The following is a 57,671-nucleotide window of genomic DNA, read 5'->3' as shown; positions in this document are numbered from 1 at the left end:
GCAAAAATAACGATGCGGCCCTTTTCCAAGTGGCGCAAGGCCTTGCGGCGTACAAAAGGTTCGGCCAACTGGTAAATGTTAATAGACGTAAGCACTCGGGTGGGAACCCCGGCTTCTTCCAACGCGGACTGCAACGCCAATGCGTTAATTACCGTGGCGAGCATACCCATATTATCGGAGTTTACACGGTCAATTACGCCGCCTCCGTCGCGCACGCCACGCCAAATATTGCCGCCGCCCAGCACAATGGTCAGTTCGCAATTACCGCAGCGGTAGGCATCGGCAATCTCTTCGGCGATTTCCTTTAAGGCTTGCGGGTTAATCCCGCGGTGGCCTTCGTTAATCAAGGCTTCGCCGGATAGTTTTAACAACACTCTTTTTTTGTGTTGGGGTTTGCAACAGCACGTTTCCATACAAATTCTCCTCGCTTATGAGCGGACATTTTTATTATTCTACCACAAAACGGCGCCTAAATACTGCGGGCGGGTGGGCTTTTCTTTGTGCCGCGGGAGAAAGCGCGCCACGGCATAAAAAAAAGCCCCTCGCAAGAGGGGCTTAAAAACTAGAAGCGTACAAAGCGTACAACTTTCAGTTCGCAACCAAGAGCCTTGGATTCTTCGTCCAAATAAGCGGCAACGGTTTTCTTGTTGTCTTTAATGGTCGGCTGTTCCAAGAGGCAGTTTTCTTTGGCAAACTTTTTCACTTTACCGGGCAACATTTTTTCAATGGTGGCGGCAGGTTTTCCTTCGTTAATGGCTTGCGTTTTGTAGATGTCCAATTCGCGGTCAATTACTTCCTGCGGAATATCTTTGGCATCTACCCAGCCGGTCTGCATACCTACGGTGTGCATCGCGAGGCCGCGGGCAATTTCTTGCACTTTGGCCAAGTCGCTGCAAGCGCCGGTAACGGACATTTCCAGCAAGGAGGCTTTTTTGTTGTCGGAGTGGACATAGTAAGCCATCACATTGCCTTCGGCCGGGGTCCAGTTGTAACCGCCCTTAAAGGTGGTGTTTTCACCAAATTTGGGGGCTTGTTCCAAAATCATATTTTTGATGTTTTCGTCTTTGGAATAGTCCTCACCGGGGTGCTCCAATACATATTGGGCGAGGTCATCGGCCAATTTGATGAACGCATCGGTTTTGGCTACGAAGTCGGTTTCGCAACCCAAGTAAATCATCGCAAAGTTTTTGCCGTTGGTCTTAACGGACACTCTGCCTTCTTTGGTTTCGCGGTCAGAGCGTTTGGCCATATCCGCCAAACCTTTTTTGCGCAAGAAGACGATGGCTTGTTCCATATCGTCTTTGCATTCAATTAACGCTTTTTTGCAGTCCATCAAACCGGCGCCGGTTTTTTCTCTTAAAATCTTAATATCTGCGGCTAAAGACATTTTGTTCTCCTGTATATAAGATAAATCGGATAGAAAGTTCCCGGACGGGCCGGGAACTTTCAAGATTATTTGGCTTCTTCCGCGGGAGCCGCTTCCGTTTCGGCTTTGGCCTTTACGGTTTTTTTGGCTTTCGGGGCGGATTTTTTAGCAGCCGTTTTCTTTTTGGCAGCGGGTTTCTTTTCCGCTTTTTCTTCGGCGGCTTCTTCGGCCACTACTTCTTCGGCTTTTTTGTCAAGCGCTTCGTCGGCTTTGACAACTTCCTTTACCGCTTCTTTTTCCACGGCGGCGGGTTCGGCGTTTTCGGCGGCTAACATAGCAGATTCAAACGCTTGGGCCATTACCGGGTTTTCGGCGGGTTTGTTTTCAGCGGCTTTGACGGCTTCCAGTTCGGCTTTGCCTTCCAAGATAGCGTCGGCAATCGCGCCGCAGAACAATTTGATAGAGCGGGCCGCGTCGTCGTTGCCGGGCACGGGTACGCTGATCATATCGGGGTCGGCGTTGGTGTCGCAAACGGCTACCACCGGGATACCCAAAGCGTGGGATTCGCGCACGGCACCGGCGGTGTCCACCGGGTCAATGACGAAGACCACATCCGGCAATACTTTCATATCGCGGATGCCGCCCAAAAGTTTCTGCAAGCGTTGCATTTCTTTGGTCAAGCGGCTGGCTTCTTTTTTGGAAATGGCTTTAAACACGCCGGAAGCTTCCCATTTTTCCAATTCGTTCAAGCGTTCAACGGATTTCTTGACGGTTTGGAAGTTGGTGAGCGTACCGCCGAGCCATTTTTCGTGGATGCAGTAAGCACCGCAGCGGGCGGCTTCGGCTTGGATGGCTTCTTGGGCTTGTTTTTTGGTACCGACGAACAAAAATTTAGCGCCTTTTTTGCTTTCTTCTTTGATGAAAGCGCAGGCTTTTTTAAGTTCTTTGGCGGTTTTTTGCAAGTCTAAAATGTGTACGCCGTTTCTTTCTCCGAAGATAAAGCGTCCCATTTTGGGGTTCCAGCGGGAAGTTTGGTGGCCGAAGTGGACGCCGGCTTCCAGCATAGCCTTCATAGATACATTGCTCATTATTATTCTCCTGTGGCCGCTGCCTAAATTAGGGAAGGGCTTCCCCGGTGGCATTGGCCTGGGTGTCGTCGGGACAGGCTTTGATTTACAAACTTTTTTCGCTCTCCCGCTCAAATTACACCTATGGCTATTATAGCATATAATGGGAAGCCGCGCCTAGCGGGCCTTGGCTTTGGCGGCCACAAAACTGACAGACAGCCCCGCACACGCCATAATAAAAAACGCTACGCGCATATTGGTAGCCTGCGAGATAAAGCCAATTAAAGGCGGGGTAAACAAAAAGCCAAAGAAGCCGATGGTGGAAACCGTCGCTACGGCCATACTGGGCGGCATACGGGTTGTTTTCCCGGCCAAACTGTAACACAGCGGCACAATGGACGAAAACCCAAGCCCTACCAAAAAGAACCCGATACACGCCGTATAAAAGGAGGGGAAAAGCACCGCCAGTACAAAACCTGTAAACAGGATAACACCGCTGCCCTTAATAACCTGCGTGGAACCAAAGCGGGTGGCAAAGAAATCGGCCGAAAAGCGGCCTATTGTCATAGCCGTCATACAGGAAATGTATCCGGCGCGGATTAAATTATCCGCCGGGTGCACCACCTGCATAAAATATACGCTGCTCCAATCGTACATCGTACCCTCGCAAGACATAGAGCAGAAGGCCATCGCGCCCAACAGCGCAATATATAAGGACGGCATTACAAAGGTCTTTTGGCGCACGTCGCCCACCTTTATTTTGCGGTCGCGCGGAAGCATAGAAGAATACATTGAAAGTAAAATTGCCATACACACAAAGAACGTCATCAAAAAGTGTTCTTGGGTAGAAATATTATGCGCGGCCATCCACGCCCCCAAAAGGCCGCCCACGACTCCGGCCAGACTCCACATCCCGTGGAACGAGGCCATAATACTGCGGTTGTAGAGTTTTTCCACGCCTACGCCCTGCGTATTAACGGAAATATTGGACAGGTTGGACGTTATCCCAAAGACAAAAAGCGCGGCCATTAACTGGAACTTGGTGGTTACAAAACCTAATAACACCAAGGCCAAAGGGTAAATGACGGAAGCGATTGTCAGCATTTTGCGGCTGCCGAAACGGTTGACGAGCCAACCGGATAACATCATTGCGGATAGTTGCCCGGCGGGGATTAAAAACAGCACACCGCCCAACTGCGCATCGGACAAAGATAAGGCGGATTTAACATCAGGGATGCGGCTTGCCCAACTGGAAAAGACAATCCCGTGAATAAAGAAAAAAGACGAGGCCGCCAAGCGGTAAAAACGCTGGGTACGGCGCGGAAGAGATACGGATGACATATATAAAATTATATTTCTTTTAAAGCGTTTTAAAAAGAAAAACCGCGGACAGTATTTGCCCGCGGTTTGCTAAAAACAACAATTAGAAGCGGCCGTTTACGATAACCATTACCGGCAAATAACCGTTGCCCGCAATGTTTACCAAACCAACCTGCAACCCTTTAATGGTGTTGACCTTGTTGACGAAACCCAACTGTACGCCGTGCAATTCTTCTGCACTGTTGAAGAAACCGAACTGTGCACCGGTTACATAGCCGTCGGAAAGGTTGATGGCGTTGAATTGCACGCCGGTTACGTGGTTGGCTTTACCCAACAACGCACTCTGTACACCTTTGAGTTCATTGGTTTTGGAGAAGACCAAATCCAACTGAACGCCCTTGACGGAGCGGGCGGCGGAACCGATACCGAAATCAATACCCGTAATTACCTGCGTATTGTGCGGTACGGCGATAGCCTTGGTGCCCCAAAGGGACAGTTTCAAAACGCCGGATTCACCCGCAAATACCGGGGCGGCGCACAACAAGGCTGCCAACAATACTGCTAACTTTTTCATTTATTTTTCTCCTTTAACAGGCTTTCCCTGCTGGGAAAAGCCAAATTAAAATCTGCCGTTTACTAACACCATAGCCGGGAACCAGCCGTTTTCGGCAATATTTAAAATGCCTACCTGCAAGCCCTCAATCGTGCGCGCGTAGTTTACAAAGCCCACTTGCGCCCCGTGGACGTATTCGGCTTGGTTAAAAAGGCCAAACTGCACGCCGGAAATCGCCCGGTTGGAAATATTTACAAAGCCCAACTGCGCACCTGTGGAATTTTCGGCCTTGGCCAAAAGCCCAAATTGCGCGCCATATACCTCGTTGGCCAGGTTGATAATCCAAGCGAAACTGGCGCCTTTTAATTCGTATTCCGTCTGCGCAAAAATCAGGTCCATTTGCACCCCGGTTACGGTGTCCGTTTTGGAACCGATACCAAAATCAATCCCCGTGATGTCGTGCGTGTTGCGCGGGGTGGCAATAGCCGTTTTGTCCCAAAGGGATAATTTAAAAATGCCCGTTTCCGCGGATGCAGGGAAGGAGGCCAATAACGCCACCGTTAAAATCAAAAGTTTCTTCATTTATTACTCCTTATTAAAAGTGTCCGTCAATTTAATTATTGTAGCAATTTATAGCCTTGTTTTTAAGTTTAAATTTTAGGCAAAAATTGTACAATATTTTAAGAGGTGCTTTTATTATGCAGATAAACTTGGCTTCCTTTAACCCGTTAGCGGCGGACCTTGCCGCCAATGCCCAGGCAATTATAGATTTGCTCCGTGCACCCGCCCCCAAGGCGGATTTGCTCGTTCTGCCGGAAGCCGCCTTGTGCGGTTGTCCGCTCTTTGATTTGTTTGACGATAAGCGTCTGCTGGCGCAAACGGCCCCGGCGCTTAAAAACATCGCCAAAGAAACCAAAGATACCGCTGTGGTGCTGGGCATAGCGGACCGCGTGAATAAAGAAGCCGCCACCGCGCTGGCGTTTATATATAAAGGTAAAATTACCAAAATTTACGATTGCGAAACGGTGGCATTTAAAGGCCTTAACCTGCAATTTGTATTAGGCGCGCCTACGGACGATACCTTTTCGCCAGACCCGGATGCGGACGCTGTGCTATTTTTAATGGCACGCCCTTATTTAAAGGGGAACCTTGCCCCGCGCTTGGACGCACTTAAAAAATATGCCAAAAAGCACGCCCAGCCGTGCCTGATGTGCAATTTATTAGGAGGCGGGGACGGGATGATTTTTGACGGCATAACCGCCGCTGCCGATAAAAAAGGCAACCTTATACTTCTGGGCGAACCCTTTAAAGAGCAGGTGCTTACCTATGATACCGGGGCCGCCTATAAACCCGTATCTTATGAAACCGCTTGGCAGGCCGAACTCATTAACGCGTTGGTATTCGGGTTGCGCGATTATGTGCATAAAAGCGGTATGGATAAAGTAGTTTTTGGCCTTAGCGGCGGGATTGATTCCGCCTTTACGGCCGCGTTGGCGGCCAAGGCCTTGGGGGGAGAAAGCGTGTATTGCGTTTCCCTGCCGTCTTATTGTACGAGCGATTTAAGCAAAAGTTTGGCGGGGCAGTTGGCACGGTCTCTTGGCGTAAATTTGGAAGAAATTGGCGTAATGCCCGGCTTAAATGCGCTGAAAGAATCCTTTGCGCATATCGTTTCGCACCCCAAGGATGCGACCGAACAGGAACTCCAATCCCGTTTGCGCACGACTATTTTGTGTGCCTTGGCGACTGAGTATAACGCAATGCTCCTATCCACGGACGATAAAAGCGAATCCGCGGTAGGCTCGTTTGTGCTGTACGGCGACGCGGGTGGCGCATTGCGCCCGATTGGGGATTTGTACAAGAGCGAAATTTACGAACTAGCCGCCTATTTGAACCAAACGCAAGAAGTAATCCCGCAGGGGATTATTGAGCGTGCGCCAACCTCCGAATTGCGCCCCAACCAAAAGGACGAGGACCAACTGCCGCCTTATGCGGCGTTGGATAAAATTTTACGGCTGTATTTTGAAGACCAACTGACGGCGGCGGAAATTGCTAAAAAGTGCCACATTAAATTGGAAACCGCTGAGGACGTTTTAACGCGTATTAACGCCGCGGATTTAAAACGCAGCCAAACTGCGCCCGCCTTGGAAGTGAGCGCGCACCCCATTAGCGGCGTGCGCTGGCCGGTGATTAAAAAAATTAACTTATAATATGAAACGCTTGTTATTTCTGTTTGTTTTGTGTTGCCTTTCTCTGCCCCTGACGGCGGACCCGATGCTGTTGGGCCCGACCAATTTACGCATTAGCGACGACGGCGATTTTTCTGCCGCGCCCAAGGAGCAAAAGCCCGAGGACCCCTTTGATAATTTTTGGGCATACCGTTTATATCCGCCCCATAAAATTTTGACGGGTAAAGGCGTAAAAGTAGCGGTGGCGGACAGCGGGATTGTTTCGCACCCGGAATTTAACGGCAAGCATATTATGGGCCAAGATTTTACAATGTCCGGCTCGTTTACCGATATTAAAAACCACGGTACGGGCGTGGCTGGCATTATCGGCGCGCGCGGCGTGCAGTTTACGGGCATTGCCCCGCAGGCTTCGCTTGTGGTGTATAAAATTGACGACGGCAGCCGACTAATCGGCCCGCAGGCGGTAACCTCGGCCGTAAATACCTTGCTTACTTACAACGAGGAACACCCGGAGGATAAAATTGCCGTTTTAAATTTAAGTTACGGCGTTTCCTCGGGCGGTTCTATTCCGCTGACGAACGCCATTAACCAAGCGCACGATTCCGGCGTAACCGTTGTATGCCCGGCGGGCAATTATCCCTATCCCGGCGTATTTTATCCGGGGAAATTATCTACGGTCATTGCGGTAAGCGCCTTGTCTGCGGACGGGAAAACCATTTATCATCAATCTTCTTACGGCCCCGAAGTGGATTTTATAGCGCCCGGCGACCGGGTGTTTACCGCCGCGGCTGACGGCGATTATACGCTGATGAGCGGAACCTCTGCCGCGGCCGGATTTGTCAGCGGTGCGGCGGTGTTGGCGGTGGAAGGCCTTAAAAAGAAATTGGGCCGCTATCCGACCGCCGAGGAAGTAAAGGACTCCTTAAAAAAGGCCGCCGTCAAAATCCCCGGCCTGCCCGATATTGCCCAAGGCAACGGGATGATTGATATCAGCAAGTTGGAAAAACAATTTAGTGTAACCAAATGACGCAAACAAAAACCAAAAGACCCCGCAAAATAGTCCGCAAGCAACTGTTTAATTTGGCCAGCCCTATTTTTATAGAAACGCTCCTGATTATGTTCACGGGAGCGACGGATGTTTTTATGCTCAGCCGCTACTCGGACGAAACCGTAGCCGCCGGGGGCGTGGTCAACCAACTGTTAAACCTCGTGTTTATTTTGTACGGCATTACCACCTTGGGTACGTCCGTTCTGTGCTCGCAATATTTGGGAGCCAAACAAAAAAAGAACGTCGCGCAGGTGATTGGCGTTTCTCTGCTGGTGAACCTGATTATGGGGGGACTGGTTAGCGCGGGGCTGTGGCTGTTTGCCGTGCCGTCCTTAAAGTTAATGGGGCTGGATGATAACTTGGTGGGGTATGGCGTATCTTATATGACGCTCGTCGGCGGGTTTTCGTTCTTGCAGTCGTTGGCGATGACGCTTTCCGCCATTTTGCGCAGCCACAACAAAGCCTATTACCCAATGTTTGTTACGTTCCTTATCAATATTATTAACGTGGTGGGCAACTACTTTTTGATTTTCGGTAACTGCGGTGCGCCGCGCTTGGGGATTACCGGGGCGGGTATTTCCACCGTTATCAGCCGCACGGTGGCGGTTATTTTGCTGACGTATTTGCTCTTCCGCAAGGTTGCCCCGGTGCCGCCCTTAAAATATTTTAAGCCGTTCCCGTGGGATAAAATTAAAAATCTGCTCCTTGTCGGCTTGCCGGCGGCGGGGGAGCAGGTGTCCTACAATTTATCCCAAGTGGTGATTACTTATTTATCCGTAATGATGGGCAACGCCGCCCTGACAGCCAGAACATATGCAATGAGTATTGTGATGTTTTCGTATGTGTTTTCTATTGCTATTGGCAACGGCGCGGCGATTGCCATCGGGCACTTGGTGGGGGCGGACAAAGGCAATGCGGCCTTCTCGCTTGAAAAATATTCTATACGCCTTGCGCTGTGGGTTACGGTGTGCGTGTCCATTTTAACGGCCCTGGTGGGAACGGATATTTTTAAATTACTTTCCAGCAACCCGGAGGTTATCCGTTTGGGCGCAATGGTTTTGTATATTGATGTGGTGCTGGAAATCGGCCGCGCGGTCAATATTACCTCGGTAGATTCTTTGATAGCCGCGGGCGACGTGATGTATCCGTTTGTTACAGGTATTATCGTAATGTGGCTGGTGGCTACGTTACTTTCCTATGTGCTTGGCATTTGGTGGGGTTGGGGGCTCAACGGTATTTGGCTTGCGATGGCGCTTGACGAAAATATACGCGCCGTGGTGTTTGAACGCCGCTGGAAGAGCCGCAAATGGATGAACAAAGGCTTTACGCGCTAGGCGCGCTTTTTGCTAAAATATATATATGAGCGAAAATTCCTTTTATCAAGAATATGATGTTCCGCAGGACTTGCAGTTTAAAACTGCCGATATTTTGCGTATGGGCGGGTTAGACTGCACCGCACAGTTAAGCACAAAATATTTTGAAGATGTATTTTCCGCTCCCAATAAAATTACCAAAGTGGCGGTGGCGCTTTCGTTCTCGGTGGCCTCCAAGGAAATCTTGGTACGGGGCACCGTGAAGGGGGAAAGACTTATCCAATGCGCCCGCTGTTTGAAAATGAGTACGCAGCTGTTTGCCGAAGAATTTATAGAAACATATAGCACCAAGCAAGAAATAATTGATATAATATCAGTTGTACGGCAAACGCTGGCGTTGACGGAAGATATCCGTTTCCTGTGTAAGCCCGATTGTAAGGGGCTGTGCCCGGCGTGCGGACACGATTTGAACGACGGTCCGTGCGATTGTAAACCAGCAAATTTGTCTCCTTTCGCAGCATTGAAAGGAAAATTTAAGTAACAATTCTTTTTGAATTTTACTATTAAGTAACAGGAGTATTACCAATGCCCAATCCAAAGAAAAAACACACTCGTTCCCGCCGGGATATGAGAAGATCCCACAATTCCGGAGTAGAATTGCCTCAGTTAGTGGCCTGCCCGAATTGCAAATCTCCCCGGCTGCCGCACAATGTCTGCCCGACTTGCGGGTTCTATAAGGACAGAGTGGTAGTGGCCCAAAAAACCAAAGCCGAAGAGCCCGAAGCCAAATAACGGTCCGTTATGAAAATAGCCCTGGACGCATTAGGCGGAGATTACGGCGCAAAGCCCAACGTATTGGGCGCTTTGAAAGCCGCCAAGAAACTGGATGTTGAGGTTATCTTGGTGGGGGACGAAGCCGTCTTGCGCCGTGAACTCAAAGCGTTAGGTTATACGGACGTACCGAAGAATATCTCTATCGTCCACGCGCCTAACACTATTGATATGGGCGCGGAACCGGCCAAAGAGTGCCGCCAGAAGAAAGACGCCAGCATTGTCGTTTGCGCCAACTTGGTTCACAAGGGGGCTGTTGACGCTTTTGTTTCTGCCGGGCACTCGGGCGCGGCGATGGTGGCGGCCCTGTTCGGTATGGGGCGCATTAAGGGTGTGCAGCGCCCGGCGATTGCTACCCCGATGCCCACCTACAAGGGCGTAAGCCTGCTCTTGGACGGCGGCGCAAACGCCGACTGCAAGCCGATTCATTTACTGCAATTTGCGGTAATGGGTTCGGCTTATATGCAAAAGGTGTTTGATATCCCGGCTCCGTCCGTGGGCGTGTTGTCCATCGGCGAAGAGGAAACCAAAGGCAACTTTTTGGTTAAGCACACGATTCCGCATATGCGTGAAATCGGCGTGAACTTTAAAGGAACCGTGGAAGGCCGCGACGTAAACACCGGCGATACGGACGTTATCGTCTGCGACGGCTTTGTGGGAAACATTGTTTTGAAAATGGCCGAAGGCTTGGCTAAAACAATGATTAATATGATTAAACGCGAAGTCAAAAAGCGTCCGCTTGCGTTGCTGGGCGCGCTTTTGTCAAAGGGTGCGTTTAAAGCCGTAAAGGACCACACCAACCCCGATTGCTACGGCGGTGCGCCGTTGGTGGGGGTAAACGGCGTGGCGATTATTTCCCACGGAAAATCCAACGATTTTGCTATTTTTAACGCCATTAAAACGGCAAAACGCTTGGTGGAAAAAGATTTTATCGGCGACATCGCCGCCAAAATGAGCGCGTTGAAACCGACTTTTGATGAAATTGAAAAAGAAATTCATCAGGAGGAAAAATAATGGCGGATTTTAAAGGTAAAAACGTAATGATTACCGGCGCCACGCGCGGTATTGGCCTAGCCTTGGCGGAGGAATTTGCCAAAGCGGGAGCCAATTTAGCCGTGTGCGGCACGCGCGAAGAAGCCTTGTCCGCGGCCGCCCAAAAATTGGGGGCTTACGGCGTAAAAGTCTATACGCAAAAGGTAAATGTGGCGGACGCAAAGGATTGTGATTCCTTTGTGGAAAACGCCGTAAAAAACTTGGGCGGTTTAGACGTGCTGGTAAACAATGCGGGCATTACCAAAGATAACCTGACCGTGCGTATGAGCGAGCAGGATTGGGACGACGTAATCGCCGTCAATTTGAAGGGGACGTTTTTAATGTCCAAGGCCGCTTTAAAGGTAATGTTCAAAAAAAGAAGCGGCAACATTGTAAACATTTCTTCCGTAGTGGGGGAAATGGGCAACCCCGGCCAGGCCAACTATGTGGCCAGCAAGGCGGGCATTATCGGTTTGACGAAGACGCTGGCGAAGGAATTTGGTTCCCGCCACGTCCGCGTAAATGCGGTGGCCCCCGGGTTTGTTCAAACGGCTATGACGGACGCTTTACCCGAAGAGGTAAAAAATAAAGCGTTGGAAGCCGTACCGCTCAAAAGATTTGCTACGACGCAAGATATCGCCAAAGCAGTAATGTTTTTGGCCAGCGAAGACGCCTCGTATATTACGGGGCACGTTCTCGCCGTCAATGGCGGGCTTTATATTTAATTAATTAGTACAAGGGGAAGCCCCTTTAAAAAAACCGGAGGACTAAAATGTCTGTAGAAAATGTGCAAGAAAGAGTAAAAAATATCATCGTGGAACAGTTGGGCGTAGAAGCCGACCAGGTGAAACCGGAAGCGCAGTTTGTAAACGACTTGGGCGCCGATTCCTTGGACACTGTTGAACTTATTATGGCTTTGGAAGAAGAATTTGATATTGAAATTCCCGATGAAAAAGCCGAAAAAATCAAAACCGTTGGCGAAGCGATTGACTATATTCAGCAGAACGCCAATAAATAATCGTGTACACGGACATAGAGCATATCATTGGATATTGCTTTAAAGATAAGGCCGTTTTAAAGGAAGCACTCACTCATAAGTCTTACGCCGGGGAACACCGCAGCGTTAAACATAACGAACGCTTGGAGTTCCTGGGGGACAGTATCTTGGGCGCCATTGTTGCAGATTATATCTACAACCAATGTCCGCACGTAGAAGAGGGGGTGCTTTCTAAAATTAAGTCTAACTTAGTTTCCAGACGCAACCTTTATCTTTGGGGCAAACAACTGGACTTGGGCCGCTATATGAGCCTGGGCCGCGGTGAATTGGCTACCGGCGGCAGAGAGCGCGACAGCATTATCTCCAACGCGGTGGAAGCCGTTTTAGGCGCCGTTTATATTGACGGCGGCTATCCGGCCGCGGAATCGGTTATCTTGCCGTGGGTAAAAACGCAGGAACTCACGCAAGACGAAAAAGATTTCAAAAGTTTGTTGCAGGAATACTTGCAAAAATCCGGGCCCCATACGCCCGAGTACGAAGTTATCCAAACAGTCGGCCCCGAGCACAATAAGGTGTTTACCGTGCGCGTGAGCCTGGACGGAAAAGCCCTGGGGGTGGGCAAAGGCCATAATAAAAAACTGGCCGAACAAGCCGCCGCGCAGGATGCTTTTTCCCACCTGAAAAAATAAACGGAGAAGCGGATGTTTCCGGGTAAAAAGAAGAACACGACCATCATTTCCGCACCGACGGAGCGGAAGGTGCCGCAGGCCCTGTCCCGCGCGGCCGGTAAGCCTTGGCTTATCATTGCGGTAATAGCGGCGTTGCCGCTCGTGCTTCTTTTGGCCTTTACCTTTAAAAGTGGTTACACTCCCTCTTCCAAGGGTGGAAAGTTTGATAAAATCGTATCCGTCAAAACCTCCGCCGAACTGGCGGACGAGGCCACTTCGGCTTTGCAAAAAAACGACTACCAAACCTTCTCCGATATCCTGCAAAATAAAATCAAAAACGATGTAAATATCGTCAACAGCAAGGGCGACCCTCTTATCGTAATGGCGGCCACCTTTGGTAATTTGCAGGCGGTGCAGGATTTGGTGCTGGCGGGCGCGGATGTGAATAAGGCCAATTCCTTTTCCAAGGATACGGCGCTTCTGCGCAGTTTGTACGGCAACTTCCCGGAAATTACGCGCTTTTTGGTCTATTCCGGCGCGGATATCAACGCGAAAAATAACTATAACCACTCTCCTATGTATTTGGCGTTGGAAAAACGCCAAGGCGAGTTTATTGACTTATTTCTTTCCAGCGGTGTGAGCGAGGGGCTAAACAGCGATTATTTGTTCCGCGCCTCCGCCACCAAAAACGCAATGGGCGTACTGGCAATGCTCAAAGGCGGGGTGGACCCGAACGTAAAGAACGAAAAGGGCAATACGCCGCTGATTATTTCGGCTTCGCTGGGCGATGTGCCGAGCGTTCGCTCGTTAATGGCCTACCGTGCTGATGTAAACGCCGCCAATAACGACGGTAACACCGCGCTTATTTATGCGGCGCGCTACAACCACCCGGACACTATCCGCGAACTCTTAAAACCGCAGACAATGCAAACGCCTATTGACGTAAATATGCAAAATAAATTGGGGCAAACCGCGCTTTATTGGGGGGCTTCTAAGGGTTTTGAAGATGTTGTCCGCCGTCTGTTGGCCGCCGATGCGGACCCGACCTTGGCCGATAACAACGGAGTAGTTCCCTACATTGCCGCACAGCGGAACGGCCGCGGGCAGATTTTGCAATGGTTTAATAAAGATTTGCGCGAAGTAAAAAATAGTGTGATTGAAGAAGACAACAAGGCCTTAATTGCGCAGGCAAAGGCCGAGGGGCGCGAACTGCCGGACCCAAACGTAGCCACGGCGGAAAAACCGCTGACGGATGACGATATTTTCACGGCAGCCGCACAGGGCGATATGGATTTAGCCAAACGCGTGCTGGATATGAATAAAGCCGTGGTGTTTAACAAGAATAAGGCCGGCTTTACGCCCTTGCATTTGGCGGTGGAAAACGGTCAAATTGAAATGGTGGATTTTTTGATTACCAAGGGTGGACTCTTGTTTGAAGCCTCGCCCAAGGGGAATATTTTGCACTTGGCTGTTTTGTCGCAAAATGTGGATATGTTAAAGCACCTTGTCGTGCTGGCCCGCCGAGAGGGGCGCCTAGCGATGATGCTTGAATATAAGGCTGTGCCCGCTGGTTATAAACAGGCGATGACGCCGCTGGCCTTTGCCGCGATTGCCTGCAACCAAGAGATTTACAATTATTTGGTGTCCGTAGGTGCAAAACCGGGCAATTTGACGACGACGCCCAATATGCTTGGCTATGTAACCCCGGCGGACTTAATGGCGCAATGTAAGGCCAAAGTTACGCAGGCCAAGCAACTTACGCCCACGCCGCAGACGAAGCAACCCGCCAAAAAAACGGCACAAACGCAACCCCGCCGCCGCAGATAATTTTTTAGTGGCTAGATTTTTACAACTCCCAGGGAACTCACCCCGGGAGTTTTTTTATGGTATAAAAATACCCCGCAGAAAATAAATTCCGCGGGGTGCTTTTATATCTAGTAACGGTTACGGATGAATTTTATCCATCATACGCGGGAACGGAATCGTTTCGCGCACGTGCTGTAATCCGCATACCCAGCGGACCATACGTTCAATCCCCATACCAAAGCCGGAGTGCGGCACGCTGCCATATTTGCGCAGGTCCAAATACCACTCGTAGCCTTTGGGGTCCAAACCTTGTTCTTTAATGCGCTGCAACAAGGCGTCGTAGTCGGCTTCTCTTTCGCTGCCGCCGATGATTTCGCCCGCGCCTTCGGGGCCGATGACGTCCACTGCCAAAACCGTTTTGGGGTTTTTGGGGTCGCGCTTCATATAGAAGGCCTTAATTTCGGTGGGGTAGTGGTGAATCATAATCGGGGTGTCGTAATCCTCGCCGAGCAAGGTTTCCTCATCGCCGCCGATGTCTCCGCCCCAAGGGGTGTTGTTACCCTTTTTGTGCAGAACTTCAATTGCGTCCGTATAGTCAATGCGCGGAAATTTCTTTTCCACGGTGGCTTGCAGTTTGGACGTATCACGCCCGAGCGTTTTCAAATCGTCGGCGCGGTTCTTTAACACTTGGGCCACAATGTATTTGATAAAGTCTTCGGCCAAGTCCATATTGTCGTCCAAATCGTTGTAGGCCACTTCGGGTTCCACCATCCAAAATTCGGTCAAATGGCGGCGGGTTTTGCTTTTTTCGGCGCGGAAGGTCGGGCCGAAGCAGTAGGTGCGGCCCAAGGCCATCGCCGAGGCTTCGCCGTATAACTGACCGCTCTGGGATAAAAACGCCTTTTCGCCAAAGTAGTCGGTTTCAAAAAGCGTGCTTGTGCCCTCGCAGGCGGCGGGAGTCAAAATCGGGGAGTCGGACAAGATAAAACCGTTTTTGTGGAAATATTCACGGATAGAAAAAATGATTTCGTCGCGGATGCGCAAAATAGCCGTTTGGCGCGCGGAACGCAGCCACAAATGGCGGTAGTGCATCAAAAATTCCGGGCCGTGCTCTTTGGGGGAAATGGGGTAATCCTTTGCCATTTGCACAACTTCCAAATTTTTTACGCCCAGTTCATAGCCGAGCGGAGAGCGTTTGTCCTCACGCACGGTGCCGGTAACGATAATGGAAGATTCCTGGGTAACTTTATCGCCCAGTTCAAACTGCTCGGGGGAAACTTCGCCCTTGAACATTACGCATTGGATAATGCCGCTGCCGTCACGCAGTTGCAAAAAGTGCAATTTGCCGCTGGAACGCTTGTTATACAGCCAGCCTTTTAAAGTGATTTCTTGGCCGAGATATTGGCCAACATCTTTAACACGAATTTTACTAGACATATATTCCTCTGTAATAAAGAAATAGGCTACATATTTATTTTATCTTTTTTAGCGGGGAAAAGCGACGGAAAAAGACAAAGGGGAAAACGGGTTCATTTTTAACTGGCAACCCGCAGGGTGCAGTCATCCCGTACGTTGTTTTCCTCAGTTTGAGAGTAACAACAGATCCCCGACTAAAACACTCGGGGATGACGACTTTATGAAAAAAACAGGGACACGCTCCGTGTTGGGCGACTTTCAAAAATGATGGCATAAACAAGGCCTTTCCTCTTTTAGTTGTTCTGCGGGTCTTGCCCGCATATAAAAGACGTATAAGGCGGAGGAGTAAGGGCTGTTGTTGGCTGTTAAGGCCGCCCGTGCGTTGCCCATAAAAGCCGGTTTGGACGGTGAAACATTTTTATTTGTTTGAGCGTAGCGAGTTATAAAAATGTCCGGCCAAGCCTGGCTTTTATAACGCTTTGGGCGGCGAGTTTTTTGTCATACTTTTTGTCGGTACAAAAAGTATGAATACGGTTCGCGCCTCTTTGTGTAAAACTTAGGGCACATCCCCCAATAACAATCCCCCGGCGTAGCCGGGGGTTTTTCACATAGGGGTCCTGCCCCTCCTTACTAGCCACGCGTGTAACGCGTCTCAACTGCCTGTCGCTCGCGTTCACTTTCGCTTGTTCCCTTCCCATGGGCTCTTATCAAATGGCAATTGCGCTCCTAATTTATCCTCTCGTAATGGGTTTTTAATATATTCCGCTATCTTGACTTTATTCTTCCCTACCGTATCTACATAATACCCTCGGCACCAAAACTCCCGATTCTTGTACTTATGCTGCATATTCTTCCAACGCTCGTATATTAACAAACTACTCTTCCCCTTTATGTATCCCATTACACTCCCTACGCTGTATTTCGGCGGTATTGATAACAACATATGGATATGATCCGGGCATACTTCCGCCTCTATTATCTCTACCCCTTTCCATTCGCATAATTTACGCAGGATTTTCCCTATCTCCACCCTCTTTTCACGGTAAAACACTTGGCGACGATATTTTGGGGCAAATACGATATGATACTTGCAGTTCCACGTTGTATGTGATAACTTATTTAAGTCATTGGGCATAACAAAGACCTCCTTTTGTTAAATTGCCTGCTAGCACAGGCAATTTATTATACAAAAGGAGTTTTTTTGTCCGGGGGAACGGTAGAACCTTACTGAACCACCGGCCTAGCCGGTGGTTTTTTTGTACCAATAAAAAACCACGCTTTCGCGTGGTTTTTAAATGGTGGACGTGATCGGGATCGAACCGACGACCTCCTCGTTGCGAACGAGGCGCTCTCCCAGCTGAGCTACACGCCCGAAAATCGGCAACTACTTTACTTTCAACATATTTATTATAGCATATACGGAAACAAAAATAAAAATATTTTTATTTTTTCCCGTCGGGGCGATGTTGAAAGAATATCTCTACTTGAAAATATAATTTTTTACTACTATACTATATTTATAGCAAATTTGAGCGAAAACGCTCCCCGTGTTTGGCTCAAATCTATTTGCTTTGGATACTATATGAAAAAACTTTTAATTTTGCTTTTTGGATGTTTCTTCTCCGCCACCACCGCCGGGGCGTGGGGGTTGTTGGATAATTTAGTTGTCCATAACGGAAATCCCTATATCTACAAAAACAGTTTTTTATATTATGTGCTGACTACCAAAAACCCTAAGGTGCGGGTGTGCGTTAGCACCGAGGGTACCAGCACGGACCCCGCCCGTGAAAAAATTACGCGGGATTATTTTGTTCAGTCCACGCAAGAAGCGCTTGATACTTGGGTAACCTTTATCCGCACGCAACTGGGGGAACGCCAATCCGTTCAGGCCGCCCCTACTAAGAGCAAAAAGAAAGCCAAAAAACAGCAGGCTGTTGCTCCCGCGCCCGAATTTGCGCGCAAAGCGGAATTTGCCGATATCTTGGCCGCTCTGCCCCGCCGCATTGAGTTGCAAGTGATTAACCCCAATGGGGAAGATTGTGACAAGAAAATGAGGGGCAAGTACGATTTGCGTATTAAATCGTTAGGAAATTTTCAGTATGGTTCCACAAAACAACAATTTTTTCATCACCGTGGAAATGCAGGTGCTATAAAAGGTGTGTATGATAAAGACAAAACTATTTGGACTCTTTCTCTGCCTGGAAATGACGATTATACCGCGATGGAGTTAGCTTCGCAGGAAGCCGACAAAAACAACCAGGTTTTTGTGGGGGGGTATATGCAGGATTATTCTATGTCCGGCATTGTCTTGCACGAAGTAGGACATTTCTTTGGATTAGCAGACCTGTATGCGGATAAGCAGAATATGGATAAGGTTCACTCCTTGCTCCGCGTTGAACCGCACGAGATGGTTTTTAAGGGCGTGTCTTCTATTATGAATAACGATAATGACGACCTTACTTGCGATGATTTGGAAGGTTTTATCAACGCCGTAGATTTCATTTGGGGTATGGAGGGGAAAACTTCTCCGCGCGTGCAAAACGGCTGGAAGAGCCTGTGCGGAAAGCCTTATATCTATTTGCAAGGGATTCCTGCCAAAGATGCTGCCGATTTGGCAAAAGTACAAGCCTATTTAAGAGATTGGAAACAAAAGGCCGGTTCCGCGGGAGAACTGATGCAACTGGCCCAAGACTGGAAAGCCTATTTGGGTAAAGTGGAACAAGCGCGAGATGCCCGTTGCGAAACTTTACAGGGCAAACGTACGGTTGGCTCGGCCTTGGATAGGCAAGGGCTTGCGCTGTCTGCCGAGTGCAACTATTTAACGCAAAAGGCGGATAAAATCAGAGACATTATAAAACAGCAAATTGCGCCCGTTCAAGAAGCCAACACCAAGGGAAACGCCTCTTCCCAGCAGGTAGCGAAACTTGTGCAAGATTTAAACCAGTACAAAGGGCAATATACTCCGGGCTCCGATGTGCTGGATGCCAAAGGAGTTTTGACGGCCAAACCTATGGATAGTGATTTTTCGTCCATTACTTATCCGTGCTTAGTATGCGGTAAGCCTGTTGGAAATGAAAATGGGTATTTAAGTACAGATGTAAAGGTAAACGGGCGTACTCGCCCGTATCATATCCACGTGGCTTGCGAAGGGAAAGCGCGGGCAAACTGGGCCAAATTGGGTGGGAGTTACCAACATAAAGCCACCCGGCGCACCGTGCCGACTTGGTCGCAACTTACGCAAACGCAGGGGAATAACAATCCTTTGTTTGCGCAAATCGGTGGAGCCACAGCAGTCTCTGCCCAAAAGCCTACGCCTGTTGTGTCTGTTTCTGGCAAAGGTACTAATACGGGCAAAGCGCAAACTTCGTCCAAATCTACGCCCGTGATTAGTGGCAATTATGTGGGCCCGAAAGGAGCGCAGGTGGTGGCGGCTACCTCTAAACCGAAAGTATCCGCCCCAGTGGCTACTCCTAAACCGAGCAAACCTGCCACGGTGGCGAGCAAGCCCCAACAGCCTGTTAATAAGCCTGTAAAGGTGGACAACAGCCCCAAGGCGGCGTTGGACCGCTATATTGCGGCGCACCCTAATTTGCGGGATTCTTTATTGGCCGTCCGCACAGGTTCGGCTCTGCCTACGCAGGCGCGTGAGGTGCAGGAATATCAGGCCTTGTTTGAGGCGTATAAGAACGGGAACGCAACACCTGCCCTGGCAAAAGCGGAAACAAAAGCCGCTCCAACGGCCGATAACAAGGCCAATAATGCGGCTAAACGCAAGGAATTGGAAGCCAAATATAAAGAGCAATGCACCTTGGCTAGTTTTGAGCAGAAGTACGAAAAGGAACTTACTCCTATCCGCAAACGCCTTGCCAAAGGGCAGAAATTGAACCAGCGCCAAACCTCGCTGTGGAACGCATACAGCCAGCGTTTAAAACAAGTGCAAAGCACGCCTTGGTGCCAAAACTTGTCCGCTCAAATAAAAGCGCTTTAATAAAAAACCCCGGGAAACCGGGGTTTTTTAGCATATGGCTATTCTTATTTCCCTCTAAAATGCTAAAATTACTTATATGGCTAAACTAGTACGCGGGTTTAGAGATATCTTTGAACCCCAATCTAAAAATTTTACTGAACTGGAAAACTGCGCCCGCGGCGTATTTTCCCTTTATGGGTTTGGCGAATTGCGCCTGCCCACCGTGGAATTAAAGGAACTTTTTATTAAATCCACCGGCGAAACGACCGACATTGTCCAAAAGGAAATGTACGCGTTTGAAGATGCCGGGCACCGCCAGTTGGCTATCCGCCCCGAAGGAACCCCCGGCGTGGTGCGTGCGTATTTGGAAAATAATTTTACGCAAAACGCGCCTGTGCAAAAATTTTATTACATTGGCAATATGTTCCGTGCGGAACGCCCGCAGGCGGGCCGCTACCGCGAGTTTGAACAAATCGGCGCGGAATACATCGGCAACGCCGCTCCGGCCGCTGATGCGGAAGTGATTTTGATGTTAAAGGACATCGTGGCTAAATTCGGCGCCAAAAACTATAAAGTAAAAATTAATAGTTTAGGGTGCGACAAATGCCGCCCGCTCTACCGCCAGGAACTCATTGATTTCTTGTCTAAGGAAAAAGACACGCTGTGCGAAAACTGCCAAACGCGTTTGGAAAAGAACCCCTTGCGCGTATTGGACTGCAAAATTGACGGCGCCCGTTTTGCGGGCCGCGTGCCGACTATGCACCTGTGCCCCGAGTGCCAAGCCCACTTTGACGAAGTTCAACGCTTGTTAAAGGGCAAAATTGATTTTGAAGTGGACCCGATGCTCGTGCGCGGGCTGGATTACTATTCCCGCACCGTGTTTGAATTTCAGGCGGGCGATGCTTCCCAAAATGCCATTGCCGCTGGCGGACGCTACGATACGCTCATCAAAAATATGGGCGGCCCGGCGACTCCTGCTATCGGCTGGGCAATGGGCGCCGAACGCGTGATTTTATCGCGCGGAGAGGTGGAAAGAGCCAAGGAAAAGAGCATTTGCGTGGTGTCGCTTGAAAAAGATTGCAACGAAACGGCTTTTAACTTAATGCAGGCCTTGCGCGAAGCGGGCGTGCGCACCGAAGGCGGCCTTTTTGAAAAAAACGTAAAGGGCCAAATGAAGCAGGCCGACCGCTGCGGGGCGTCCTACGCGCTTATTTTAGGCGGGGATGAACTGGCTAAAAAAGTAGCCACTTTAAAAGATTTGCAAACGGGTGAACAAACCCAAATTGCTTTTGACGTTTTAACTGACGAGGTAAAAAAACGGATATGAAAAGAACCAATTACTGCGGGGATGTAACCGCGTCCCTGTTAGGCACCAAACAAACCCTGTGCGGTTGGGTGAACAGTTACCGCAACCACGGGGGGGTGCTGTTTATTGACTTGCGCGACCGCACCGGCGTTTGCCAAGTGGTGGTGGAACCCTCTAAACCCTTTTTCAGCGAGGCTTCCGCCGTGCGCAACGAATATGTTTTGCAGGTAACCGGCACCGTACAGCGCCGCATTGAAGGGGCTGTAAACAAAAATATGAAGACCGGGGAAATTGAAGTGTTGGCGGAAGATTTTAAGGTGTTGAACACCTCTATCCCGCTTCCGTTTGATGTGGACAAATCCCGCTCGGTAGCCGAAGAAATCCGCTTGAAATACCGCTATTTGGACTTGCGCAACCCCAAAATGTTTGCCAATTTGCTCCTGCGACACCGCATTGCGCAGTCCGCCCGCCGCTACTTGGACGCTAACGGATTTTTGGAAGTGGAAACCCCTATTTTAACGCGTTCCACGCCCGAAGGCGCGCGCGATTATTTGGTTCCGTCCCGCGTACACCACGGTGAATTTTACGCCTTGCCGCAGAGCCCCCAGATGTTCAAACAAACATTAATGGCCAGCGGCATTGACCGCTATTTCCAGTTGGCCCGCTGCTTCCGCGACGAAGACCTCCGCGCCGACCGCCAGCCCGAACATACGCAGATTGATATGGAAATGTCCTTCGTAACGATTGACGATATCCACGAAATTGTAGAAGGGCTGATGAAGGAAATCTTTAAAACGGCGGGCAAAGAATTAAAGACCCCGTTCCCCAAACTTTCCTACCACGACGCTATGGAAAAATATGGCTCCGATAAGCCGGATTTGCGCTATACGCTGGAAATGAAGAACGTAAATGAAATCTTCAAAAATACAGGCTTTAAGGTATTTAAAGATATCTTGGCCGCTAACGGCGCCATCCGCGCTATCCGTGGCGAAAAAGGCGCGGCCTACTCCCGCGGGCACTTGGATAAACTGACCGAACTTGTTAAAAAGAACGGCGCCAAAGGCCTCGTGTGGATTAAAGTAAAAGACGGCAAGTTTGAAGGCCCGTCCGCCAAGTTCTTTACCGAAGAAGAATTAAAAGCCGTGCAGGCCGCCGTGGCCGCGCAAGAAGGCGATATTATCTTTATCGGCAGCGACGTAAAACTCCACACCTGCCAAATCTTTATGGGTGCTTTACGCAAGGAACTTGTCAAAGAGTTGCCGCAGTTAAGCGACTGGGCTTTTGTGTGGATTACCAACTTCCCGCTCTTGGAATACATCCCCGAGGAAGACCGCTGGGATGCGGCGCATAACCCCTTTACCGCCCCGGTGGAAGAGGACTTGCCCAATTTGGAAAAGGACCCCGGTTCTATCCGCTCCTACCAGTTTGACCTGGTATTAAACGGCAACGAATTGGCTTCCGGCTCCGTGCGCAACTGCCGCCGCGAGGTGCAGGAACGCATTTTGGCCTTGATGAAGCACTCCAAGGAAGAAGCCGCCCGCCGCTTCGGTATGCTGTTAAACGCGTTGGAAGCGGGTGCGCCTCCCCACGGAGGTATCGGCTTGGGGTTGGACCGCATTACCGCGCTGCTCGCCGGGGAAGAGTCCATCCGTGAGGTAATCGCTTTCCCGAAAACGGCGCAGGCTGTCTGCCCGCTGACGGATTCGCCCAATACGGTGGATGATATCCAACTCAAAGAATTGGGCATCAGCATTACCAAAGAGTAATTTAAAGAGCCCCGCCGCAAAGCGGGGCTTCTTTTTTTGCCGTTTTTGCATTATAATAAGAGTATCACATATCGGCGGGTAATTATGGAAAAAAATAAAAAACTACTCCAACTGGGATTTATTATCATTGTACTCTTGGCGTTAGGCTTGGCGTTTATGAAGACGACGGGGGCGGGTTCCGCTTCCCGCCGGACAGCGGGTACGCGCCAAGCGGCGGTTCCCCGTCAGCCTACCTTGGAGGAACTGAAAAATGAAGAATTTTTGGGCGTGGCCCCGTCCGGGCAAGTCGCCGGGCGGTATCAAAACGCTCCGCAACAAACAACGCACCGCCAAGGAAATGCGTATTATCCCGCCTCAAATGCCCCACAAACGGGTTTAAACCAAGGGGACTATACTTTGCGCGCCCCTACCGTAAATAAGCCTTATTCGGCCTCTTACAGCGGTTCCGGGGCTTCTTATATGGGGCAGACAATGCCCGCCAATTACGGCTCATACCGTGCGGGCGTGCCCGGCAATACCGTTTCCGGGGGGGCTAATAATTCCGCCGCGCCCGGTGTTTACCAGCCCACTCGGGAGGAAGCCATCCGCCGCGAACGCGCCAACGCCTTTGCACCCTATTTGGCCGGAGCCAATAAGGACAAGCAAAAACAGTTAAGCAAACAGTTGGAAACGCTTTCCTCCGGCTTGGATAGAGCGATTGCTAAGGCCCTTTTGCCTAAGAGCAAAAAAGACGCCAATATTGAAAAATACCTCCAACGCAATTCCTCGCGTGGCGTTTCCGCCGGGCCTTTTGCCCCGGTGCTGGACCAAGTAGCAGCGCAAAAGGACAGCGTGGTGCAGAGTATGACGCAGGCTTATGGCAAGCAGGCCGGAGCCCAAGCGGGCCGGATGATGGATTCCTTCCAAAAGGAAATGACTTCCGCCGTCAACGCACCCGGACAAACACAACAGCAAATTGCGAACAAAGTGCGCGAAGTGGCTAATAAATACCAACAAAAGTTGGAAAAAATGAGCCAAGACAACGGTTTTAGGCAATTTGAACAAGAACGTTTAACCAAGGATAACCAGTTAAAGGAAGCCCTTGCCAAGCAATACGGTTCCCAAATTGCGGGCGAAGCCGCGCAAGCCATTGATGCGGCCCGTGCCAAAGATATGCAACTGGCGCGCCAAGGGTTGCCCGCCGAGGAATATTATAAACAGCAACTGGAAAACCAGCGCGTGCGCCGCGGTGAAATTGAAAAGGTCATCCACCAACACCAAATGCCCTTGGACGGTTTGCGCAAGATTGAAGACGGTATGCAAATGGAAGAAGTTCAAAGGCAACTGGCTGACGAAGAGGGGGGAAAAGTCCTTCCGCGCAAGCACAAAATGACAGATGCTCAATTAAACGCCGTCCGCGGAGATTTACAGCAACAGCGCAACAGTTTGGTGGGTAACGCCCAACAGATTTACGGCGAAGCCGGGGCTAGGGAAATTGACGCCCTTTTGCAAAAATACCAGCAGGATTATATGGAACTGGCGAACAATCAGGAAATTTCCGCCGCGGAATTTGATAAAAAAGCAATGGAACTGCGCTTGAAGGTAAACCAAGACATCCAAGCGCGCCAAGATTCCCCGCAAATGAAGGAAGCCCGCGTAAATAAGCAGGTGGACGCCATTATGCGCGACCCGTCAGTAGCGCAGTTGCCCGCTGAACAAAAACAGGCGTTGCGCTCCCACGCGCACGATGTGCTGGCCGCAACGTTTGAAAAGATTGATAAGATTAACGCTTCCAATCTTTCCAACGCCGAAAAGCAAAAGCAAATCCAGCAGGCGCAGGCCGAAGCACAGCGCCAACTTTCCGGCCAATAAGTTTTTAGAAGTGATGAAAAACAGCCCCCGGGAAATTTTCCTGGGGGTTTTTCATATATATTAGATTATTTATCCGGGGTGTCCGCGTGTGCGGAAATGAAATCCGCCAGCGGAAAATAGTGGTTTAAAATCGTTTTGTAATCCTGCCCCGCATCGGCGCGCCCGGCGGCGCCCGTTTGGCAAAATCCCACGCCGTGCCCCCAACCGCCGCCGTAAAATACAAAGAATTTCAGTTCGCGGTTTTCGTAATTGGGTTCCACAATAAAGTAACTGCTCCTAAGCATCCCCAAACTTAAATTATTACGGATGACATTTTCTTTATTTAGCGTAACAGTGCCCTTGGTGCCCTTTACAAGCAAGCGGCTTACGTAGCCCGAGCGTCCGCGCCGCAAGGGAATTAAAGCCGTAATGCGGCCGATATCCTTCTTTTGGCGTTTAATCACTTGGCGCAGGTCTTTTTCGTCCACCACGCGCGTCCAACGGTAGGCCGCCAAACTGACGTTTTTGTCGTAGCGGCTGTACGCATCGTGCGGGTATTGCAACAGTTCTTTAAACTGGTAGGGTTGTAACGTATCAAAATTAAAATCTTTGTAGTCGGATACCGGGTTTAAATAGGGCGTTTCGCTCCACCCCGCTTCCTTGGCGCTTTGTGTAATGCCGCCGCAGTTGGCCGAAAATACACTCTCAATCGGCTTGTTTTTGTATTCCAATACTTCGCCTACGGTAGATTCCACGGCGGCGTTTCCGCGCTCGCTTTCCGCGCTTACCCCACCATAAACTTGGCAGTTTTGCGTGTCGCATAAATCATACCCGTAGGACTTGTGCTTTCCCAGGTGTTTTAAGGCGTAAGTGCGGGCCAAAACGGCCTGCGCACGCAAGGCGTTCATCGGAAATTTAGTCGGCATTTCGGACGAAATAACGCCCTGTAAATATTCCTCTATGGTTACAATGTTTATCGGCACCAGCGTATTGTTTTTGGTATTGTGCGTAATTTGCAACTTGCCGCGGTATTCTTTATCGTCCACGCTGGACCAAGTCATCCCAGCACCGCTCATTACGTTTTTTACGATAATGGTGGCCCCTTCACCCTGTGTTTTGGAGGTGGGGGTAATCATTACAGAGCCGGAAAACGATATTTTTTTGCCCGCGGGGGAAGATAAATGCGCTTTGCCGTTTTGCAAAAGGGCCACCCAACTTTCCCGCGCGTTGCCTTTGCCCAACAGTTTGCCTGTTTTGGCATCGGTAACCGTAAAGGCGTGGGACGGAATAAAATGCAAGGCGTGGCGTTCGGGCGGGCGGCCGTTTTGGCGCATCCCGATACCTACTTTTATTTCGCGCGTTTTTACGCCGTCCGGCAAAGCAAAGGGTTTTACAAAGGTGTGCTTTAAAATTTCCTTTCCGCCCGTAAGTTGTTTTTCCGTGCGGGTAATGCGCGGGCGGAGCCTTTCTAGTGCCTGGTTGACCTCGCTATTGCTTTTGTCGGACGAGTAAATCATACGGTACTGGCGGTAGGCTTCGTTGTAATTGCCCAGTTTTTCAAGCACGGCGGCGTAGTGCTTTTTGGCTTCAATAAATTGGTGGTCATAGGTAGAAGCCTTTTCAAACACTTCGGCGGCTTTTTTATATTCTTTATCTTGTTCGTACAAAGTGCCCAGCAGGTAGTTGGCAAGGGCCGGATGAGTGCCGGCGCGGGCGGCCAGTTGCAGGTTATACTTGGCCAGTTTTTTATCCCCAAGGCCGATTTGCGCGCGGGCTAAATTGATGTATAAGAAGCCGGAGCGGTCCTTATCCTCGGGCAGTTGGGCGAGCAGTTTTTCGGCAGAGGCGTATTGCCCGTCCGCCAAAAAGGCTTCGGCGCCCATTTCTATTACTTCGCGGTCTTTGGGATAAATTTTGTAGGCGGCTTGGGCAATGTCCACGGCTTTTTTGGGCTCGTTCTTTTCCATAGCAATAAAAGCCGCATTTAAAAAGGCTTGGCGGTTTTGGGTATCTTTTGAAAGTTGTATGTATTCGTCAAAGGCGTCATCGGGCTTGTAGGCAAAGTACAACTCGCCCGCCTCTTTTAAGCGTTCGGCCTCGGTTTTGGGGGCTTCGTCCGCCCACGCGGCCGTAAAAAGAAAGAGAAAACTAATCAGAAAGATAAAATATTTCACAAAATACCCCAAGGTTACTATTTCTTATATTATATCGTTTTCGGCGGGAAACGCGCCTGTTTTTGTATAATAATTTTTATGACGATTCCGATACCCCAATGGCTTAAAGATTTGGCCGGGCGCAACAAAGCCGCCCTGCGTACTTCGGCCGCGCTCTCGGCGCAGGCTTCTATTGATAAACACATTTTGCACACCGTGTGCCACGCGGCGCATTGCCCCAATAGGGGGGAGTGCTTTAACTGTGGAGACGCTACCTTTATGGTGCTGGGCGATTTATGTACGCGCGGTTGCCGCTTTTGCGCGGTAACCAAGGCGCGTCCCTTGCCACCAGACGAAAACGAGCCCCGGCGGGTGGCCGAAGCCGTAAAGGAGTGGGGCATCCGTTATGCCGTACTGACAATGCCCACGCGCGACGATTTACCAGACGGCGGAGCCGCGCATTTTGCGCGCGTGATTAACGCTATCCACCAACTGACGCCCGAGGTGCTGGTGGAACCCTTAATTTCCGATTTAAAGGGGGATAAACAGGCGCTTAAAACCGTTTTGGACGCGCGCCCGGCGGTACTGGCACACAATGTGGAAACCGTGCAAGAATTGTATAGCGCGGTGCGTATCGGTGCTGATTATAAAAGGACGCTTACTCTCTTGGAAAATTCCAAAAAACTGGCGCCTGAAATTTTTACCAAAACGGGCTTTATGGTGGGTCTTGGAGAAACGGAGGAGCAATTAAAAACCTTAATGAAGGATTTGCGCACCGTGGGAGTTGATTTGCTGACGATTGGGCAGTATTTGGCCCCTTCCGCCACGCATTACCCGGTGGCGCGCTACCCCGAACCGCAGGAATATAAGGCGTGGGAAGAATACGCACTTTCCTTGGGGTTTAAGGGTGTAGCCAGTGGGCCCTTGGTGCGCAGCAGTTACCGGGCCGGGGCGTTATACCGCCGCGCCTTGGCGGGGCAAAGCGTAAAATAGTATAATAAGATTATGAAGAAGATTGTATTCTCTTTTTTTATTTCTTTCTTTATGGCCGCCTGCGCGGGTAATCCGCCCGCTTGGTGGAACCCGTCCAACGCGTATAACGGGGAGCCCCAAGTGCATAAAACTGCGCCCAAGACGGTTAAAGTTGCGCCCCAAAGCGGGGAGCAAACGCTTCCGCCTGCTGAGGAAAATTTAACACCTTTGCCGGATGAAAGTTACGAAGAAATGATTTTAACGCCCTTGCAGGACGAGGAAACCGAGGACCCGGCCAACAAAACGCCCGCGGAACCCCAAAATACAATGGATATTACCCCGTCCGGGAGTGCGGGCAGCGCGCTTCCGCCACCCAGCGTGTTAGAATAATTTAACCACAAAAAAGAGCCCCCCGGTTTACCTAAAACCGAGGGGTTTAATTACTGCTGTTCATTTCAACTCCTTTACTACACTGCTTTCCGCGTTTTACACGCCAACTGCCGGGCCTTACGCCGCTCCGCTTTTCCCGCGGGCCGAAGCAAGTACATCAACCTACGGAAACACTACTCTACTACTGCGCCACTTCATCCACCGCAACAGCCCCGTCCCATAACACCCCAATCAAACCGCCCTTAACGGACTGCCCAACTGGTCGCCGGATACGTCCTGCTCTGTGCCTACCAGACACCCGGACAGTTATGTAACCCAACCGTCCTAGCCTTTCCAAGCGCACAGGCCCAACTCCTTCCGGCCTACGGCACCATTGCTTCTATACCTTTACTACACCGGCGCATCATCCGCTTTTTGCGGCTCCCGGCTTGGTGGGAATTGCTTCCCGTATGGATAGTATAAGCGGATTGGGCGTTTTGTCAAGGGGTGATTTTTTTCTTATTTTTCCCGTCGGAAATCCACGCAAAAAGACAAAAAAAATCCGCACCAGATTTTGCTCCGGCGCGGACTTTTTAGAAAACTAATTTACAGGCTCGTAATGTCGGCTACCGTCTGCGTGAGGTAGCGGCGCACACGCGCCAAGAGCGCCAAGCGGTTTTGCCGCACGGCGGGGTTTTCGGCGTTTACCATTACATCCTTAAAGAAATTTTCCAAAGGCTCTTTAAACGCACCGTAGGTTTTCAGCACATTTAAATATTCGTCCTTGGTTTTGGCGGTATTTACCGCACAGCCCAAGGTAGAATCCACCTCGTGGATTTTGTCGTATAACGCTTTTTCGGCGGGGAGTTCAAACAACTTTTCGTCCACTGCTTCGGTTACGTTTCCGGCTTTTTTAAGGATGTTGCACACACGCTTGGCCGATTCCAGCACGGAGGCAAATTCCGCGCCCGTTTTAACGGTTTCCAACGCACTGACGAGGGCTTCCACCTGCGTGAGGGGGAGTTCGTACCAGTGGGAAACAGCGTTTAACGTGGCGGCATTATGCCCGCGCTGTTCAAGCACTAAGGCCAAACGCTGGAACAAGAAATTCGGCAATTCCTTTAAGCCCTTGTCCGGGGTTCCGGCGGGGTATAAGGAAGCGGATTTTTCCACCAATTCTTTGAGCGAAATTTGCATATCCTTTTCCAACAGCATACGCACCGCGCCAAAGGCTTGGCGGCGCAAGGCGAAGGGGTCTTCGCTGCCCGTGGGGATTTGGCCGATTAAAAAGTTGCCGACCAAGGTGTCCATTTTCCCGGCGAGGGAAACAATGTTGCCTTCTTCTGTGGACGGTAAGGCAGAAGAGGACGTAAGCGGGAAGTAAAACTCTTCCATCGCTTTGGCAGCGTCCTTGCGGCCTTCCAAGGCGGCATATTGCCCGCCCATATAGCCCTGCAATTCCGGAAATTCATACACCACGTGGCTGGCTAAATCCGCATACGCGTGGGAAGCCGCATAATCCACGGTGTTTTTTAACTGGGTTTGGCCTAATTTGTCGCACAGCCAATCCGCCAGTTGCTGGGTTCTTGCAGACTTTTCATACATAGAGCCCAAGCCTTCCAAGAACAGGACGTTTTTGAGTTTGGCTTTAAAGGCGTTTAATCCGGCCTTTTTGTCGTTTTCAAAGAAGAAAACGGCGTCGGACAAGCGCGCGGACATTACTTTTTTAAACCCATCGCGTACTTCGTTTTGGTTTACGGAAATACCGTCGCGCACGGCGATAAAATACGGCTGTAATTCGCCCTTGTCGTTGGTTACGGGGAACATTTTAATCTGCTTTTTAAGAACGGTGGTAATAAGTTCTTTGGGCAAGGTTAAAAATTTAAGTTCAAAGTCGCCGCCCACGGCCACCGGGTGTTCGGTGCACCAGACGGTTTCTTCAATGAGTTCCGGGTCCAAATCCGCGTGATAACCGCGCACGGCGGCTTCGTTGGTAACGGTTTTGATAAGGGCTTCCTTGCGCTCTTCCGGCAATACCAACACAGGTTGCGGCTGGGCGCGCAGGAGGTCGGCATAGTAGGCTTTATCCGCCTGCTCCACCTTAATCGGTTTGCGGCCGAAAGAGGACAGCGGATAGGTGTTGCGGTCCGACGTAACGCCTGCCACGGTAAATTTGATTACCTTATGCCCGTACAGACCGATAAGGGAGCGAATCGGACGGCCGTAGCGCAGGCCGGATTCTTCCCAAATCATATTTTTGGCAAATTCAAGCCCGGTTACAATGCGGGTGAAAATTTCGGGCAGCAGTTTGACCGTCTTTTCGCCTTTGATTTTAACGATGGCGTAAATAAACGGTCCTTTTTCGGTTTCTTTTACGGTTAATTTTTCAGGCAGCAGGCCGTTTTTCTGCGCAAAGCCCGCGCTTTGGGGGGTAAAGTTGCCGTTTGCGTCCTTTAACAGTTTGGCGGGCGGCCCCTTTACTTCCTTTTGCACGTCTAACGATTTTTCGGCCAAATCTTCAATGACTACCACCAAACGGCGGTAGGTGCCGAAGGAGTCAACGGATTTATAGGTCAGTCTTTTTTCGTCCAAAACCTGGGCGGTTAAGGTTTTTAATTGCTTTAAAGCCGGGGCCATAAAGCGGGCGGGCAAATGCTCTACGCCGATTTCCAAAAGCGCGTTCATTTAGCGGCCTCCTCGTCTTGTTTTTCTACACTTTCCACATAGGCTTTGGCGCAGGCCTTGGCTAAATTGCGGATTTTGGTAATGTTGTTGGTGCGGTCGGACACAGAAATCGCCCCACGCGCTTCCAACATATTAAAGTAATGCGAAAGTTTCATCGCGTCGTCATACGCCGGCAGATAGAGCCCTTTTTTGCACAAGGCAAAGCACTCTTCCTCGCACTCTTGGATATAGCGGCGCAGGTGTTCCACATTGGATTCTTCAAAATAATAATGGGAGAATTGGCGTTCGCCCTCGTGGTGTACGTCGCGGTAGGTGATTTCGTCGTTCCAGCGGATATCAAATACGTTATCCACCTTTTGGCAATACATCGCAATACGTTCAAGCCCGTAGGTAATTTCTACCGTAATGGGGTTTAACGCATAGCCTGCCATATTTTGAAAGTAGGTAAACTGCGTAATTTCCATACCGTCCAGCCAAATTTCCCAGCCGACGCCGGAAGCGCCCAAGGTGGGGGATTGCCAGTCATCCTCAATCCAGCGCACGTCATGCTGTTTAGGGTCCAAGCCGATGGCTTTTAAGGAGTTTAAATACATTTCCTGCACATTGGCCGGGGCGGGCTTCATAATTACCTGATATTGGTAATATTTGCCCAAGCGGTTGGGGTTTTCGCCATAGCGGCCGTCGGCGGGGCGGCGGCAGGGTTCCACATAGGCGCGTTTGACGGGCTTTTTGGTTAGCGAGCCGAAAAAGGTTTCCGGGTTGTACGTTCCGGCGCCCTTTTCCACGTCGTAGGGCTGAACAAGAACGCAGCCTTGTTTAGTCCAGTAATGGTTCAAAGCGGATATCATATCCTGAAAATTCATACCGTATTTCATATGTAAGTACATTATATAAAATATAGCCGTGCGGGGGGAAAGGCAAAAACTGGTATAATAAAAATATGATTACCACCGTTATTTTTGATATGGACGGGTTGTTGTTTGATACCGAACTTATCTATTTTGAATGCTATAAAAAGGCCGCCCAAGAGGACGGAAAGACCTTTCCGTTTGAACTGTTTGAATCTTGCGTAGGCATCAGCCGGGAGGAAGCCTCCCGCTTTATGCGCCAGCATTTCGGTCCGCAGGCGGATATTGCGCGGATTAATTCCCGCACAATGGAAATTGTAGAGGAATATTTGGCGGCGGACGGGGAAATTAACTTCCGCCCCGGCGCCAAGGAAGCGGTGGAATATTTTTACAACCGGGGACTAAAAGTAGGGCTGGCCTCCTCCAATATTAGCAAATGGGCGCGCCACTTTTTAACCAAAAAGGGTATTATTAAATACTTTTCCGCCATTACCACTACCGACGACGTAACCAAGCCCAAGCCGGACCCGGAAGTCTATTTAAAAACAGCCCACAAGTTGCACGCGGATGTATCGCAATGTTTAGTGTTTGAGGATTCCGTGGCCGGGGCGACGGCGGCTATTTCGGCGGGGATGCGTACCTGCGTGGTGCCGCAAATCAAACAGCCCAATACATTTGTGCGCGAGAACGCCTTTAAGATTTACAAATCCTTAGCGGATATTTACCCGGATATGGAAGAATTGCTGGGGTAGCGGAAATTTCTTTTCCTTGCTCTTGGGTAGAAAGTATCACAAAGTTCCGTTATTACACATAAAAAACTCCCGGACCGTTTAGCCCGGGAGTTTTTTTATGTTACCAAATGTTTGAGTTATTTGGTTTCGGCGGGGTTGTCGGCCGGGGTTTCAAATAGCGGGCCACAATTGCAGGAACCACAGCATCCGCCGCAAGAGTCTTTTTTCTCTTCGGTGGCAGGTTTTTCCGCTTGAACAGTCGGAGCCGCTTCGGGCTTATTTTCAGCCGCCGGGGCTGGCGCTTGGGAGAGTTCTTCGGCCTTGGCGGAAGATTCGCACGCGCAAGAATCGTGTTCGCCTTCACAGCAGGAGCAGGCTTCGTGCGCTTCTTCCTCGTGGTGGCAGCAGGGGCATTCTTCCACTACTTCTACCGCGCAGGTTTCCTTTTCGGCGCCGTTTTCCACGGTTACAACGACTTCTTCCTGCACCGTTTCAGTTTTGGCCTCTTCGGGGATGTCCTCACCGATTACACCGGGCACAAAGTCCGCCGGCGCGGTGTTGGCACGGGCGGCTTCCAACGCTTTCTCGGTCGGGCGCAGGGTTACTTTGCGCCATTTGCCTTCGCCCTCGCTGGCGGTGGTTACAAATTCATTTTCTTCTACTGCGCGGTGGATGTAGCGGCGCAGTTGCGCGCTCATCGGGCGGAAGCGGAAAACGCTGTTGCCGCGTTTAATCATATCAATACCTTTTTCAATTTCGGCGTTGATTTTGTCTTCGGCCTTTCTCCAATAGTTTTGCGTATCGGTAATGACGGAAATCGGCTTGTCAAAGTGGCGGCTCAATGCCAAGGTGCACAGGTATTGGATGGCTTCCAAGGTTTTGCCCTCTTTGCCAATTACAATAGCCGGGTGGTCGCAGTCAAACGTCAGCAAAATGCGCTGTTGTTTGTCGTCCCACCAAACGTTCAAATTTTCCACCTTAATACCCATATGGGTAAGCACTTTCTCCAAGTATTCCTTGGCTTCGGCCATTGGGGCTTTCAAATTTTCCGGGATGACGGCGTTGCGGATAGCCTCGCAGGGAAGCATTTGGGGTTCGTTGGCCTTAGGAGCCTTTTCGCGCGGTTCGCGCACGTCTAACACGCGTTCGCTTCTGCGGTTATTGCGGCGGTTGCCGTGGGCTTCTTTGCGGTTGTTTCGTCCGTTGCGGGATTTAGAGGGGCGTTTTTTCGGTACGTCCATATAAATTTGCGCATCCAAATTGGCGGTGGACCAGCGTTTCTGGCGCAATTCCACTACCGCCGGGCGGGAACCGATACCCAAGAAACCTTTTTTAGGCGTTTCCAGTACGGTTACTTCCACTTGGTCGCGTCTTAATCCTAATTCTTTTAAACCCTTGGCGATAGCCTCGGATACGTCTTTTGCTTGTACTTTAATTTTATTCGGCATAAAAATGACTCCTTAATTTGCTTTCGCAATTTTGCGGTTAATAAGCGTTTGAATCCCGTAAGTGAGCAGGCTGTTGGTCAGCCAGTAAAGCACCAATCCGGACGGGAAATTCATAAACAACAAGGTAAAAATAAGCGGCATATACTTAAACATAGCCGCCTGGGACGGATCCGTCCCAGCGGGGATATTGCCCTTTTGCTGGAAGAACATCACGGCCCCCATCAAAATAGGCAACAGGTAGTACGGGTCTTTGGACGACAAGTCCGTAATCCAAAACACGAATTTCGCCCCGTGCAAAGACCACGAGGTGCGAAGCGCGTTAAACAGCGCCAGGAAGATTGGCAACTGGATAAGAAGCGGCAAGCAGCCGGCGAGCGGATTGACATTGTACTTTTTGTACAAGTTCAAGGTTTCGCGGTTCAAGGCTTCGGGGTTGCCCTTGTATTTTTCCTGGATGCGTTTCATTTCGGGCTGGACTTTTTTCATTTGGGCGGCCGATTTTAACTGCATAATCGTAAACTTGAACAAAATGGCCTGCAACAATACGGTAAGCATAATAATAGCCACGCCGTAGTTGCCCGTCCACCCGTAGAAGGTTTCCAATACGTTGCGCGCGATTTTGCCCAAGGCGCCAAAGAAACCAAACGCAATGGAGCGGTCCAAATGGTAGGGCAAGGTTAAAAACGCCTTGTAATCCTTGGGGCCAAAATAGAAATCGGAATTATATTCTACTTTGGATTTGGCTTCTACCGTGGTTCCCGCTACGGCAATGGAAAATTGCGGGCCCTTTAAATCGCCTTCACCGGCTAAGCCCCACATCCGTTTTTGGGTACCGATTTTCTCGGAAGAGGCGGTAAAATCGCCCCCTTTCCAGTTCTGCGGAATCAGAACGGAAAGGAAATAGCGGTTTTGAATACCGGCCCACGTCCAAGCCAAGGTGGGCTGTTTGTCTCCTTTAGCGAAGGTTTCCAAGGTCGGTTTTTTCTTGCCTTCTTCCTGCACCAAATAAACGGCTTTGGATTCGCGTTCGTTATCGTTCATTTCGCTTTTTACCGTAGCCAAACCGGGACCAAAATTCCAACTCCACGGGGCGACGGCCAAATTTTGCGAGGTTTTGTTTTCAAACGTAACACTAACGTTATTAATTCCGTTTTCGTTAAAACGGAATGTTTTATAGACGCTAAACCCGGGGACGATGTCGCCCACGAAGGTAATGGAATCCTGCGTGCGGGCAAATTCGGCAAAGTCCACCTGCGGCATAGTGGAGAAATACCCTTCCCCTTTATAAGGAGTCAGGTCCACATCGCCGATAACGTCTTTAAACAAATAGGTTTTAATGCCCGCCCCTTTGGACGAAAACGTAACGTCCGCCTGCGGCAAATTAAGCGTGATTAATTCCTCGGGCTTGGGAGCGGATTTTTTTTCTTTGGATACAGAGATAGGAGCCGCCAGCACGGTTTGGGCACCGTTTGCTTGCTGGGCTTCCTGTACGGATTTTTTCAGTTGTGCCTCGGCGGCTTCCTTGGCCGCGCGGGCTTTGGGGAGGGCGACAAACTGGTTGTAGCCGGTAATTACCAGTAAAAACAGCATTACGGTAATTAAGAACTGTCTGTTATTCATAAAACTCCTCTTGTGGCAAAACCGCCCGGCGCGCCGGACGGCCGGATAAGAGGAAGCGTGAAGGGTAGAAAACCGCGTTTATTAAGGTACCGGGTCGTATCCGCCCGGATGCAAGGGATGGCATTTCAGCACCCGTTTGAGCGCCAAATAGCCGCCTTTAAACGCGCCATATTTCACAATCGCCTGCTTTGCGTATTGGCTGCAAGTGGGTGTGAAACGGCACACCCCGCGCGGACCCAAAAAGGGCCGCACCAGCAACATAAACAAATTGAGCAGTAAAAGTAAAAATTTTTTACACACGAGCGAAAACTGATTCATATGTCCCTCAATAGGATTACGGCAAATTATCTGAAGAGGACAAAAGTAAAGCGGCCTTGCCGCATAGTAACGTGAGCGCGCCTTGCGCTGCTTGTACAGTTGGTAATTTTTCGCTGTTGCGGGGGCTGACGACAATATCCGTCCCCGGCTTGATGTCTTTTCTACTCAGTCTGAACGCTTCTCTTAACAGTCTTTTGGTACGGTTGCGCACAACCGCAGGCCCCAATTTACGGGATACCACTACCGCAAAACGGGCCGGCCGGGTATTCTCCGGACCGGACCGCCACCACAGTACCAATCCAGGGTACTGCAATTTTGCGCCGCCTTGGATAACAGCCTTAAAATCTCTTTTAAGGTGCAGGCGGCTACTTCGCGGCAGACCGTAAGGCGTCATAGCGCTTAGGCGGCTCTGATTAATTCGTGGCGGCCTTTGGCTCTGCGGGCGCTCAATACTTTTCTACCACCGGCGGTAGCCATTCTGGCGCGGAATCCGATGTGTTTGGCACGTCTTCTTTTATTAGGTCTGTATGTCGGTAACATTTTTATCTTATACGTTAATTCTGGCCCGGAAACCGAACTGGAAAAAACGTATCTCCTGTTATTAATTTAAAATCGTTTCTGTATGAAACTTACAGATATTATATCTTTTATTGCAAAATTTTGCCAACCGTTTATAAAATTTTCCGGCTGAACCTTTTATATTATCCCATATCCTAAGGCTGTATGCAACCCCTAAAAAAATGCTATGCTGTACATAATGATATTTACCGACTCGGGCATTATTCTCTTCCGCCAGGAATTTAGGGAAGCGGACCGCATTGTATCGCTCTACACCCGCGAACACGGGCGCTTAAACGCGCGTCTGCCCGGGGTTTTGCGTGCAACGGGCAAATTAAAGGCCATCAGCGAGCCCTTTGCCTGTGCCGATTACCGCTTTTATGTGCGCCGCGGCGGAACGATTGGCACGGTTACGGGCGGCAAAATCAACTCTATTTTTCCGCACATCCGCCAAGATTTAAAGCGTACCACGCTTGCGATGCACTTTTGCGAACTGATACAGCGTTTAACCCCGCTGCACCAGCCGAGCGAAGATAAATACGAACTACTGCTTTCCGCCTTGACCGAATTGGAATATGGCGAAGTCAATTCCGCCTTTGCGGCGGCCTTTACCTTGCGGTTAATGACCTTGGCGGGCTTTGGATTGGAAAAACCTGTACTTAAAATTCCGGCTGAATTTTGGCATCGTATGCACGAGGACGAACTTTCCTCGCTCGTGTTTTCGGAGCCGGCGGATTTGCTTTCCCTGTCCAAGTGCAATAGCGTCTGCCGCCGCTTTTTGAACCAATATCTAACTTACCCGCTAAATACGCTAAAAAACTTCGGGCTAAACGAGCCCACACCATTAGCGGAAGAGGACCAGACCGAACTGGAAGAACTTGTTTTGCACCCCGCGCATTAAAACACCTTGCCGGAATTTACCGCAATTAGTACAATGAAATTTAAGGAGAAGAAAATGAATTATAAGAAAGTATCTGCTGTATGCCTGTTGCTTTTATCGCTTTGTATGGCCGGAGCGGCCAATGCCCAAACCAAAAAAGATAACCGTTTTGTAGGCGGTGTTTTTGGCGTTAGAGTGGGTGAAGCGGTCAAAAAAATTTATGCGAGCGTAAAAACCCCGGTCAAACCCGCGGCTAAAAAACGCCCCTATTATACCTCTTGGCAAACGGCCATTTTAAAGGCCCACCAAGATATGAATAGAGCCAACGGTCCTTTGGGGGCTTCTGTTTCCAAAGCCGTAGTCAAGGCCCGCGCTACTTCTTACGAGGAAAACCGCTTGTCGGATTTCTTTTCCAAATTGGCCGCTACGCGCCCATCTGTCTTTACGCAGTCTTGCCGCACCTCTTATACAATGCTTACCCGCGCGGCCAGAGAAAATAAAATCTTTCATCACTATAAATTAACCGCGATTGACGTGCGCGATTTTTGCTATATGCCCAAAGATGTGGTGGCGTATTTTATTGAATTTTTTAAAGGCAAGGCCTATCCGTATCAGGCGGCCCAATACAAAAAAGCCATTTTGCTTACCTTAAAAAATCCCAAGGACGAACGCAACCGCACCTTGTCTATTGTGGTGGATACGGAAAGCCAAGTCTTGTTCCTCAATTACAATAAACCCGCTAATTTGCAATACAGCCCGCTGTTGCAAGGGTCTTATGTTCCCTTGGCAGTACGGTAAATTAATTGCTAACTTATAAAAACCTCCCGGGCCAAACGGTCCGGGAGGTTTTTGCCAATAAGACATTGTTAAGCCTCTCTTTTCTCAGTTTTTCCCTCTTTAAACAACAATTTGCCACAGTTATCCCTCTACACAAAAGACCTATACAAATCCTAGGTCTTGACAATTTACAGTTTTATTACTACATTATTAAATAATGGAGCACAAAAATAAAATTTACCTTTCTAAACTGGCTGATATTTATAGCGGCTATTCCTTGCGGGATGTTTCAAAAGTGGGCTCCGCAGGGAATATTTATTGGGTTCAACCGCAAAATGTTTGGACGCAAGACTTCACTGCCTTACCACGCCTTAACATAAAATTATCTAAAAACATTACGCTTTTGCGGGAACAAGATATTTTGCTGACAAACCGCGTTCATTTTAGGACCGCCACTTGCGCGAGTTTGCCCACCAAGCCCTGTTTAGCGTCCTCGGCTATATGGATAATCCGTGTAAAATCCGGCCCATTATATGCCCCGTTTTTGACCTTTTGGCTAAACTCATCAGCCGGGCAGCGAGCCTTGCAAGAGCGAACAAACGCTTTTTCCACGCTTAAATCCCTTAAAAAAGAGGATTTAGCCACCCTTGCTATTCCCTTGCCGCCGATTGGGCAACAAAAACAGTTAGCAAATTTGTACACTTGTTGTATAACGCAGCACAACTTGCAGACAAAAAAATTTAATTTACAGTTAAGATTATTGGATGCCTTATCTACCCATTTATAGGAGTTTTTAATGAAATACACGCAGAAAGAAATAAACGATAAACTTTGGGCGGCGGCTAATTCGTCTCGCGGCACAGTGGACAGCAGTGTTTTTAAAGATTACATTTTAGCCTTCTTGTTCTATAAATACATCAGCGATTTGCATAAAAAAGAGCGCGAAAAACTGATTGCCCGCTACGGCAACGACAAAGAGCGCATTGCCCTTAAAATGAAGAACTCCCGCTTTTGTATCCCGGATGGAGCCAGTTTTTACGATATTTACGAGCAACAAAATAAAGATAACATTGGCGAGATTATTAACCAAGCCTTGCACTCCATTGAAACCGCCAACCAAGGCCGCTTGGATAACCTCTTCTTGGCGGATTTCAATTCCCAATCGCTGGGCGATTTGACCCAAAAGAATAAAATGCTCCGCCTGCTAATCCAAGATTTTTACACCTTGGATTTAACCGACGTGCAGGATGATATTTTGGGCAATTCTTATATGTATTTGATTGAACGCTTTGGCAGTGATGCAGGGAAAAAAGCGGGGGAATTTTTCACCGTGCGCCAAGTGGCTAAATTACTGGCCAAACTGGCACAGCCCAAGCCCGGCGACCGTATTTGCGACCCGGCAATGGGTTCCGGCTCACTCTTGCTGTTGGCAGGGGAAGAGGTGGAAGTACAAGGCTCCAAGGATTACGCCCTCTACGGGCAGGAAAAAACGGGTTCTACCTATAACTTGGCCCGTATCAATATGTTTTTGCACGGCAAGGACTCTGCACGCTTGGAGTGGGGCGATACGCTAAATAACCCGCTACTCTTGGAAAACGACCAATTAATGAAATTTGATGTAGTGGTAGCCAATCCGCCTTTCAGCTTGGATAAATGGGGGGAAAAACACCTGGAAAACGATAAATATAACCGCTTCTTCCGCGGGATGCCGCCCGCCAGCAAAGGTGATTATGCCTTTATCAGTCATATGGTGGAAACTGCTAAACCCAAATCCGGCCGCGTGGCGGTGATTGTACCCCACGGGGTTTTGTTCCGCGGCGGGAAAGAGGGCATTATCCGTACGGCACTTATTAAAGAAAACCTGTTAGACGCCGTAATCGGCCTGCCAGGCAATTTGTTTACTACTACCAGTATTCCCGTAGCCATTTTGATTTTTGACCGTAGCCGCGAGCAAGGGGGGGCTAACGAGGCCCGTCGGGATGTGTTGTTTATTGATGCGAGCCGGGAGTTTAAGCCTGCCAAGGCGCAGAACGAACTGACGGATGAAAACATCAGCAAAATTTTTAACACCTATGTAAACCGCCAAGAGATAGAAAAATATTCCCACTTGGCAACGTTAAAAGAGATAGAAGAGAACGACTTTAACCTGAATATCCCGCGCTATGTGGATACCTTTGAAGAAGAACCGCCCGTGGATATTGCTGCTGTGCAAAAGGAAATTGCCCACATAGACGGCGAACTAAAAACGGTGGAAGCCCAAATGCAAAAGTATTTGAAGGAAATTTTGAAATAGATTTCATACTTATACGGCACCTTAGGTAAATTAATAAACGGGTTTAATACCCTAATGAGAAAAGGAAATGAAAAAATTACAAATTACTTTTTTTAATGTGGGACATGGCTCTTGCACTCATATTATTACCCCTAATAAGCAACATTGGCTTGTTGATGTAGGAACTGATGAATATAATAGCGTGGCACAATTTATTAACAATTATTATCAGTTACAATTATATGGACAACAGATTGAGTGTTTGTGTATTACCCATCCTCACAAAGATCATATTTTAGACCTTCCAAAACTGTTATCCTCGCCAATAAAACCGCGGTTTCTTTGGCGAGAAAAAGATGCTTTTCCAATAGAGAATGCTCTAACTCCCTCCGATAAAATAGTATTTGATAGTGCCAATGAGATGCATACAGAATATAGTCATCCAGTTGACAGTTTTACGGATCCAACAAACGCTGCTAATAATGGAGGCGTAAGTATAAGTATTATGCCAACACCCATAGCATATCACAAACATGAGGATTTAAATTCTTATTCTCCAATTATCATAATAAATTATGGAAATAAAAAAATCATATTAACAGGAGACAATAATAAAGAAATTTTAAAGCAATGGATAGAAGAAGGGCCAACTCTGCGTACTGCGATCAAAGATTGTGATATTTTGCTGGCACCCCACCACGGAAGGGATACGGATTTTTGTTTGGATTTTTTTCAACAAGCCAACCCGCGCTTAACGATAGTCTCAGATAAACCCAAAGAACATGAAAGCCAAGAAAAAACAACGGAGCATTATCGAGGACGCGGATTATGGGTAGACGGGGAAGAACGATATGTTTTAACAACTCGTACAGATGGTAATATTTTATTAACAGTAGATGAAAATGGGACTTTAAATATTCAAAGGAGTGCTTTGCCATATGGATACTAAAATTCCGTTTTATAATTTAATAAATATTTTTTTACTAGGGGTTGTTTTGGTTTCGGGGGTAATATACCTTTTTTACCCCCTAATATGTTCTTATTCTATGAATAATATAAAAGAATTAATAAATGATTCTTTCTTATTGTCTTTATGTATCGCTTGTAATATATATACTGTAGGAATTGTGGTAAATAGATTTTCATCCATTGTGATAGAATTTTTATTTGAGAAATTTAACTTGATTCCTAAAACAGAGACAAGTTATGCTTGTTTTAATGAAGCAAGAAAAACAAATCCATTTTTATATACATTATCCAGAGAATATGCATTCTCACGAGGGCACACCGCCTTGTGGCTAATATTGACTATCATATCTTTCTGCCGCCAATACTGGGGCATAGGTCTGGCATTTTTATTATTAACGATTTTGTTTTCCTTTTCTATGCGAAAATTTTCTTATAAAATTTATAATGTAGTTGAGAATTATAAAAATGAAAAGTTTAAAAAATAAATTATTAAGTTGGAAAAGGAAAAAACTCGGAAATTGTGGTACAATTCAATCTGGTGGTACACCTGATACTAATAAAACAGATTATTGGCAAGGCACTATTCCTTGGATAACCCCATCAGAAGTAACGGGGCTATCTAAAAAGTTTGTTCAAAAAACAGAACGTTATTTGACAGAAAAAGGGCTAAAAGACAGTTCAGCAGTGTTATTGCCGTCAAATTCTTTAATCATTTGTACACGTGCAACTGTTGGTAACAGTTGTATTAATGTTGTCCCTATGTGTACCAATCAGGGGTTTAAAAATTTAATTCCTAATTCAGAAAATGATGTTCTTTTTCTTTACTATTTAATTGAAAATAATAAAAAAGACCTTATTCGTAAGGCTTGTGGTAGTACTTTTTTAGAAATCTCTAAAAAAGATATTGTCAATTTATCGTTTCTAATGCCTCCTACTCGCAACGAACAAGAAAAAATTGTAGAGGTGTTGGAGTGCTGGTATAAAGGTATAGATTTGGTAAAAAAATTGATTGAACAAAAAGAACTGCAAAAGAAATATCTTATGCAGCAACTTTTGTCCGGCACCCGTCGCCTTAAAGGTTTTACACAAAAATGGGAAAAGAAACCATTAGGCAAACTCATAAAACTTTATCAGGGATATCCTTTCAAAAGTGAAACATATTCCGCCCAAGGCCAATACAAGATTATAACCATTGCTAACGTAAAACAAGGATATTTAGACTTGGCTAAGTTTAGCACTATACAAATTCTACCGCCTGATATTTTAAAATATCAACAATTAGATATTGGTGATATTCTTATTTCTATGACTGGAAATGTCGGACGTATTTGTCAGGTAAATAGTAAAAACTGTTTATTAAACCAACGAGTTGGAAAAATTGAAGCAAACTTGTTAGATAAAGAATTCTTATATTATATTTTGCAATTACCCAATTTCTTAAATGTTATGTTTGCTTGTGCGCAGGGTGGAGCGCAGGCGAACTTGTCCACAAAAGATATTTATCATTATGTACTATTCTATCCAAGTGATACCTGTGAACAACAAGCCATAGCAGAGGTTTTGTCATCGGCGGATAAAGAAATTGATTTACTCAAACAAAAACTAGCCAAGTTGGAAGCGCAGAAAAAAGGCCTTATGCAGGTGCTTTTAACCGGCAAGGTACGATTAAAATAAGGGGGGGAAAAATAACTATGAACTTTTATCACTTGCCAGACTTGGACGAGGCTAATTCCAGCCAAATACCTGCTCTTATTCAACTGGTGAATATGGGCTATACTTATCTCTCCCGCAACGACGTGCGGGCCTTGCGCCAGCATAATTTGAACCAGTACATCCTTACGGATATTGCCTTTAAGGCTTTGCGCCGCTTGAATAATACCACCATTTCCGACCAGAGCATTTATAAGGCGCTGGCGGATTTGGAAAAGCCCCGCTTGGATGACGGCGTAATTAAAGCCTCGGAATATATTTACACTACTTTGGTGGCCGGGTGCGGTGTGCAGGAGTTCATCAACGGCAAGACCCAATCCCCGCAACTTAAATTTATTGATTTTGAACACCCGCAAAATAACGCTTTCCACGTGGCGGCCGAGTTTGAAATTACCGAAGGCAGCAACCGCCGTCCGGACATCGTAGTGTTTGTAAACGGGATTCCGCTGGCGGTAATAGAAAACAAAAAACCGTCCGTTTCCGTAAAAGAAGCCGTTGTGCAAATGTTGCGCAACCAGCAAGGCAGCCAAGTGCCCAAGTTCTTCCTCTACCCGCAAATACTCATTGCCACCAACCGGGAGGATTTTAAATATGGCACAATGCTTACCCCGGCGTCGTTTTATTCCGAGTGGAAATTGCGTGGCACGGAAGTGCAGGTGCAAGAAGTCCGCAATAACGCCTTTGCCAGCCAAAACCACGCGGTAGATACGGGTACGTTGGCTACTATTGGCCAAGATTTGTTGCGGAGCCATTTTAAGCAAACGGAAATCCCGTTAAACGCCCAAAACACTGGCCTTTATGCGTTGCTGGAACCAGCCCACCTGTTGGATATTGTCAAAAATTTTATTGTATATGACAACAACATTAAAAAAATCGCCCGCTACCAGCAATATTACGCCATAAAAAATACTTTATCCCGCGTGCAGACCATACAAGACGGCAAACGTAAGGGTGGCCTGATTTGGCACACGCAGGGCTCCGGCAAGAGTTTAACAATGGTAATGCTGGTTAAAAACTTAATTGAAATTATCCAGCACCCGCGCATTATCGTAGTAACGGACCGCACGCAATTAGACGAGCAAATCCGCGATACCTTTGCCGCTTGTAACATCAAAAAGGATGTCGTGCAGGCCTCTTCCGCCGACCACTTAAAGCGGCTAATTAAAGAAAAAAGCCCTCACGTGATTACCACGCTTATCCATAAATTTGCCGAAATGAAAAAGCCCTTATATGTGGATAACGACCCAGATATTTTTATTTTGGTGGATGAGGCACACCGTACCCAAGGGGGAATCGGCAACCAAAAAATGATACAAATGCTACCCAATGCGTGTGTTTTGGGCTTTACGGGTACACCTTTACTTAAAAAGGACAAGCCCACCTCTATCGCCCAATTTGGCGGATTAATTGATGCTTACACTATTTCCGAGGCGCAGGCCGATGGCGCAGTATTGCCGCTTATCTACCAGGGGCTTTTTGTGGAGCAACAGGCCAGCGAAGCAATGGATGTGTTTTTTAACCAAATTGTTGAGCCGCTAACCAAAGAACAAAAGGCTCAACTGGCGCGCAAGTTTGTTAATTCTAAAATCATTGAAGAAACGTCCCAGCGTATTGAAATGATTGCGCTGGATGTACGTAAGCATTTTATAAAAAACTTCCAGGGAACAGGCCTAAAAGCGCAGACAGTTTTACCCTCCAAATACGCGGCTATCTGCTTTAAGGAAGCGTTGGATTTACTCGGCGGCATAAAAAGCGCGGTAATTATTTCCGATACGCCCAACGCCGAGGACGACGACAGTCTTCCCGAACATAAACGGGCGATAGCGCAGTTTTTAGATAAGCAAAAACATATGTTTGGCTCTTTGGAGCGCTACGAGCAGACGCAAATTAATTCCTTTAAAAAGGACCCGGACGGGTGTGAACTGTTGATTGTGGTGGATAAACTGCTGACCGGATTTGATGCCCCGGTAAATACAGCCCTCTATTTGGCAAAACAGTTAAAGGACCATAATTTGCTGCAAGCCATTGCGCGCGTAAACCGTATTTATGAAGGCCGCCCTGGTAAGCAAGTAAAGGTAAACGGCTTTATTTTTGACTATTCCAAAAATGCAAAAAATCTGAAAAACGCGCTTGAATTATTTTCCAATTTTGACGAGAAAGACGTTGCAAAAGCCTTGTTAAATACTGACGAAAAAATCGCGGATTTGGAAGGCCTTTATCAAACGCTGTTAGACACTTTTAAAACCGTAAAAAATAAAGAAAATTACGAAGAATATATTGCCTTTTTAAAAGAGAGAGAAGACCTCCGCAAGAAATTCTACGAGCAGGTAAACTTATTAATTAACGAATTAAATGTTTGCCGGATGCTGCCGGATTTTTATGCCAAATTTCCGCAAGGGCGATTGGATACGATTACAAACGACTTAAAACGCTTTATAGAAATTAAAAAAATTGCACAGACGGTAATGGCGGAAAAGGTGGATTTTTCCAAATACCAAGACCAAATCCGCAAAATCTTGGATAAATATGTAACTGCCCAAGAGGTGGACCTCCTTTCAAAACCCATTAATTTGAGCGATGCAATGGAGTTTAACCGCTTTATTGAAGACGATAAAAACGGTCTTTCGGACCGTTCCAAAGCGGAAGCCATTGCCGCACAAACGCAAAAAACAATTTCAGAGCGTTGGGACCAAGACCCTATTTTCTATGACAAATTTAGCCGCCAAGTGCAAGCCCTGCTGTCCGACTTGCGCACAGCCAGGCAAGAAGACCTGCAAGCCCTGTTGGACAAGACCAAAGACTTACAGCGAGAAGTAGAAAATTACGAGGATAAAGATATCCCGTTGGCTATCCAAGACAGAAAAGAGGTGCATCCTTATTACCGCTTGTTAAAAAAGGAATTAAAGGCGCATTTGGGAGAAGAAGAATTAATACAAATTGCTACGCATTTGGTGGATATTATCAATAAAGAGCGCAAGGTGGACTGGAAGGACAGTATTGAGGTAAAACGTACTGTGCGCGACCAAATGGAAGACTATTTCTTTGATGAAATTAAGGACAGAATGCAAGTCCCGCTGACGGTAGAATTTATTGAAAGTTTTATTGAAAATACTTGGAACTTGGCTACCAAAAATGACTAAAACAATTATATCAGGCCCCGCGCAACTCCAATACAATGAGGTGGAAGAAGAACGTAAAAGTTTTGGTCTTACGGTCTTTCCTTCCGGGCAGGTTCTTTTTAAAACGCCTAAGAAGGCTTCATCGGCGGAACGCCAGGCATTTTTGCTGAAAAAGTTTCCTTGGGTACAACGGCAACAGCAGTTTTTTAAGCAGTTTAGGCCGAAAAGGCAGGGCTTCACCAGTGGTAGCGATGTGCTTTATTTAGGAAGGAGATACCAACTAATTGTAAACGCTACCAAAGAAGAAAAAATTTCCTTTGCCGGAAGTAAATTAATTCTTGACGGAGAAAAAAATATTCAAGCCCTTTTAACTGCGTTTATGAAAGCCCGCGCTGAAAGGGTCTTTGCGGAGCGCTTACAAGCGTGCTTAAAACTGTTCCCCGATTATGCGGGTGAAAAATTTTCTTTAAAAATACGCCAAATGAATAAGCGGTGGGGGAGTTATCTAAAAGGGGGAACGATTGTGCTAAATATAGACTTAATTCAAGCACCCAAACGGTGTATTGATTATGTTATTTTCCACGAACTGTGCCACCACCGCCATAAAGCGCATAATAAGGATTTTTTTGTCCTCTTGGGGCAGAAATGCCCACATTATAAGGCTCTTAAAACGGAATTGGAACGCAAGATATTGGGATAAGAACATCAATTGGAGGTTTGTCTCTGTTTAGACAAGGCAAAATAGGTGTTTATGATTCCCTTTTCCAAGGGGGAGTTTACAAAATAAATATAATCTCTGTCGGCGGTATATAAAATTACATACTGTTTGTGGTAACGCACGGCTTTTACTTTTTCCCAAGGAGTAAAGGCTATATATTCGTCCTCTGGGTTAAACTCCTCGCTCATTTCGTCCTCGTTTTCAACAAGCAAAGTCCACCAAATGCCGCGCTCGTCAATAGTGGTTTGCACTTCCGCCAGTTGGGTGTACAAACGGCTATATTGAATCAGCACGGTGAATTTTACCCCTAAACGAAGCACAAGAAAAAAGATAATAAACAATAACTTGGCCCGCAATGGGCCCGCCGCAGGCAACAAGCACAAGAACCCCACCGTCATTACCAAAGCCCAAAGCGTGTAAGCCGTGGAAAGGTTCATATCCAGCGGATTGAGACAAGCAGCCCATAAAAAACGTCCACGGGAAACGCCCAAAAAACGGGTAGAACTATGCAAAATGGTAAGCGGTGTTATCGGTAAATTCTTATTAGGAGAAAGACTTTTAAGGTCGGTTATTGCCCGGTATATTCCAAAAACCCCAAGCAGAAAAAGATTGCTCCAAAATAAAACACCCGCCAATACCGAGCGCAAATTTCCAAATTCAATATCCGCCAGCATCGGCATAAGCAGGCAGATTAAAACCATTAGTCCAGAAAAGAAAATTTGCAGGCTGGCTTTTATAAGAATAGCGGGTTTTAGCATAGTTATATTACCAAAAGCGCCCGGTAATAGCCGGGCGCTAAAAGGATAGGACTTGCCTTTGTTTATTTATCCAGGTTACGGGTAAAGTTGCTGTACGTTACAAATTTTTCCTCGTACGCAATAAAGGCTTCCTTCAAAATTTTGATAGCCGTTTGCTTATCAAAAATCTTTTCCACCACTACCGTTTTATTTTCCAGTTTTTTATAATCTTCAAAGAAACTCATCGTTTCCGAAATTAAGTGTTCCGGCAGTTGGGAAATATCGGTATAGTGGCTGACGTTCGGGTCGCCCTGCGCTACGCCGATGATTTTATCGTCGGCTTCGCCGTTATCAAGCATCCGCATTACGCCGATAATGCGCGCCGGCACAATGCACAGCGGCACGACTTCGGCCTGAGACAAAATAAGGATATCCAACGGGTCTTTATCCGCCCCGTAAGTGCGCGGAATAAAGCCGTAGTTGGCCGGATAATACACGGACGAATAGAGAACACGGTCTAAGCGCAAAAGGCCGCTGGCCTTATCCAGTTCGTATTTGGCACGGGTGCCTTTCGGAATTTCAATAATCCCGTTTACAACATAAGGTAAAGAATCTTTATCGCCGGGCGAAACGTGGTGCCACGGATTGAAGTTTGCAAACATTTTTTCCTCTTTAATCAGTAATTTACTTATCTATTATAGCAATTCTAACGCTGCGCTCTAAATCTCTTTTGTATATCCTTGCACAATGCGTTTGATTTGCTCATTGAGAGTTTTAGGCTCCAATACTTTTATGTTAGGCATCCATTGCAAAATAGTGGGGATGATTTCCTCTTCTCGCACCGCGTGGCAAGATATTTCTAATTTTCCGTTTGGCAGTTCCTTTTCTATCTTTTGTAAAGGAAAATAACGGCGCACTTTAAAATATTTTGCGCTTTCCGCACTAATTTCCAAACGCACCGATAAGTCCCGTTGTTTTTCAAACCAGATATTCGTACACTCCCGTAATAACTTTTCAATCTCGGCAGTATGCTTAAAATAAGAGTTTAGGCCTTTTACAGAAGTAATCTTTTCCAAGCGAAACTTTAACAATTTATCATCATCCGTCAGGGCTAATAAATACCAAAAGCCCTCAATCCAAGCGATTTTAAGAGGGCGGACTGGATAACACGCGCGTTTTCCGCCACGGTAGCAGACGGAACTTTTTTCGCGTAGGCGGATAAGTTCTGCCAAATTTTTACTGATGGGAGTATCGGGATATTCTTCACCGCTAGCAAACTTAACAAAGAAAGGACTCTCTTCGGCCACCCCTAGCAGACGCTTTTTAAGTAAACTAAAAGAGGTGTCAAACTTTTGTCCAAGAGAACGGGCAATTTCGCTCATAAAAACAAGCATAGAGGCTTCTTTGTCGGACAATTCTATCCGTCCCAAAGAAAACCCTTCTATAAATGCATAAGTGCCCGCCTCCGGCGAATAAAGGGGAAATTCCGCCTCTTGTATGGTACGGATATCGCGCTGAACCGTGCGCAGGGAAACGCCCAATTCTTTCGCCAAACTATTTAGATTGACTGGCCCCTTATCTAGGGCGTTTAACTCATATAGCAACCGAGTTATTTTGTTCTGCATTTCTTTTTGCATAGTTGCTCCCATTTTTTTACATCATAGCAAATAAAACGACAACACGCTGTCGCCTGGCTGCGCTATTCTATATATACAAGAAAAAAATAAGGAGAAACTTTATGGAATATATATTGGGATTTGGGGCAATGTTTATTATTTTTTTAGGCGGATATTTTATTTGTCCTATTAGATACCACCGCATTTATTTCTGGGGATTATTTTTAAGTTTTTCGTTATCTTTCTATGCAGAAATTATTAATAAACCCTATCGCTTAATGCGTATTTTGTCGGATTGTGGGTTACTGTAAAAATTTCGCCGCGTACGTGCGGACTGATACGTCTGCTTCCTACCGTGCGCGGCCCCTTTTGAAACAGGAGCAAAAATTTGATGTACTTTGTATAATAAATATTGCCCTGTTTTATTTAGCGACAATACGTTGTCGCTTAATTGTTTTATGCTTGTAACAGCAGGAAAATTTTAAAATTTTTTAAGGAGTTTTACCATATGCCAGAAATTAAGTGCCCGCATTGCGGACAAGTTTTTCAAGTGGACCAGTCCGGCTATGCCGATTTATTAAGCCAAGTGCGCACGGCGGAATTTCATAAAGAGTTGGAATCGCGCACCGCGCAACTGGCCAAGGAACAGGCCGGCGAAATTGCCGTTTTAAAGACCCAGGCGCAGGCCGATAAGCAAGAGGCCGCCTCGGCCTACGAGCGGGAAATAACCGCTTTAAAGGCGCAAATTTCCGCCGCGCAAACCGCGCAGGAGTTGGCCGTCAGCCGTGCGGTGGCGGGGGAAAAGGACCGCTTAAACGATAAGGAAAAAGAACTTTTATCGCTCCGCGCGCAACTGACCGACGCCCAGAACCAAATCCAGTTGCAAACCCAATCCTTAAAGGACAATTACGAAGTGCAACTGAAAGCCAAGGACCAAGAAATTGCTTTCTACAAGGATTTAAAGGCCAAAATGTCAACCAAAATGCTGGGCGAAACGCTGGAAAAACACTGCGAAATTGAGTTCAACCGCCTGCGCGCGACGGGCTTTCAAAATGCGTATTTTGAAAAGGACAACGACGCCCGCACCGGCAGCAAGGGAGATTATATCTTCCGCGAGCAAACCGCCGACGGTGTGGAATTTATTTCCATTATGTTTGAAATGAAGAACGAAATGGACACCACCGCCACCAAGCATAAAAACGAGGATTTTTTCAAGGAGTTGGACAAGGACCGCAACGAAAAGGGGTGCGAATATGCGGTGCTGGTTTCTCTGTTGGAGGCCGACAACGAACTGTACAACACGGGCATTGTAGATGTGTCTTACAAATATCCCAAAATGTACGTCATCCGCCCGCAATTTTTTATTCCGATGATTACCCTGCTGCGCAATGCGGCGCTGAACTCGGCGGACTACCGCCGCCAACTGGCCGAAGTAAAGAACCAAAATTTGGATATCTCGCACTTTGAGGACGACATCAACGAATTTAAGGCCAAATTCGGGCGCAATTACCAGTTAGCCAGCGACAAGTTCAAAAAAGCCATTGAGGAAATTGATAAAACCATTGACCACCTGCAAAAGACCAAGGATGCGCTGTTATCCTCGGAAAATAACCTGCGGTTAGCCAATGATAAGGCGCAAGATTTAACCGTTAAAAAACTGGTTAAAAAGAACCCGACAATGGCTCAAAAGTTTGCGGATTTAGCCGCCAATAAACCCGCTGATACGGATAATAGCCCGGCCTTAAACTAGCCGCCTTTATGACACCGCCCCGCGCCCTTCCCGCGCGGGGTATTCTATTTACATTGACAAGCAACTCCCGTTTACTTACAATGTTTTATACGGCGCTCCGTGTAAGAAGCGCCGTGTAAAACGATGACGGCTACCATTATTTTTATTTTATTTATCGTGTGTTCCCTGCTCCTTTTGCCCTGGGGGCGGAAGTTTGGGGGGAAACGTTACCGCAACTGGTACTATCCCGTTTGGACGCTTTTATATGCAGGAAGTGTGGTCTATTTAGCCTTTTTATGCCGCACTCCCAAACCGGGGCTTGTGTTGCGTATGGACGTACTGAAAATTTACCGATTGGCGGCGCATTGTCTGCTAAAAGACGGAACTGTTTCCGCCAATGTGTGCAACAATGTCTTGCAAACGCGGAACAATGTATTTAAAATCTCCCAAAATGCCCCGCTGCAAGATATGGTTTTAAACATCGTTTTCTTTTTACCTCTTGGGTTTTTACTGCCGTTTTTGTGGAAGAAATGCACTTGGTGGAAAACGCTTATCCTCGGCACGCTGGTTTCCGGCTTAATTGAGGGATTACAGGCCTATACGCGTTTGGGCGTGTGTGATATAGACGATGTGCTAAATAACGCGCTGGGGGCCCTTTTAGGCTACTTTTTGGCCAAATGGGCCGTGCGGCTTTATAAGGAGGACCCCACCCAATGAAAACTTTTATATCCGCCGCTTTTAAAGAAATTGTCCGGCTGACGGCGCGCATTTTGCACCTGCCGGAGCAGTTCGTTTGTTTCTTATATGTGGGCACTTTGAATACGGCGTTTGCATACAGCCTGTATGTGATTTTTGTGTGGATTGGGTTTAACTATATTTTCGCGCCGCTTTGCTCCACCGTTTTGGGGGTGCTGTTCAATTTTAAAACCATTGGCGGAATCGTATTCCAAAGCCACAATAACGCGCTGTTGGGGAAATTTTTTGGCGTGTATGGGGTGGTTTATTTGTGCAACGTGGCGGGGCTTAAAATACTGTCCGCTATGGGGCTTAACTTATATGTGGCGGGGGCAATTTTGATATTGCCGCTTGCAATGCTTGGCTTTATACTTAATAAAAAGTTGGTGTTTCATAAATGAAGAAGAAAATTTCTATTATTTCCAGCGCGTTTAACGAGCAGGAAAACGTGTGGGAACTCTACAAGCAGGTAAAGGCTGAAATGGCCAAATACGCGGATAAATACGACTACGAACAGTTGGTATTGGATAACGCCTCTACCGACGGCACGCTGGCCGAACTGCGCAAAATAGCCGCGCAGGACCCGCATTTTAAGGTCATTGCCAACGCCCGTAACTTTGGGCACATCCGTTCGCCCTATTACGGCATTTTGCAATGCAATGGGGACGCGGTTATCTATATGGCGTCCGACTTGCAGGACCCGCCCGCGCTCATTGGGCAATTTTTAGCCAAATGGGAAGAAGGGTTCAAGGTAGTGCTGGCGCAGAAAACGCAGAGCAAGGAATCCGTTTTATTTTTTACTGTGCGGCGTTTTTATTATTGGCTGCTTAATCTGCTTAATGATTCCGGCGCGCAACTGCCCGCCAACTGCACGGGTTTTGGCTTGTACGATAAAGGCGTGGTAGAGGAACTGCGCCGCTTAAATGACCCGTACCCGTATTTGCGCGGGCTCGTGTGCGAACTGGGCTATAAGCGCGCCTTGGTGCCGTTTGTTCAGCCCACCCGCAAACGCGGGTTTACCAAAAATAATTTTTACACACTCTATGACAATGCGATGATTGGATTTACCAATCACTCCAAGGTGCCCCTGCGCCTGGCCGCAATGGGCGGCTTTGTATTGGGGGGGATTAGTTTGGCCTTGGCGTTTGTCTATTTGGTGTTAAAACTGCTGTATTGGGACAAATTCCCTATGGGCACGGCTCCTATCTTACTGGGGGTGCTGTTCTTTTCCTCGGTGCAACTCTTTTTTATCGGTATCATCGGCGAGTACATCGGGGCCATTTTAACCCAAGTGTTGAAGCGTCCGCTAGTGATAGAAAAGGAGCGCATTAATTTTAAATAACCTATAAATAAATTCTTGCGCAACTATCACAAAAAAACACCCCGGGATATTAGTTACCCCGGGGTATTTTAACCTTGTACAGACTTGTTATTGCGCGGTAGCCGGCTCTTCTACGTGGAAGTTTTGGAGTTGGTCGTCATCCGCGGCAAACGGACTGGCCTCCTCGGTGGCTACCTGCTCTTGATGTTTGGCAAACTTATTTTTGATAGCGATATTCCACTCTATGCTCTTGTTTTGATATTCGCTATTCAATTTTTTAAGAGTCGCGTTCCTAGCGTTTGCATCCTTGATGTCATACGCACTCAAAACGCGCGGGATAAAGGAATCAAAGAACGCAGTTGCTTCGGCAGATTTGTCCGCCAAGCCATATTGCTCAAAGGCGGCAATCCAGGCTAATTTTTCCGAAGCCAAGGACATTTCGTCTTGTGCTTTTGCTTGGTCCGCGGCGACTTCGCCCAACAGTTCCAATTTCCGTTCTACTTTATCTTTTACTTCCATCAAACGGGAATTGAGTAATTCAGACGCCTTTTCCTGCTGTTTCTGTTTGGCGGCAGACGAAGCATTGCTGCGCAAGGAAGCAATAATCGTGGCTAAATATTCGTCAAACCAAGCGCCCATTTGTTTCAGTTCGGCAGCAGATACATACGGTTTGTAACTTTCCAAGGTAACGCGTTTTTGCACCGCAGCCGCTTCCGTTTGGGCCTTTATAATGTTATCAAGAGCCTTTTGGTTCTTTACTTTATTGCCCTCGCCGGAAGCGCGGTTAAAGTTCACGCTGGCCGCCTGATACTGCAAGCGTTTCTTTAAGGGCGTAGTAACATACATGTTGTCCATTACGCCCAAGTTGCCCAAGGCTTCGCGCCCGAAGATAATCGGAGAGCCCATAAACATACCTTCGCGGGATTCCTTTTCCGCACCGGTTACAGTTTCATAGGCGTCCATTTGCTTGGTGTTGTAGTCCTGGCCTTCGGCTTTGAGTTGGGCCAAAACTTCTTCTTGGTTTTGCTCGTCCTGTTTAAGTTTGGCCGGGTCGTAGGCGCCCTCGTATTTGGGTTGAGCCATTTCCGCTTTTACTTCTTGTTCGCCTTTACCCGTAATGTGGCCCATTACAAATGGATAGGCCGCATAGTCCACTCCGGCTAACCCGCCGAAGAATATAAGGTTTCCTGCCACGCTCTGCGTAAACGAACTGGTTTTCAGCCAAGCCTTGCCCATACTCCAAGCGAAACGCGGGTTGGTAAAAAATTCCTGTGCAAAGGCTTTCGTCGGCAGTAAGCGCGGCATAAACACATTTCCGAATTTATTATTATAGTTGGCAATTCTAAAATATTGTTGGCCTACTTGTTCAGCCCATTGGCCGTTGGCAAGCATTTGCGCCGGGAATTTTACAGCCCCCGGGATAGAAAGCGGGTCAAAGGCCTTTTGTGCCGCCGTGCGGCTCATTGCCGGGGCCACCACTACATCCGTGCTGAACAGTTCGTTGCCCGGTTTACCCAACTTGGTTATGTTCCACCAAGAGGATTCCATCGCCACGCCCGTGGCGCCCGGTTGGCTGGCCAGCACCGGCATTTTACCCGAACCGTACACCGGCATTCTGATATTTACCCAGCCGTCAAACGCCCCGGATTTAGCCGCATCTTGGCTGATAGCCATCATACGGGAATAGGCCCGCGCTTCGCGCAATTCCGACACGGATAATTTCATCCAAGGATACATCCAATCGGATTTTTGGGTCGTTTGAAACCCTTGGTTCATTAAGCGCAGCATATCATAATCTTTTACGCCGCCTTGCAGCGAGGCCAATCTGCCCGTAAAGTTTACCGAGCCCACATTTTGCGCACCTCCGGGCAATACTTGGTAGAAATCTACCCCAACAATTTCGCGGTTAGGGGTCTGTCCAAACCAGCGTTTCGGGTTCCAGCGGGAATATTCGTTCTGCAAAACGCGCATAGACGAACGCCCAGGCTGTGCAATGACTTTCGTTTGTACAACCGGGGCAACACCTTCGCCCATTCTGGACGGAAGCGTAGTTGCCGGCGCCTTGCCTTTTTCAATATAGCGTACCGACATAATAACGTTATTGTTAACAGCCTTGGACGTGTAAGACGCCAACCGCCCGGCTTTGGTCAGTTCCACGCGGAAAGTCAAAAGCGCACGGCCTTTATTGGATTTGGCTGCTGCATTAAGGGCTTTCGGCAAGGCCAGCATTGCGCCACGTGCAAAGCGGAAAGCTTGGCTGACCGTTTGAAAAATGGCTCCGGCATATACCCACAAAATAGCATCTCCCACGAACCAGAAGAACGCCGTGGCGTTTTCCTTATCCACTTTGGCTTGGTTTAAACCGTTGTGTTGGGCTATTTCCACCCAGCGGCCTTTGGAAGTATATACATACCCATAAACCATACGGATAGAACCGTCCGGGTTTTGCATCATATTGCCGCTGTTTGCGGGCGCAATGGCGGGGATAGAAGTCTTGGGGTCGTTGGCAACAACAAGGCCTTTTTCTCCGGGTTCAATAAGCCCTTTCACGCCCGCAATGGCTGTGGTCCCGTTATTGGTAATTTCCTCCAATTTTAACGGGTCCGTAGCAAATTGGTTGTAAATGTCAGCCAGTTTGTCAGCCAAGGCTTGCATTTGTTTGGAATCCAAACCGTAATCCTTATAATAGGAACTTTGCAACGGTTCATACAAATCAGCCGCGCGGCGGGCAAAGGTTTGGCGCAAGGCAAATTCGCCTTTACTCATTTTATCGCCAGCTTGGTTGCCCATTAACACGGAGGCCGCTTCCAGCGCGATTACACGCGTGGAAAGGGAGTAAACCTTCGGGTCGGAAAAGTTTTTGAAGAACTGCATTGTATTATTCCATTTTTGCGACCCGCGCACTTCCTGACGGGCATCATCCACCACGCCCGCAATAATCTGGTTTACCACGGCGGCATTGTCCGACTTAAAATCGGTATCCTTGGCGCCTTTGTCAAACTTTTTGACTAACACGGCAGCCAAAGTAGGGTCATTAAGCAAAGTATATTTGGTGGCATAATCCGCCAATGCCAAAACATCTTGGAAGTTTTCGTCATCTGCTTTAAGGCCTTTTTGAACGGCGACGCCCATTTCCTTAATATATTTATTTTGAAGATTTGCAAAATGGCTAGGCGCCAAGACAGATTGGTAATTCGGACCAGGGGAAAATATTTTTGCCCCATCCAAACCGTTTTTAATATACTGCTTGTCATATATTTTGCCATCGGCCGCAGGCTGGTTTTGCTTGGTAAGGAGCGGGTCTTTTATGCCCATAGTCTTAAAATAGTTATGCACTTTAAGCATAGCAATACGCAAAGACCCTACCGCCATAGTACGCACCATAATATCGTGCGGTTTGGCGGAGAGGGACATTTCGCGGTAGGCCATACGCAAATAGACGTCCTTTAAATCTTGGTTGAACTGCGCCAAGGCGGACGCGTCCATACTGCCGCTTTGCGCCATTTGCTGCATATAATCCACCGTATTGCCCAAAGCTTCGGCAGCATAGACCGTATTCATTAAATAGTTATCATTGGGGTTGCCCATTGGGTCAATAAAATCACCCATATTTTGAAGTGTCAGTTCATCTTTGGACAAAAGTTCCAAAACGTCATTTTTCGGCCGCTTGATGGGAAACACCGGTACGGGCGACGCCACATAGGTAGCATCCCGCGCAACCACTCTCCCGGAGCGAAGGTCTTGTTGGTAGTCCTCATAGGCTTTTCTTGCCGCCGCTTGCGTGGCTTTTTTCTCTCTGGCCTCTTGTTGAGTGGCTTGCTGGTCTTTTAAGCGGTGCAATTCCACCAATGCGTTTTTACGTTGAACCCACGTCAACTTTCTGTTTTCATAGCGTTTGGTGGCATTGTTAATCTTGGTTTGCAGTTGTTTGTCCGCCGCTTGGGACACCGCCGCCCCTACATTAGGGCGGGTGGACGTGCCCGCTTTAGCCTTTTGGGCAGGCGCACGGCGAGCCTGTGCCCACGCCGAGGGGGTGGGAAGAATACAATTTAAAGCAAATACTACAGCAAGTACACGGCAGAGAAAAGATTGCATAGAACGCTCCTTATATAATAGACCTAGTTATATTGTACCGCTTTTTTATGTTTTTTCCAGTGGGCAAAGGACCCACCCGGACAGGGACCAAAGGACCTATACTGTTTATAGGCCCAGTACTTTTTATCTTTTATATTATAATACAAATATAAGGTTTATGGATGGGGCTTTTTGAACTTGGTAGGCTTGTGATAATTTCGTACAATAAAATCATAGGTAGGTCTGTTTAGGGTGCTATTTCTTATTACTACACCACATAAATAACGTATGAAAAAACAAATTTTGCTCACCGGGGGGAACGGGTTTATCGGTAAGAACATACGGGAGAGTTTTCTCGCCCAAGAGTATGATATTACCGCCCCGCGCAGCAGTGAACTCAATTTGGCCGATACCGAAGCCGTGGATAATTACTTTAAAACGCGCCAATTTGACGCGGTTATCCACGCCGCGGTAAAGCCCGGGCACCGCAACGCCAAGGACCCGACTAACCTGCTCTACACCAACTTGCGGATGTTTGAAAACTTAGCCCGGCATACGGACCGCTTCGGCCGCCTGATTAACCTGGGCAGCGGCGCGGTATATGACACCGCCGCTGATAATCGCCTAGTAACTGAGGAACAAATCGGCCTGCGTATGGGCAAAGATGACCACAGTTTTTGCAAATATGTGGTGCATAAACGCATTGAACACCTCAAAAATGCGGTGGACTTAAATATTTTCGGTATCTTCGGCAAGTACGAGGATTGGGAAATCCGCTTTATTTCCAATGCTTGCTGTAAAGCCCTTTTTGATATGCCCATTACCTTGCGCCAAAACAGG

Annotated in this window: 52 protein-coding genes, 1 tRNA gene and 1 pseudogene (1 of these 54 running past the window's edge); 33 read left to right on the top strand and 21 right to left on the bottom strand. The window is 47.9% G+C overall.

Annotation, left to right across the window (positions count from 1 at the left end; translation table 11 throughout):
- The 6 genes and pseudogenes from pyrH to B2118_RS00690 form a co-directional block, all read right to left on the bottom strand.
- Positions 1-413 carry the 5' portion of a UMP kinase gene (gene pyrH / locus B2118_RS00715; protein ID WP_428052434.1) on the bottom strand. The gene continues 319 nt to the left of window position 1, outside the view, so 413 of the gene's 732 nt are visible here — the first part of the coding sequence; its start codon is at positions 411-413; the stop codon falls past the left edge of the window.
- Between the two features lie 149 nt (positions 414-562).
- On the bottom strand, positions 563-1,387 hold the full coding sequence (gene tsf / locus B2118_RS00710) for a translation elongation factor Ts (RefSeq protein WP_428052432.1): 825 nt from the start codon (positions 1,385-1,387) through the stop codon (positions 563-565).
- 362 nt (positions 1,388-1,749) lie between these two features.
- Positions 1,750-2,454 (bottom strand): annotated as a pseudogene (rpsB, locus tag B2118_RS00705) (30S ribosomal protein S2); the annotation flags it as partial.
- 156 nt (positions 2,455-2,610) lie between these two features.
- On the bottom strand, positions 2,611-3,774 hold the full coding sequence (locus B2118_RS00700; protein WP_428052430.1) for an MFS transporter: 1,164 nt from the start codon (positions 3,772-3,774) through the stop codon (positions 2,611-2,613).
- A gap of 82 nt (positions 3,775-3,856) precedes the next feature.
- Positions 3,857-4,327, bottom strand: coding sequence for an LA_2272 family surface repeat-containing protein (locus tag B2118_RS00695; protein ID WP_428052428.1), 471 nt, complete (start codon positions 4,325-4,327; stop codon positions 3,857-3,859).
- A gap of 45 nt (positions 4,328-4,372) precedes the next feature.
- Complete coding sequence (locus B2118_RS00690; RefSeq protein WP_428052426.1) at positions 4,373-4,888, bottom strand: LA_2272 family surface repeat-containing protein; 516 nt, start codon at positions 4,886-4,888, stop codon at positions 4,373-4,375.
- Positions 4,889-5,004: 116 nt separating this feature from the next.
- Between B2118_RS00690 and nadE the strand changes: the two genes are divergently transcribed.
- The 10 genes from nadE to B2118_RS00640 are packed head-to-tail and all read left to right on the top strand — an operon-like array spanning position 5,005 to position 14,208.
- Positions 5,005-6,513: an NAD(+) synthase gene (gene nadE / locus B2118_RS00685; protein WP_428052424.1), complete on the top strand. Its 1,509-nt coding sequence runs from the start codon at positions 5,005-5,007 to the stop codon at positions 6,511-6,513.
- A gap of 1 nt (position 6,514) precedes the next feature.
- Positions 6,515-7,519 (top strand): S8 family peptidase, encoded by a 1,005-nt coding sequence (locus B2118_RS00680; protein ID WP_428052422.1) that lies wholly within the window; start codon positions 6,515-6,517, stop codon positions 7,517-7,519.
- Positions 7,516-8,874: an MATE family efflux transporter gene (locus B2118_RS00675; protein WP_428052421.1), complete on the top strand. Its 1,359-nt coding sequence runs from the start codon at positions 7,516-7,518 to the stop codon at positions 8,872-8,874. Before B2118_RS00680 ends, B2118_RS00675 begins: the two co-directional genes overlap by 4 nt.
- 25 nt (positions 8,875-8,899) lie before the next feature.
- Positions 8,900-9,394, top strand: coding sequence for a YceD family protein (locus B2118_RS00670; RefSeq protein WP_428052419.1), 495 nt, complete (start codon positions 8,900-8,902; stop codon positions 9,392-9,394).
- A gap of 44 nt (positions 9,395-9,438) precedes the next feature.
- Entirely contained in the window at positions 9,439-9,645 is a 207-nt protein-coding gene (gene rpmF / locus B2118_RS00665) for a 50S ribosomal protein L32 (RefSeq protein WP_177747091.1), read from the top strand.
- 9 nt (positions 9,646-9,654) lie between these two features.
- Entirely contained in the window at positions 9,655-10,698 is a 1,044-nt protein-coding gene (gene plsX / locus B2118_RS00660) for a phosphate acyltransferase PlsX (protein ID WP_428052417.1), read from the top strand.
- Positions 10,698-11,441 carry a 3-oxoacyl-[acyl-carrier-protein] reductase gene (gene fabG, locus B2118_RS00655; RefSeq protein ID WP_428052415.1) on the top strand — a complete coding sequence of 248 codons (744 nt, stop codon included), beginning with the start codon at positions 10,698-10,700 and terminating at the stop codon, positions 11,439-11,441. The genes plsX and fabG overlap by 1 nt, the downstream gene beginning before the upstream one ends.
- Before the next feature lie 47 nt (positions 11,442-11,488).
- On the top strand, positions 11,489-11,734 hold the full coding sequence (gene acpP / locus B2118_RS00650) for an acyl carrier protein (protein WP_428038147.1): 246 nt from the start codon (positions 11,489-11,491) through the stop codon (positions 11,732-11,734).
- A 2-nt stretch (positions 11,735-11,736) separates the two neighbouring features.
- Positions 11,737-12,402, top strand: coding sequence for a ribonuclease III (gene rnc, locus B2118_RS00645; protein WP_428052413.1), 666 nt, complete (start codon positions 11,737-11,739; stop codon positions 12,400-12,402).
- A gap of 12 nt (positions 12,403-12,414) precedes the next feature.
- The gene (locus B2118_RS00640) at positions 12,415-14,208 is read left to right on the top strand and encodes an ankyrin repeat domain-containing protein (RefSeq protein WP_428052411.1); all 1,794 of its coding nucleotides are present in this window, start codon (positions 12,415-12,417) and stop codon (positions 14,206-14,208) included.
- A 117-nt stretch (positions 14,209-14,325) separates the two neighbouring features.
- Here B2118_RS00640 and asnS read toward each other — a convergent pair whose 3' ends face one another.
- From asnS to B2118_RS00625, 3 genes are all read right to left on the bottom strand, one after another.
- Complete coding sequence (gene asnS / locus B2118_RS00635) at positions 14,326-15,624, bottom strand: asparagine--tRNA ligase (RefSeq protein WP_428052409.1); 1,299 nt, start codon at positions 15,622-15,624, stop codon at positions 14,326-14,328.
- Positions 15,625-16,276: 652 nt separating this feature from the next.
- The gene (gene tnpA / locus B2118_RS00630) at positions 16,277-16,738 is read right to left on the bottom strand and encodes an IS200/IS605 family transposase (protein ID WP_428052407.1); all 462 of its coding nucleotides are present in this window, start codon (positions 16,736-16,738) and stop codon (positions 16,277-16,279) included.
- 161 nt (positions 16,739-16,899) lie between these two features.
- Positions 16,900-16,975: transfer RNA gene (locus B2118_RS00625), tRNA-Ala, on the bottom strand.
- Positions 16,976-17,185: 210 nt separating this feature from the next.
- On the opposite strand from B2118_RS00625, the gene B2118_RS00620 reads away from it, so the two are divergent.
- From B2118_RS00620 to B2118_RS00605, 4 genes are all read left to right on the top strand, one after another.
- Entirely contained in the window at positions 17,186-19,591 is a 2,406-nt protein-coding gene (locus tag B2118_RS00620) for a hypothetical protein (RefSeq protein ID WP_428052405.1), read from the top strand.
- A gap of 76 nt (positions 19,592-19,667) precedes the next feature.
- On the top strand, positions 19,668-20,897 hold the full coding sequence (gene hisS / locus B2118_RS00615) for a histidine--tRNA ligase (protein ID WP_428052403.1): 1,230 nt from the start codon (positions 19,668-19,670) through the stop codon (positions 20,895-20,897).
- Complete coding sequence (aspS, locus tag B2118_RS00610; protein WP_428052401.1) at positions 20,894-22,642, top strand: aspartate--tRNA ligase; 1,749 nt, start codon at positions 20,894-20,896, stop codon at positions 22,640-22,642. Before hisS ends, aspS begins: the two co-directional genes overlap by 4 nt.
- An 84-nt stretch (positions 22,643-22,726) precedes the next feature.
- A complete protein-coding gene (locus B2118_RS00605; RefSeq protein ID WP_428052399.1) occupies positions 22,727-24,493 on the top strand; it encodes a hypothetical protein in 1,767 nt (588 codons plus the stop codon).
- 65 nt (positions 24,494-24,558) lie between these two features.
- Here the strand turns inward: B2118_RS00605 and B2118_RS00600 are convergent, their stop codons facing one another.
- Complete coding sequence (locus tag B2118_RS00600) at positions 24,559-26,646, bottom strand: SpoIID/LytB domain-containing protein (protein ID WP_428052397.1); 2,088 nt, start codon at positions 26,644-26,646, stop codon at positions 24,559-24,561.
- A gap of 84 nt (positions 26,647-26,730) precedes the next feature.
- Between B2118_RS00600 and lipA the strand changes: the two genes are divergently transcribed.
- A complete protein-coding gene (lipA, locus tag B2118_RS00595) occupies positions 26,731-27,618 on the top strand; it encodes a lipoyl synthase (protein WP_428052475.1) in 888 nt (295 codons plus the stop codon).
- 12 nt (positions 27,619-27,630) lie between these two features.
- Positions 27,631-27,987 (top strand): hypothetical protein, encoded by a 357-nt coding sequence (locus B2118_RS00590; RefSeq protein ID WP_428052395.1) that lies wholly within the window; start codon positions 27,631-27,633, stop codon positions 27,985-27,987.
- Positions 27,988-28,572: 585 nt separating this feature from the next.
- Here B2118_RS00590 and glyS read toward each other — a convergent pair.
- Both glyS and B2118_RS00580 read right to left on the bottom strand, forming a co-directional pair.
- Positions 28,573-30,651, bottom strand: coding sequence for a glycine--tRNA ligase subunit beta (gene glyS, locus B2118_RS00585; RefSeq protein ID WP_428052393.1), 2,079 nt, complete (start codon positions 30,649-30,651; stop codon positions 28,573-28,575).
- On the bottom strand, positions 30,648-31,514 hold the full coding sequence (locus B2118_RS00580) for a glycine--tRNA ligase subunit alpha (RefSeq protein ID WP_428052473.1): 867 nt from the start codon (positions 31,512-31,514) through the stop codon (positions 30,648-30,650). The genes glyS and B2118_RS00580 overlap by 4 nt, the downstream gene beginning before the upstream one ends.
- A gap of 77 nt (positions 31,515-31,591) precedes the next feature.
- Here B2118_RS00580 and B2118_RS00575 point away from each other — a divergent pair, with 77 nt between their 5' ends.
- Entirely contained in the window at positions 31,592-32,251 is a 660-nt protein-coding gene (locus tag B2118_RS00575) for an HAD family hydrolase (RefSeq protein WP_428052392.1), read from the top strand.
- Positions 32,252-32,367: 116 nt separating this feature from the next.
- On the opposite strand, the gene jag is transcribed toward B2118_RS00575, so the two are convergent.
- The 5 genes from jag to rpmH form a co-directional block, all read right to left on the bottom strand.
- The gene (jag, locus tag B2118_RS00570) at positions 32,368-33,678 is read right to left on the bottom strand and encodes an RNA-binding cell elongation regulator Jag/EloR (protein ID WP_428052390.1); all 1,311 of its coding nucleotides are present in this window, start codon (positions 33,676-33,678) and stop codon (positions 32,368-32,370) included.
- 12 nt (positions 33,679-33,690) lie between these two features.
- Positions 33,691-35,298 (bottom strand): membrane protein insertase YidC, encoded by a 1,608-nt coding sequence (gene yidC, locus B2118_RS00565; RefSeq protein ID WP_428052388.1) that lies wholly within the window; start codon positions 35,296-35,298, stop codon positions 33,691-33,693.
- A gap of 81 nt (positions 35,299-35,379) precedes the next feature.
- Positions 35,380-35,598 carry a membrane protein insertion efficiency factor YidD gene (gene yidD / locus B2118_RS00560; protein WP_428052471.1) on the bottom strand — a complete coding sequence of 73 codons (219 nt, stop codon included), beginning with the start codon at positions 35,596-35,598 and terminating at the stop codon, positions 35,380-35,382.
- A gap of 34 nt (positions 35,599-35,632) precedes the next feature.
- Positions 35,633-36,010, bottom strand: coding sequence for a ribonuclease P protein component (rnpA, locus tag B2118_RS00555; RefSeq protein WP_428052386.1), 378 nt, complete (start codon positions 36,008-36,010; stop codon positions 35,633-35,635).
- Between the two features lie 5 nt (positions 36,011-36,015).
- On the bottom strand, positions 36,016-36,156 hold the full coding sequence (gene rpmH, locus B2118_RS00550; RefSeq protein ID WP_177747011.1) for a 50S ribosomal protein L34: 141 nt from the start codon (positions 36,154-36,156) through the stop codon (positions 36,016-36,018).
- 217 nt (positions 36,157-36,373) lie between these two features.
- On the opposite strand from rpmH, the gene recO reads away from it, so the two are divergent.
- The 9 genes from recO to B2118_RS00505 all read left to right on the top strand — a co-directional run bounded on the left by recO (position 36,374) and on the right by B2118_RS00505 (position 46,601).
- The gene (gene recO, locus B2118_RS00545) at positions 36,374-37,075 is read left to right on the top strand and encodes a DNA repair protein RecO (protein WP_428052384.1); all 702 of its coding nucleotides are present in this window, start codon (positions 36,374-36,376) and stop codon (positions 37,073-37,075) included.
- A gap of 54 nt (positions 37,076-37,129) precedes the next feature.
- Positions 37,130-37,852 carry a hypothetical protein gene (locus B2118_RS00540; protein WP_428052382.1) on the top strand — a complete coding sequence of 241 codons (723 nt, stop codon included), beginning with the start codon at positions 37,130-37,132 and terminating at the stop codon, positions 37,850-37,852.
- A gap of 196 nt (positions 37,853-38,048) precedes the next feature.
- Positions 38,049-38,618, top strand: a complete 570-nt coding sequence (locus B2118_RS00535) for a restriction endonuclease subunit S (protein WP_428052381.1) — start codon at positions 38,049-38,051, stop codon at positions 38,616-38,618.
- Positions 38,619-38,627: 9 nt separating this feature from the next.
- A complete protein-coding gene (locus tag B2118_RS00530; RefSeq protein WP_428052379.1) occupies positions 38,628-40,124 on the top strand; it encodes a type I restriction-modification system subunit M in 1,497 nt (498 codons plus the stop codon).
- 67 nt (positions 40,125-40,191) lie between these two features.
- Positions 40,192-41,052 carry a ComEC/Rec2 family competence protein gene (locus tag B2118_RS00525; RefSeq protein ID WP_428052377.1) on the top strand — a complete coding sequence of 287 codons (861 nt, stop codon included), beginning with the start codon at positions 40,192-40,194 and terminating at the stop codon, positions 41,050-41,052.
- Positions 41,042-41,557, top strand: coding sequence for a hypothetical protein (locus tag B2118_RS00520; RefSeq protein WP_428052375.1), 516 nt, complete (start codon positions 41,042-41,044; stop codon positions 41,555-41,557). Before B2118_RS00525 ends, B2118_RS00520 begins: the two co-directional genes overlap by 11 nt.
- Entirely contained in the window at positions 41,538-42,746 is a 1,209-nt protein-coding gene (locus B2118_RS00515) for a restriction endonuclease subunit S (RefSeq protein WP_428052373.1), read from the top strand. Before B2118_RS00520 ends, B2118_RS00515 begins: the two co-directional genes overlap by 20 nt.
- 17 nt (positions 42,747-42,763) lie before the next feature.
- On the top strand, positions 42,764-45,922 hold the full coding sequence (locus tag B2118_RS00510) for a type I restriction endonuclease subunit R (RefSeq protein WP_428052371.1): 3,159 nt from the start codon (positions 42,764-42,766) through the stop codon (positions 45,920-45,922).
- Entirely contained in the window at positions 45,873-46,601 is a 729-nt protein-coding gene (locus B2118_RS00505) for a M48 family metallopeptidase (RefSeq protein ID WP_428052369.1), read from the top strand. The genes B2118_RS00510 and B2118_RS00505 overlap by 50 nt, the downstream gene beginning before the upstream one ends.
- Positions 46,602-46,606: 5 nt before the next feature.
- On the opposite strand, the gene B2118_RS00500 is transcribed toward B2118_RS00505, so the two are convergent.
- A complete protein-coding gene (locus tag B2118_RS00500; RefSeq protein WP_428052368.1) occupies positions 46,607-47,056 on the bottom strand; it encodes a hypothetical protein in 450 nt (149 codons plus the stop codon).
- Between the two features lie 76 nt (positions 47,057-47,132).
- On the opposite strand from B2118_RS00500, the gene B2118_RS00495 reads away from it, so the two are divergent.
- The gene (locus B2118_RS00495) at positions 47,133-47,426 is read left to right on the top strand and encodes a hypothetical protein (RefSeq protein WP_428052366.1); all 294 of its coding nucleotides are present in this window, start codon (positions 47,133-47,135) and stop codon (positions 47,424-47,426) included.
- 13 nt (positions 47,427-47,439) lie between these two features.
- On the opposite strand, the gene B2118_RS00490 is transcribed toward B2118_RS00495, so the two are convergent.
- Both B2118_RS00490 and B2118_RS00485 read right to left on the bottom strand, forming a co-directional pair.
- Positions 47,440-48,018: an inorganic diphosphatase gene (locus tag B2118_RS00490; RefSeq protein ID WP_428052364.1), complete on the bottom strand. Its 579-nt coding sequence runs from the start codon at positions 48,016-48,018 to the stop codon at positions 47,440-47,442.
- A gap of 57 nt (positions 48,019-48,075) precedes the next feature.
- Positions 48,076-48,993: a helix-turn-helix transcriptional regulator gene (locus tag B2118_RS00485; RefSeq protein ID WP_428052362.1), complete on the bottom strand. Its 918-nt coding sequence runs from the start codon at positions 48,991-48,993 to the stop codon at positions 48,076-48,078.
- A gap of 101 nt (positions 48,994-49,094) precedes the next feature.
- Here B2118_RS00485 and B2118_RS00480 point away from each other — a divergent pair, with 101 nt between their 5' ends.
- From B2118_RS00480 to B2118_RS00460, 5 genes are all read left to right on the top strand, one after another.
- Positions 49,095-49,283, top strand: a complete 189-nt coding sequence (locus B2118_RS00480; RefSeq protein WP_428052361.1) for a hypothetical protein — start codon at positions 49,095-49,097, stop codon at positions 49,281-49,283.
- Positions 49,284-49,480: 197 nt separating this feature from the next.
- Positions 49,481-50,722: a DUF2130 domain-containing protein gene (locus B2118_RS00475; RefSeq protein ID WP_428052359.1), complete on the top strand. Its 1,242-nt coding sequence runs from the start codon at positions 49,481-49,483 to the stop codon at positions 50,720-50,722.
- A gap of 123 nt (positions 50,723-50,845) precedes the next feature.
- Positions 50,846-51,418, top strand: a complete 573-nt coding sequence (locus B2118_RS00470) for a VanZ family protein (protein WP_428052357.1) — start codon at positions 50,846-50,848, stop codon at positions 51,416-51,418.
- Positions 51,415-51,837 carry a GtrA family protein gene (locus tag B2118_RS00465; RefSeq protein WP_428052355.1) on the top strand — a complete coding sequence of 141 codons (423 nt, stop codon included), beginning with the start codon at positions 51,415-51,417 and terminating at the stop codon, positions 51,835-51,837. The genes B2118_RS00470 and B2118_RS00465 overlap by 4 nt, the downstream gene beginning before the upstream one ends.
- Positions 51,834-52,778 (top strand): glycosyltransferase family 2 protein, encoded by a 945-nt coding sequence (locus B2118_RS00460; RefSeq protein ID WP_428052353.1) that lies wholly within the window; start codon positions 51,834-51,836, stop codon positions 52,776-52,778. Before B2118_RS00465 ends, B2118_RS00460 begins: the two co-directional genes overlap by 4 nt.
- An 87-nt stretch (positions 52,779-52,865) precedes the next feature.
- Here B2118_RS00460 and B2118_RS00455 read toward each other — a convergent pair whose 3' ends face one another.
- Entirely contained in the window at positions 52,866-56,852 is a 3,987-nt protein-coding gene (locus B2118_RS00455) for a hypothetical protein (protein ID WP_428052351.1), read from the bottom strand.
- 267 nt (positions 56,853-57,119) lie between these two features.
- Between B2118_RS00455 and B2118_RS00450 the strand changes: the two genes are divergently transcribed.
- Positions 57,120-57,671, top strand: a 552-nt coding sequence (locus B2118_RS00450; protein ID WP_428052349.1) for an NAD-dependent epimerase/dehydratase family protein, incomplete at its 3' end; no start/stop codon positions are given.

The sequence above is a fragment of the Candidatus Avelusimicrobium stercoris genome (genome assembly GCF_002437085.1).
Lineage (GTDB): Bacteria > Elusimicrobiota > Elusimicrobia > Elusimicrobiales > Elusimicrobiaceae > Avelusimicrobium > Avelusimicrobium stercoris.
The sequence above is the reverse complement of the archived record's forward strand: the minus strand, read 5'-3'. Positions and strand labels throughout refer to the sequence as shown.

Excerpts from the sequence above, each read along its gene's own strand:
- tsf (WP_428052432.1), bottom strand. The coding sequence starts at position 1,387 with ATGTCTTTAGCCGCAGATATTAAGATTTTAAGAGAAAAAACCGGCGCC.
- B2118_RS00700 (WP_428052430.1), bottom strand. The coding sequence starts at position 3,774 with ATGTCATCCGTATCTCTTCCGCGCCGTACCCAGCGTTTTTACCGCTTG.
- B2118_RS00695 (WP_428052428.1), bottom strand. The coding sequence starts at position 4,327 with ATGAAAAAGTTAGCAGTATTGTTGGCAGCCTTGTTGTGCGCCGCCCCG.
- B2118_RS00690 (WP_428052426.1), bottom strand. The coding sequence starts at position 4,888 with ATGAAGAAACTTTTGATTTTAACGGTGGCGTTATTGGCCTCCTTCCCT.
- nadE (WP_428052424.1), top strand. The coding sequence starts at position 5,005 with ATGCAGATAAACTTGGCTTCCTTTAACCCGTTAGCGGCGGACCTTGCC.
- B2118_RS00680 (WP_428052422.1), top strand. The coding sequence starts at position 6,515 with ATGAAACGCTTGTTATTTCTGTTTGTTTTGTGTTGCCTTTCTCTGCCC.
- B2118_RS00675 (WP_428052421.1), top strand. The coding sequence starts at position 7,516 with ATGACGCAAACAAAAACCAAAAGACCCCGCAAAATAGTCCGCAAGCAA.
- B2118_RS00670 (WP_428052419.1), top strand. The coding sequence starts at position 8,900 with ATGAGCGAAAATTCCTTTTATCAAGAATATGATGTTCCGCAGGACTTG.
- rpmF (WP_177747091.1), top strand. The coding sequence starts at position 9,439 with ATGCCCAATCCAAAGAAAAAACACACTCGTTCCCGCCGGGATATGAGA.
- plsX (WP_428052417.1), top strand. The coding sequence starts at position 9,655 with ATGAAAATAGCCCTGGACGCATTAGGCGGAGATTACGGCGCAAAGCCC.
- fabG (WP_428052415.1), top strand. The coding sequence starts at position 10,698 with ATGGCGGATTTTAAAGGTAAAAACGTAATGATTACCGGCGCCACGCGC.
- acpP (WP_428038147.1), top strand. The coding sequence starts at position 11,489 with ATGTCTGTAGAAAATGTGCAAGAAAGAGTAAAAAATATCATCGTGGAA.
- B2118_RS00640 (WP_428052411.1), top strand. The coding sequence starts at position 12,415 with ATGTTTCCGGGTAAAAAGAAGAACACGACCATCATTTCCGCACCGACG.
- asnS (WP_428052409.1), bottom strand. The coding sequence starts at position 15,624 with ATGTCTAGTAAAATTCGTGTTAAAGATGTTGGCCAATATCTCGGCCAA.
- tnpA (WP_428052407.1), bottom strand. The coding sequence starts at position 16,738 with ATGCCCAATGACTTAAATAAGTTATCACATACAACGTGGAACTGCAAG.
- B2118_RS00620 (WP_428052405.1), top strand. The coding sequence starts at position 17,186 with ATGAAAAAACTTTTAATTTTGCTTTTTGGATGTTTCTTCTCCGCCACC.
- hisS (WP_428052403.1), top strand. The coding sequence starts at position 19,668 with ATGGCTAAACTAGTACGCGGGTTTAGAGATATCTTTGAACCCCAATCT.
- aspS (WP_428052401.1), top strand. The coding sequence starts at position 20,894 with ATGAAAAGAACCAATTACTGCGGGGATGTAACCGCGTCCCTGTTAGGC.
- B2118_RS00605 (WP_428052399.1), top strand. The coding sequence starts at position 22,727 with ATGGAAAAAAATAAAAAACTACTCCAACTGGGATTTATTATCATTGTA.
- B2118_RS00590 (WP_428052395.1), top strand. The coding sequence starts at position 27,631 with ATGAAGAAGATTGTATTCTCTTTTTTTATTTCTTTCTTTATGGCCGCC.
- glyS (WP_428052393.1), bottom strand. The coding sequence starts at position 30,651 with ATGAACGCGCTTTTGGAAATCGGCGTAGAGCATTTGCCCGCCCGCTTT.
- B2118_RS00580 (WP_428052473.1), bottom strand. The coding sequence starts at position 31,514 with ATGAATTTTCAGGATATGATATCCGCTTTGAACCATTACTGGACTAAA.
- B2118_RS00575 (WP_428052392.1), top strand. The coding sequence starts at position 31,592 with ATGATTACCACCGTTATTTTTGATATGGACGGGTTGTTGTTTGATACC.
- jag (WP_428052390.1), bottom strand. The coding sequence starts at position 33,678 with ATGCCGAATAAAATTAAAGTACAAGCAAAAGACGTATCCGAGGCTATC.
- yidC (WP_428052388.1), bottom strand. The coding sequence starts at position 35,298 with ATGAATAACAGACAGTTCTTAATTACCGTAATGCTGTTTTTACTGGTA.
- rnpA (WP_428052386.1), bottom strand. The coding sequence starts at position 36,010 with ATGACGCCTTACGGTCTGCCGCGAAGTAGCCGCCTGCACCTTAAAAGA.
- rpmH (WP_177747011.1), bottom strand. The coding sequence starts at position 36,156 with ATGTTACCGACATACAGACCTAATAAAAGAAGACGTGCCAAACACATC.
- recO (WP_428052384.1), top strand. The coding sequence starts at position 36,374 with ATGATATTTACCGACTCGGGCATTATTCTCTTCCGCCAGGAATTTAGG.
- B2118_RS00540 (WP_428052382.1), top strand. The coding sequence starts at position 37,130 with ATGAATTATAAGAAAGTATCTGCTGTATGCCTGTTGCTTTTATCGCTT.
- B2118_RS00535 (WP_428052381.1), top strand. The coding sequence starts at position 38,049 with ATGGAGCACAAAAATAAAATTTACCTTTCTAAACTGGCTGATATTTAT.
- B2118_RS00530 (WP_428052379.1), top strand. The coding sequence starts at position 38,628 with ATGAAATACACGCAGAAAGAAATAAACGATAAACTTTGGGCGGCGGCT.
- B2118_RS00525 (WP_428052377.1), top strand. The coding sequence starts at position 40,192 with ATGAAAAAATTACAAATTACTTTTTTTAATGTGGGACATGGCTCTTGC.
- B2118_RS00520 (WP_428052375.1), top strand. The coding sequence starts at position 41,042 with ATGGATACTAAAATTCCGTTTTATAATTTAATAAATATTTTTTTACTA.
- B2118_RS00515 (WP_428052373.1), top strand. The coding sequence starts at position 41,538 with ATGAAAAGTTTAAAAAATAAATTATTAAGTTGGAAAAGGAAAAAACTC.
- B2118_RS00510 (WP_428052371.1), top strand. The coding sequence starts at position 42,764 with ATGAACTTTTATCACTTGCCAGACTTGGACGAGGCTAATTCCAGCCAA.
- B2118_RS00500 (WP_428052368.1), bottom strand. The coding sequence starts at position 47,056 with ATGAACCTTTCCACGGCTTACACGCTTTGGGCTTTGGTAATGACGGTG.
- B2118_RS00495 (WP_428052366.1), top strand. The coding sequence starts at position 47,133 with ATGGTAAGCGGTGTTATCGGTAAATTCTTATTAGGAGAAAGACTTTTA.
- B2118_RS00490 (WP_428052364.1), bottom strand. The coding sequence starts at position 48,018 with ATGTTTGCAAACTTCAATCCGTGGCACCACGTTTCGCCCGGCGATAAA.
- B2118_RS00485 (WP_428052362.1), bottom strand. The coding sequence starts at position 48,993 with ATGCAAAAAGAAATGCAGAACAAAATAACTCGGTTGCTATATGAGTTA.
- B2118_RS00480 (WP_428052361.1), top strand. The coding sequence starts at position 49,095 with ATGGAATATATATTGGGATTTGGGGCAATGTTTATTATTTTTTTAGGC.
- B2118_RS00475 (WP_428052359.1), top strand. The coding sequence starts at position 49,481 with ATGCCAGAAATTAAGTGCCCGCATTGCGGACAAGTTTTTCAAGTGGAC.
- B2118_RS00470 (WP_428052357.1), top strand. The coding sequence starts at position 50,846 with ATGACGGCTACCATTATTTTTATTTTATTTATCGTGTGTTCCCTGCTC.
- B2118_RS00465 (WP_428052355.1), top strand. The coding sequence starts at position 51,415 with ATGAAAACTTTTATATCCGCCGCTTTTAAAGAAATTGTCCGGCTGACG.
- B2118_RS00460 (WP_428052353.1), top strand. The coding sequence starts at position 51,834 with ATGAAGAAGAAAATTTCTATTATTTCCAGCGCGTTTAACGAGCAGGAA.
- B2118_RS00455 (WP_428052351.1), bottom strand. The coding sequence starts at position 56,852 with ATGCAATCTTTTCTCTGCCGTGTACTTGCTGTAGTATTTGCTTTAAAT.